General features: G+C 66.7%; 58 protein-coding genes (2 of these 58 running past the window's edge). 11 read left to right on the forward strand and 47 right to left on the reverse strand.

Translation table 11 applies throughout. The features are described from left to right. On the forward strand, nt 1-37 hold the 3' end of the coding sequence (locus tag AB3X07_RS17630) for an MFS transporter (RefSeq protein WP_369939996.1). It extends 1,286 nt beyond the left edge of the window; the window shows 37 of its 1,323 coding nt (coding positions 1,287-1,323); its start codon lies off the left edge, out of view; its stop codon occupies nt 35-37. Nucleotides 38-124: 87 nt separating this feature from the next. Here the strand turns inward: AB3X07_RS17630 and AB3X07_RS17635 are convergent, their stop codons facing one another. After that, nucleotides 125-1,246, reverse strand: coding sequence for an ROK family protein (locus AB3X07_RS17635; protein WP_369939997.1), 1,122 nt, complete (start codon nt 1,244-1,246; stop codon nt 125-127). Between the two features lie 114 nt (nt 1,247-1,360). Between AB3X07_RS17635 and AB3X07_RS17640 the strand changes: the two genes are divergently transcribed. The 5 genes from AB3X07_RS17640 to AB3X07_RS17660 all read left to right on the forward strand — a co-directional run bounded on the left by AB3X07_RS17640 (nt 1,361) and on the right by AB3X07_RS17660 (nt 6,990). Next, complete coding sequence (locus AB3X07_RS17640) at nt 1,361-3,853, forward strand: TonB-dependent receptor (RefSeq protein WP_369939998.1); 2,493 nt, start codon at nt 1,361-1,363, stop codon at nt 3,851-3,853. 23 nt (nt 3,854-3,876) lie between these two features. Then, nucleotides 3,877-4,773 carry a glycerophosphodiester phosphodiesterase family protein gene (locus AB3X07_RS17645; RefSeq protein WP_369939999.1) on the forward strand — a complete coding sequence of 299 codons (897 nt, stop codon included), beginning with the start codon at nt 3,877-3,879 and terminating at the stop codon, nt 4,771-4,773. A 453-nt stretch (nt 4,774-5,226) separates the two neighbouring features. Continuing rightward, nucleotides 5,227-5,349, forward strand: coding sequence for a hypothetical protein (locus AB3X07_RS17650; RefSeq protein ID WP_369940001.1), 123 nt, complete (start codon nt 5,227-5,229; stop codon nt 5,347-5,349). A gap of 491 nt (nt 5,350-5,840) precedes the next feature. Continuing rightward, the gene (locus tag AB3X07_RS17655; RefSeq protein WP_369940002.1) at nt 5,841-6,302 is read left to right on the forward strand and encodes a cell wall hydrolase; all 462 of its coding nucleotides are present in this window, start codon (nt 5,841-5,843) and stop codon (nt 6,300-6,302) included. A 79-nt stretch (nt 6,303-6,381) separates the two neighbouring features. After that, nucleotides 6,382-6,990 carry a glutathione binding-like protein gene (locus tag AB3X07_RS17660; protein ID WP_369940003.1) on the forward strand — a complete coding sequence of 203 codons (609 nt, stop codon included), beginning with the start codon at nt 6,382-6,384 and terminating at the stop codon, nt 6,988-6,990. A 109-nt stretch (nt 6,991-7,099) separates the two neighbouring features. Here the strand turns inward: AB3X07_RS17660 and AB3X07_RS17665 are convergent, their stop codons facing one another. The 4 genes from AB3X07_RS17665 to AB3X07_RS17680 all read right to left on the reverse strand — a co-directional run bounded on the left by AB3X07_RS17665 (nt 7,100) and on the right by AB3X07_RS17680 (nt 11,700). Then, the gene (locus AB3X07_RS17665; protein ID WP_369940004.1) at nt 7,100-7,648 is read right to left on the reverse strand and encodes a hypothetical protein; all 549 of its coding nucleotides are present in this window, start codon (nt 7,646-7,648) and stop codon (nt 7,100-7,102) included. 69 nt (nt 7,649-7,717) lie between these two features. Continuing rightward, nucleotides 7,718-9,595 (reverse strand): propionate--CoA ligase, encoded by a 1,878-nt coding sequence (prpE, locus tag AB3X07_RS17670; RefSeq protein WP_369940005.1) that lies wholly within the window; start codon nt 9,593-9,595, stop codon nt 7,718-7,720. A 152-nt stretch (nt 9,596-9,747) separates the two neighbouring features. Then, nucleotides 9,748-10,674, reverse strand: coding sequence for an acyltransferase family protein (locus tag AB3X07_RS17675; protein ID WP_369940006.1), 927 nt, complete (start codon nt 10,672-10,674; stop codon nt 9,748-9,750). 183 nt (nt 10,675-10,857) lie between these two features. Next, entirely contained in the window at nt 10,858-11,700 is an 843-nt protein-coding gene (locus AB3X07_RS17680; protein ID WP_369944798.1) for an alpha/beta hydrolase, read from the reverse strand. Between the two features lie 263 nt (nt 11,701-11,963). Between AB3X07_RS17680 and AB3X07_RS17685 the strand changes: the two genes are divergently transcribed. After that, nucleotides 11,964-12,821, forward strand: a complete 858-nt coding sequence (locus tag AB3X07_RS17685; protein WP_369940008.1) for a LysR family transcriptional regulator — start codon at nt 11,964-11,966, stop codon at nt 12,819-12,821. Between the two features lie 266 nt (nt 12,822-13,087). Here the strand turns inward: AB3X07_RS17685 and AB3X07_RS17690 are convergent, their stop codons facing one another. The 6 genes from AB3X07_RS17690 to AB3X07_RS17715 form a co-directional block, all read right to left on the reverse strand. Continuing rightward, nucleotides 13,088-13,354, reverse strand: coding sequence for a hypothetical protein (locus AB3X07_RS17690; protein ID WP_369940009.1), 267 nt, complete (start codon nt 13,352-13,354; stop codon nt 13,088-13,090). A 399-nt stretch (nt 13,355-13,753) separates the two neighbouring features. Next, nucleotides 13,754-16,264, reverse strand: a complete 2,511-nt coding sequence (locus tag AB3X07_RS17695) for a prolyl oligopeptidase family serine peptidase (RefSeq protein WP_369940010.1) — start codon at nt 16,262-16,264, stop codon at nt 13,754-13,756. Nucleotides 16,265-16,593: 329 nt separating this feature from the next. Next, entirely contained in the window at nt 16,594-17,325 is a 732-nt protein-coding gene (locus tag AB3X07_RS17700; RefSeq protein WP_369940011.1) for a DUF4189 domain-containing protein, read from the reverse strand. Between the two features lie 120 nt (nt 17,326-17,445). Continuing rightward, a complete protein-coding gene (locus AB3X07_RS17705; protein WP_369940013.1) occupies nt 17,446-18,432 on the reverse strand; it encodes a malate dehydrogenase in 987 nt (328 codons plus the stop codon). Nucleotides 18,433-18,465: 33 nt separating this feature from the next. Next, on the reverse strand, nt 18,466-18,837 hold the full coding sequence (locus tag AB3X07_RS17710; protein ID WP_369940015.1) for a glutaredoxin family protein: 372 nt from the start codon (nt 18,835-18,837) through the stop codon (nt 18,466-18,468). Nucleotides 18,838-18,933: 96 nt separating this feature from the next. After that, on the reverse strand, nt 18,934-19,428 hold the full coding sequence (locus tag AB3X07_RS17715) for a peptidylprolyl isomerase (RefSeq protein WP_369940017.1): 495 nt from the start codon (nt 19,426-19,428) through the stop codon (nt 18,934-18,936). Nucleotides 19,429-19,627: 199 nt separating this feature from the next. Here AB3X07_RS17715 and typA point away from each other — a divergent pair, with 199 nt between their 5' ends. After that, entirely contained in the window at nt 19,628-21,457 is a 1,830-nt protein-coding gene (gene typA, locus AB3X07_RS17720) for a translational GTPase TypA (protein ID WP_369940018.1), read from the forward strand. Between the two features lie 16 nt (nt 21,458-21,473). Continuing rightward, nucleotides 21,474-21,956: a DUF2127 domain-containing protein gene (locus AB3X07_RS17725; protein ID WP_369940020.1), complete on the forward strand. Its 483-nt coding sequence runs from the start codon at nt 21,474-21,476 to the stop codon at nt 21,954-21,956. Between the two features lie 236 nt (nt 21,957-22,192). Here the strand turns inward: AB3X07_RS17725 and AB3X07_RS17730 are convergent, their stop codons facing one another. Continuing rightward, nucleotides 22,193-23,362, reverse strand: coding sequence for a mechanosensitive ion channel family protein (locus tag AB3X07_RS17730; protein WP_369944800.1), 1,170 nt, complete (start codon nt 23,360-23,362; stop codon nt 22,193-22,195). A gap of 295 nt (nt 23,363-23,657) precedes the next feature. Continuing rightward, nucleotides 23,658-25,055, reverse strand: a complete 1,398-nt coding sequence (locus AB3X07_RS17735) for a class II 3-deoxy-7-phosphoheptulonate synthase (protein ID WP_369940022.1) — start codon at nt 25,053-25,055, stop codon at nt 23,658-23,660. Nucleotides 25,056-25,271: 216 nt separating this feature from the next. On the opposite strand from AB3X07_RS17735, the gene AB3X07_RS17740 reads away from it, so the two are divergent. Continuing rightward, nucleotides 25,272-27,404, forward strand: coding sequence for a TonB-dependent receptor (locus tag AB3X07_RS17740; RefSeq protein ID WP_369940024.1), 2,133 nt, complete (start codon nt 25,272-25,274; stop codon nt 27,402-27,404). Nucleotides 27,405-27,784: 380 nt separating this feature from the next. Then, nucleotides 27,785-28,579 (forward strand): alpha/beta hydrolase family protein, encoded by a 795-nt coding sequence (locus AB3X07_RS17745; protein ID WP_369940026.1) that lies wholly within the window; start codon nt 27,785-27,787, stop codon nt 28,577-28,579. Between the two features lie 183 nt (nt 28,580-28,762). Here AB3X07_RS17745 and AB3X07_RS17750 read toward each other — a convergent pair whose 3' ends face one another. The 34 genes from AB3X07_RS17750 to rpoB all read right to left on the reverse strand — a co-directional run. Then, nucleotides 28,763-29,275 (reverse strand): disulfide bond formation protein B, encoded by a 513-nt coding sequence (locus AB3X07_RS17750; RefSeq protein ID WP_369940029.1) that lies wholly within the window; start codon nt 29,273-29,275, stop codon nt 28,763-28,765. Nucleotides 29,276-29,489: 214 nt separating this feature from the next. Continuing rightward, nucleotides 29,490-29,873 carry a 50S ribosomal protein L17 gene (gene rplQ / locus AB3X07_RS17755; RefSeq protein ID WP_010340456.1) on the reverse strand — a complete coding sequence of 128 codons (384 nt, stop codon included), beginning with the start codon at nt 29,871-29,873 and terminating at the stop codon, nt 29,490-29,492. Between the two features lie 198 nt (nt 29,874-30,071). Next, on the reverse strand, nt 30,072-31,070 hold the full coding sequence (locus AB3X07_RS17760; protein WP_263397412.1) for a DNA-directed RNA polymerase subunit alpha: 999 nt from the start codon (nt 31,068-31,070) through the stop codon (nt 30,072-30,074). Between the two features lie 50 nt (nt 31,071-31,120). Then, nucleotides 31,121-31,750, reverse strand: a complete 630-nt coding sequence (gene rpsD, locus AB3X07_RS17765) for a 30S ribosomal protein S4 (protein WP_010340454.1) — start codon at nt 31,748-31,750, stop codon at nt 31,121-31,123. A gap of 14 nt (nt 31,751-31,764) precedes the next feature. Further along, the gene (gene rpsK, locus AB3X07_RS17770; RefSeq protein WP_003470632.1) at nt 31,765-32,157 is read right to left on the reverse strand and encodes a 30S ribosomal protein S11; all 393 of its coding nucleotides are present in this window, start codon (nt 32,155-32,157) and stop codon (nt 31,765-31,767) included. Between the two features lie 9 nt (nt 32,158-32,166). Beyond that, nucleotides 32,167-32,523, reverse strand: coding sequence for a 30S ribosomal protein S13 (rpsM, locus tag AB3X07_RS17775; RefSeq protein WP_160967083.1), 357 nt, complete (start codon nt 32,521-32,523; stop codon nt 32,167-32,169). 339 nt (nt 32,524-32,862) lie between these two features. Continuing rightward, nucleotides 32,863-34,233, reverse strand: coding sequence for a preprotein translocase subunit SecY (secY, locus tag AB3X07_RS17780; RefSeq protein ID WP_369940032.1), 1,371 nt, complete (start codon nt 34,231-34,233; stop codon nt 32,863-32,865). A 7-nt stretch (nt 34,234-34,240) separates the two neighbouring features. After that, nucleotides 34,241-34,684, reverse strand: coding sequence for a 50S ribosomal protein L15 (gene rplO / locus AB3X07_RS17785; RefSeq protein ID WP_369940034.1), 444 nt, complete (start codon nt 34,682-34,684; stop codon nt 34,241-34,243). 6 nt (nt 34,685-34,690) lie between these two features. Next, nucleotides 34,691-34,882 (reverse strand): 50S ribosomal protein L30, encoded by a 192-nt coding sequence (rpmD, locus tag AB3X07_RS17790; protein WP_005408214.1) that lies wholly within the window; start codon nt 34,880-34,882, stop codon nt 34,691-34,693. Continuing rightward, complete coding sequence (gene rpsE / locus AB3X07_RS17795; RefSeq protein ID WP_104557639.1) at nt 34,875-35,420, reverse strand: 30S ribosomal protein S5; 546 nt, start codon at nt 35,418-35,420, stop codon at nt 34,875-34,877. Before rpsE ends, rpmD begins: the two co-directional genes overlap by 8 nt. 154 nt (nt 35,421-35,574) lie before the next feature. After that, nucleotides 35,575-35,934, reverse strand: a complete 360-nt coding sequence (gene rplR / locus AB3X07_RS17800) for a 50S ribosomal protein L18 (RefSeq protein ID WP_267106055.1) — start codon at nt 35,932-35,934, stop codon at nt 35,575-35,577. A 91-nt stretch (nt 35,935-36,025) separates the two neighbouring features. Continuing rightward, complete coding sequence (gene rplF, locus AB3X07_RS17805) at nt 36,026-36,553, reverse strand: 50S ribosomal protein L6 (protein WP_369940035.1); 528 nt, start codon at nt 36,551-36,553, stop codon at nt 36,026-36,028. A 16-nt stretch (nt 36,554-36,569) separates the two neighbouring features. Continuing rightward, nucleotides 36,570-36,968, reverse strand: coding sequence for a 30S ribosomal protein S8 (gene rpsH / locus AB3X07_RS17810; protein WP_369940036.1), 399 nt, complete (start codon nt 36,966-36,968; stop codon nt 36,570-36,572). Nucleotides 36,969-37,223: 255 nt separating this feature from the next. Continuing rightward, nucleotides 37,224-37,529, reverse strand: coding sequence for a 30S ribosomal protein S14 (rpsN, locus tag AB3X07_RS17815; RefSeq protein ID WP_369940039.1), 306 nt, complete (start codon nt 37,527-37,529; stop codon nt 37,224-37,226). 108 nt (nt 37,530-37,637) lie between these two features. Next, nucleotides 37,638-38,180, reverse strand: a complete 543-nt coding sequence (gene rplE, locus AB3X07_RS17820) for a 50S ribosomal protein L5 (RefSeq protein ID WP_010341606.1) — start codon at nt 38,178-38,180, stop codon at nt 37,638-37,640. Between the two features lie 11 nt (nt 38,181-38,191). Then, nucleotides 38,192-38,509 (reverse strand): 50S ribosomal protein L24, encoded by a 318-nt coding sequence (rplX, locus tag AB3X07_RS17825; RefSeq protein WP_369940041.1) that lies wholly within the window; start codon nt 38,507-38,509, stop codon nt 38,192-38,194. Between the two features lie 15 nt (nt 38,510-38,524). Further along, nucleotides 38,525-38,893, reverse strand: a complete 369-nt coding sequence (rplN, locus tag AB3X07_RS17830) for a 50S ribosomal protein L14 (protein ID WP_003486699.1) — start codon at nt 38,891-38,893, stop codon at nt 38,525-38,527. A 14-nt stretch (nt 38,894-38,907) separates the two neighbouring features. After that, nucleotides 38,908-39,177, reverse strand: a complete 270-nt coding sequence (gene rpsQ / locus AB3X07_RS17835) for a 30S ribosomal protein S17 (RefSeq protein ID WP_369940042.1) — start codon at nt 39,175-39,177, stop codon at nt 38,908-38,910. Nucleotides 39,178-39,188: 11 nt separating this feature from the next. After that, nucleotides 39,189-39,374, reverse strand: a complete 186-nt coding sequence (rpmC, locus tag AB3X07_RS17840; RefSeq protein WP_010341597.1) for a 50S ribosomal protein L29 — start codon at nt 39,372-39,374, stop codon at nt 39,189-39,191. Continuing rightward, on the reverse strand, nt 39,374-39,787 hold the full coding sequence (gene rplP, locus AB3X07_RS17845; protein ID WP_003470657.1) for a 50S ribosomal protein L16: 414 nt from the start codon (nt 39,785-39,787) through the stop codon (nt 39,374-39,376). Before rplP ends, rpmC begins: the two co-directional genes overlap by 1 nt. Before the next feature lie 5 nt (nt 39,788-39,792). Beyond that, nucleotides 39,793-40,527: a 30S ribosomal protein S3 gene (gene rpsC, locus AB3X07_RS17850; protein WP_003470660.1), complete on the reverse strand. Its 735-nt coding sequence runs from the start codon at nt 40,525-40,527 to the stop codon at nt 39,793-39,795. Between the two features lie 17 nt (nt 40,528-40,544). Further along, on the reverse strand, nt 40,545-40,880 hold the full coding sequence (gene rplV, locus AB3X07_RS17855; RefSeq protein WP_003470663.1) for a 50S ribosomal protein L22: 336 nt from the start codon (nt 40,878-40,880) through the stop codon (nt 40,545-40,547). 12 nt (nt 40,881-40,892) lie between these two features. After that, a complete protein-coding gene (gene rpsS / locus AB3X07_RS17860) occupies nt 40,893-41,162 on the reverse strand; it encodes a 30S ribosomal protein S19 (protein WP_003470666.1) in 270 nt (89 codons plus the stop codon). 6 nt (nt 41,163-41,168) lie between these two features. Then, nucleotides 41,169-41,996, reverse strand: a complete 828-nt coding sequence (gene rplB / locus AB3X07_RS17865) for a 50S ribosomal protein L2 (protein ID WP_369940044.1) — start codon at nt 41,994-41,996, stop codon at nt 41,169-41,171. A 10-nt stretch (nt 41,997-42,006) separates the two neighbouring features. Further along, nucleotides 42,007-42,306 (reverse strand): 50S ribosomal protein L23, encoded by a 300-nt coding sequence (rplW, locus tag AB3X07_RS17870; RefSeq protein ID WP_010341592.1) that lies wholly within the window; start codon nt 42,304-42,306, stop codon nt 42,007-42,009. Beyond that, complete coding sequence (gene rplD, locus AB3X07_RS17875; RefSeq protein WP_048490092.1) at nt 42,303-42,908, reverse strand: 50S ribosomal protein L4; 606 nt, start codon at nt 42,906-42,908, stop codon at nt 42,303-42,305. The genes rplW and rplD overlap by 4 nt, the downstream gene beginning before the upstream one ends. Nucleotides 42,909-42,920: 12 nt before the next feature. Further along, nucleotides 42,921-43,571 (reverse strand): 50S ribosomal protein L3, encoded by a 651-nt coding sequence (gene rplC, locus AB3X07_RS17880; protein ID WP_010341590.1) that lies wholly within the window; start codon nt 43,569-43,571, stop codon nt 42,921-42,923. Nucleotides 43,572-43,582: 11 nt separating this feature from the next. Next, entirely contained in the window at nt 43,583-43,918 is a 336-nt protein-coding gene (gene rpsJ, locus AB3X07_RS17885) for a 30S ribosomal protein S10 (RefSeq protein WP_003470680.1), read from the reverse strand. A 473-nt stretch (nt 43,919-44,391) separates the two neighbouring features. Then, the gene (gene tuf, locus AB3X07_RS17890; RefSeq protein WP_369940045.1) at nt 44,392-45,582 is read right to left on the reverse strand and encodes an elongation factor Tu; all 1,191 of its coding nucleotides are present in this window, start codon (nt 45,580-45,582) and stop codon (nt 44,392-44,394) included. Nucleotides 45,583-45,672: 90 nt separating this feature from the next. After that, complete coding sequence (gene fusA / locus AB3X07_RS17895) at nt 45,673-47,763, reverse strand: elongation factor G (RefSeq protein ID WP_369940047.1); 2,091 nt, start codon at nt 47,761-47,763, stop codon at nt 45,673-45,675. A 140-nt stretch (nt 47,764-47,903) separates the two neighbouring features. Then, entirely contained in the window at nt 47,904-48,371 is a 468-nt protein-coding gene (gene rpsG / locus AB3X07_RS17900) for a 30S ribosomal protein S7 (protein WP_048490049.1), read from the reverse strand. A 12-nt stretch (nt 48,372-48,383) separates the two neighbouring features. Continuing rightward, nucleotides 48,384-48,758 carry a 30S ribosomal protein S12 gene (gene rpsL, locus AB3X07_RS17905; protein ID WP_003469157.1) on the reverse strand — a complete coding sequence of 125 codons (375 nt, stop codon included), beginning with the start codon at nt 48,756-48,758 and terminating at the stop codon, nt 48,384-48,386. Nucleotides 48,759-48,988: 230 nt separating this feature from the next. Further along, on the reverse strand, nt 48,989-53,206 hold the full coding sequence (gene rpoC / locus AB3X07_RS17910; RefSeq protein WP_369940048.1) for a DNA-directed RNA polymerase subunit beta': 4,218 nt from the start codon (nt 53,204-53,206) through the stop codon (nt 48,989-48,991). A 129-nt stretch (nt 53,207-53,335) separates the two neighbouring features. Next, nucleotides 53,336-54,740 carry the final stretch of a DNA-directed RNA polymerase subunit beta gene (gene rpoB / locus AB3X07_RS17915; RefSeq protein WP_369940049.1) on the reverse strand. It continues 2,747 nt past the right edge of the window, so 1,405 of the gene's 4,152 nt are visible here — the last part of the coding sequence; its start codon lies beyond the right edge, outside the window — the gene reads right to left on this strand; it ends in the stop codon at nt 53,336-53,338.

A 54,740-nucleotide genomic window follows, 5' to 3' on the forward strand; every position in this document is an offset into this window, starting at 1 on the left:
CGGCAGTGGCGTGGCAGCGAACGCCAGCAGCGGTTGAGGCGTCGGACCGCGGCCGCCGCGCTCGCCCGGCCCACGCCACTGCGAGGCAACGCGGCGCGGCGCACCGCGCCCGACCGTGCGTGCTTCAGGCGAAAAACGCCCGCTGCAACGGCATCAGCGCCGCGCCCAGGGTCACCGCGTCGCCGACGGTGCGGGCGATGCACAACTGCGGCAAGGGCGGCGCCAGGCCGTGCCGGTTGGGTGCGCGCGGGATGCGGATGCGCTCGATCAGGCGCTCGGCGATCGCGGCAGGCAGGCGCCCGCCGATCACGATCGCCTGCGGATCCAGCGCGTAGGACAGGTACGCGCACAACTGCGAGAACGGCGCCTGCGCCATGTCCAGCCAGGCGTCCACGCCCGGGGTGTGCGCCTCGATCGCGCCGAGCATCTGCTCGACCCCGGCGTAGTCCTCGCCAGCGGCGCGCACCAACGCCAACAGCGCATCCAGATTCGGATACGCCATGCCGCCGACGGTCCAGATGCCGCCGAATTCGCCGGCATTGCCGCGATAGCCGCGGAACAACCGGCCATCGGCGATGATGCCGCCGCCGAAGCCGTTGGTCAGATGCAGGTAGACGAAGTCGCGGCAGTCGCGGCCGACCCCGTACAGACTCTCGGCCACCGCCGCCGCGGCGCCATCGTTCTCCACCGTGACCGCGCAGCCCAGGGCCTCTTCCAGGATCGGCACCAGGTCCAGTTGGGTCCAGTCCTCCAGCGCCGGCGGCCCGGCCATCTGCCGGCCCTGGCCGGTGAAGAACGCCGAGATCGCCATGCCGACGCCGACCACCCGCACCGGGTCCACCCCGCTCTCGGCCAGCAGCTCGGCGCGAAACCGCTGCAACTGCGCCAGCACCGGCGCGCGGCGCATGTCGGCCAGGCCGATCCGGCGCTGGCCGCGCACGTTGCCGGCGAAGTCCACCAGCGCCAGCGCCACCACGTCGCCCGCCAGGCCGATGCCGAAGGCGTAGGCGTAGTCCGGCGCCAGCCGCACGTCGACGCTGGGATTGCCGCGGCCCCCGGCGGCGCGGGCGATGAGCTGGACCATGCGCTCCTGCACGAACCCCTGCAGCAGCCGCGCCACGGTGGGCTGCGACAGGGCCAGATCGCGGCTAAGCGCTGCCTGGGTCTGTACTCCGGTCTTGAACACACGGTCGAGCAATTGGCGGCCGCCGGCGCTGACGCGCGGCGGGAAAGCGGAATGCGGCATGGGCGGGCGGAAAAGCGCGAGGGAGGCACGAACCGCCACAACCTAGCATGTGGACATATAAGTTTCATACATGGTAAATAGTATTAACCCCACATTCTTTTACTGGGGGGTTTCATGCATACCGCTTTTCCGCACCCGAGCCTGCTGGCGCTCGCGCTGGCGTCCATCCTCTGCACCGCCACCGCCGTCCACGCCGAGGACGCGCCGCCGGCCGACGCCACCACCACGCTGGACCAGATCGTGGTCACCGGCACGCCGCAGGGGCAGTCGCAGAAGGACGCGCCGTTCGCGATCAGCGTGGTGTCCAAGGAACGCCTGGAGCGCAGCACCCCGAGCAGCAGCGTGGACATGCTGCGGGCGGTCCCCGGCTTCTCCGCCGAACCCTCCGGCGGCCAGGGCGGCGGCCAGAACCTGTACGTGCGCGGCCTGCCGGCCGGCGGCTGGTACTACGTGCAATACCAGGAGGACGGCCTGACCCTGTTCGACGAGCCGCAAGAAAGCTTCTTCAACGTCGACAGCCTGTTCGCGCTGGACATGATGACCGAGCGCCTGGAAGTGGTGCGCGGCGGCACCTCGCCGCTGTTCGCCACCAACGCGCCGGGCGGCACGGTCAACGCCATCACCCGCCACGGCACCGCCACGCCCGAGGGCGCGGTGCGGATGACCGTCGGCAGCGACGGCCTGCGCCGCGAGGACGCCTACAGTGCCGGCCCGCTCAGCGAGAACGTGCTGTACAGCATTGGTGGCTACCACCGCAGCGACGACGGCCTGCGCCGCACCGGCTACACCGCCGACCAGGGCGGCCAGCTGCGCGGCAACCTGACCTTCCTGATGGGCGACGCGATCCTCGACGTCGACGCCAAGTACCTCGACGACCGCACCGCCTTCTACAACCCGATCCCGCTCGCCGACCCGCGCAACCCGTCGCAATCGCTGTCGGCGCTGCTCGATCCGCTGGACGGCACGCTGCTGTCCAACGACCTGCGCCACACCACCGCGCTCACCTTCGACGGCAACGGCCCGCTGGCGCGCAACCTGGACCTGGCCGACGGCATCCACAACAAGGTCAAGCAACTCGGCACGCACCTGGAATGGGATCTGGGCGACGGCCTGAGCCTCAACAACCGCATGCGCTTCGTCGATGCCGAAGTGGACTACACCGCGCTGTTCTCCGGCGCGGCGCCCTACGACGCCAACGCCTACCTCGGCACCCAACTCGGCCGTGCGCGCAGCGGCTTCGGTGCGCGGGTGGCGCGGGTCGGCTACGTCACCACCCGCAACGGCGCCGCCTACGATCCGGCCGCGGCCGACGGCCTGGTGCTGGAGAGCGGCCTGTGGAATGCGCGCACCCACCTGCGCACGCTGTCCGACGACCTGCGCCTGAGCAAGGCGTTCGACGACACGGCGCTGGGCAAGCACACGCTCACCGCCGGCCTCAATGTGCAGCACGTCGAATTCCGCCAGGACCGGCTGCAGAACACCGTGCTGACCACGCTGCAGAACAACGCGCAGCGCCTGGACGTGCTGGCCTACGACGCCGCCGGCAACGTGGTCGGTTCGGTCACCCAGAACGGTTTCGTGCGCTACGGCAACGGCGTCACCAGCGGCTTCGCCAACGCCACCTACCTGTCGCCGTACCTGTGGGATTCGGTGCGCTTCGGCCGCCTCGGCCTGGATGCCGGCGTGCGCTACACCCGCTACAACGCCAACGGTGGCGTGTACGCCAACACCACGCGCAATCTCGGCGATCCGACCACGCTGGCCGACGACAACGTCGGCGGCCTCAGCGGCGCGTTCAGTCCGCGCACCGATCACCGCCAAGCCACGCAGTGGACGCTGGGCGCGGAGTTCGCCCTGACGCCGCAGCTGCAGACCTTCGCCCGCTACACCCAGTCGCAGCGGCTGCCGCGGCTGCAGAACGTCTACCAGACCCAGAACGCGGACGTCACCGACATCGACCAGGCCGAGGTCGGCCTGCGCGGCAGCTTCGGCGACACCTTCTCCTTCTCCACGGTCGGCTTCTGGAGCCGCTTCAACGCGCTGTCGATCAGCGCGATCGTGCTCGACAACAGCGGCGCGGTGCAGAGCCTGGCGCTGGTCGGCAAGACCCGCACGTTGGGCCTGGAATCGGAGTTCACCTGGCGGCCGTCGCCGCTGTTCGGCATCACCGGTTCGGCCACGCTACAGGATCCGCAGACGCGCGGCCTGAGCAACGCGACCACCGGCCTCAGCTACGGCGACCTGGACGGCAAGCAGATCTCGCGCATTCCCAAGTTCATGGCCTCGCTCAGCCCGACCCTGTACTTCGACATCGACGGCCGACCGCTGGAACTGTCGGCCACCGCCTACCGCATGGGCCAGCGCTACGTCGACTACACCAACGCCACCGCCCTGCCCGCCTACACCACCTACGACCTGGGCCTGTTCGCGCGGCTGAGCGAACACCTGGAACTGCAACTGCACGCGGCCAACGTCAGCAACGCGCGCGGCCTGACCGAAGGCAACGCGCGCGTGGATACGTTGTCGGGCCAGGGCACCGCCGACGCGATCTACGCGCGGCCGATCTTCGGCCGCAACTACAACGCCTCGTTGACCTGGCGGTGGTGAGCATGCGCTGCCAAGGACTGTTGATGAGCGTGGCGCTGTCGCTGCCGATCCTGGCGCTGGCGGCGACGCCCAGCCTGCCCGATCGCCTGCGCGATCCACACGGCGACGCGCTGGTGGTATCGCACCGCGCCTGCTGGACGTTCGCCTCGGAGAACACACTGGACGGCATCGCCGCGTGCATCGCGCGCGGCGTGGACATGGTCGAGATCGACGTGCGCACCACCCACGACGGCGTGCTGGTGCTGATGCACGACGCCACCGTGGACCGCACCACCGACGGACACGGCGCGGTGGCCGAGCTGGAAGCGGCGCAGATCGCCGCGCTGCGCGTGCGCAGCCGGGGCGGCGGACCCGACAGCACGCTCACCGCGCGGCATCCGCCGACGCTGGCGCAGGCGCTGGCCCTGGCGCGCGGCAAGGTACTGGTGAACCTGGACATCAAGGCCGCATCGCTGGACCAGGTGATCGCTGCGGTGGAGGCCGCCGGCGCGCAACGCGACGTGCTGCTCAACGTGCCGCTGGACGTGCCCGCGGCGGTGCTGCAGCGCGCGCGCAAGGCCGGCATCGCGGTGCAGGCGCTGTACCTGCAGCGTGACTCGCCGCTATCGCCGCAGCAGGCCCTGCGCCGCGCCGCGGCGCTGCGGCCGGCGGTGGTGCAGCTGATGTTCGACGACCCGGCGGTGCTGGACATCGCGCAACGCGACCTGGCGCCGCACGCGCGCCTGTTCGTCAACACCATGACCAACGACATCGCCAGCGGAAAACCGATGCGCCTGTCGGCGGACTACACCGACCAGCGCGCCTTGCGCGATCCCGCCGCGGTGTGGGGCGGACTGCGCAAGCGCGGCGTGAGCATGATCCAGACCGACGAACCGGTGGCATTGCAACGCTACCTGCACGGCACGGACACGTCCCGGTAGCCGGCATCGGTCCCACTCGTGGCGACGCGGTGCGATGATCGCGCGCCGCGTGACCAGGGGTCAGGTTTCAGTCGGGCGGCGTGCAACACCAGGACGGTATCCATCGCCTCGAGCATGGCGCTGCAGACGACCGCGCCCTGTGCATGGCAATGGCGGTGCGCTGCGCCCGCTTCACTTCATTCCATGCCTCCCGAACGGAAGAGAGCAGATGAAACTGCGCAAAGAAACCGCCCGGTTTCCGCCCGGCGCTGGACTGCGCGTCCGCACGCAGTTGCTGGATCCTGCCGCGGGCGTGGGCAGTCCGCCACGGGAAAAGCGTCGATGGAGTTACTAGGCCAGCACGATCACCGCGTGCCAGCAGGCCGCGACCGGCGACGACAACGCACGCGCCTGCGCGAACTGCCGTCCAATCTCGGTTAAGCACCACCGGCCGGCGCCGCGCGCGATCGCAGCATGCGCCTGCTCGCCACTTTGCTAAGCAGTTCGTACTACGCGCAAGACCACGCCACCTGGTTCGGCGATCTGCGCGCGCTCGCCGAGCAGCACAGCGCTGGCCGGATCGTGATCAACGCCTGACGCAACTGGCCGGACACGCCGACCTGGTGGTGAAGGTCTACGCCATGCTGATGCAACGCGGACAGTTTTCCTGAGCTGCACGCCGTTGCGGCAACAGCACACATCCAATCGCTCGCTTGCCACGCAACGAAACACACCGCTGTCCCTGTAGGAGCGGCTTCAGCCGCGACAGGCACTCGGAGTAAAACGTCGCGGCTAAAGCCGCTCCTACAGTGAGGCCATCCATTGTTACTGGAAGGCTCCCCAACAAATCGCCGCGACAGAGAACGTGAACTCTGTCAACACTCTGGATTCAGTTGCGATTCGGGAAGCGGCCCCTATCGTTCGCGCCTCTTCCTGGTCTGCCCATCTTGGCGGATCCGCCGGCCTCCAGATTGCGCCGGCACCCGGGCGGCCCGTGACAGGCCGCCTCCCCATGACGCCAAGCCACATCGTCTTGCCGCGCCACCCGGCGCGGCGCCGATGAGGGCCCATACGGAGCAAGGAGTTCTATGAAGCTGGCCTGGATTCTCTGGCTGTCGCAGTTGTTGCCGCAACCCGCCGCCGATTCGTTGTGTTTGAGCACCACCGTGTACCTGGAGGCGCGCGACCAGACCTTGCGCGGCCAGCAAGCCGTCGCCGAAGTGGCGCTGCGGCGCCTGGACAGCGGACTGTGGGGCAACTCGATGTGCCAGGTGGTGACCGCGCGCAAGCAGTTCGCACCCGGACTGGTGAAGCCCGGCACCGAACTGAAGAACGACGACGCGTGGGCCGATGCGGTCAACGTCGCCTTCGCCGCCGAGCGCAACTGGGCACTGCCGGAAGGCCAGCGCAAGGAAATCGTGCCCGGCGCCAGCCATTTCGCCGCGCATGCGATCGCCAACCCGAGCTGGCGCAACGCGTATCAGGTGGCGACGATCGGCGATCACACGTTCTACCGCGTGCAGAAGCTGCGCCCGCGCAACGCATCCTGATCCGCGCCGCCGCGGCGCTCGCCAACCGCATGCAGGGCCGGGTACGCTTCCCGGCCCTTTGTCTGTGCGGAGCCGCGCAATGAAACTGTTCACCAAACCCGGCGCCTGTTCGCTCGCCGACCACATCGCGCTGCGCTGGACGCAGTTGCCGTTCGACCTGCAGGTGCTCGATGCCGCCGCGATGAAGGCGCCGGCCTACCTCGCCCTCAATCCCGCTGGCGCGGTACCGGTGCTGCAGGTGGACGACTGGGTGCTGACCCAGAACTCGGCGATCCTCAACTACATCGCCGACATCGCGCCGGCCGCGCAACTCGCCGGCGACGGCAGCGCGCGTGGCCGCGCGGAAGTGCAGCGGTGGCTCGCGTTCCTCAACGCGGATCTGCACACCGCATTCCATCCCCTGTTCGGCAGCACGCGCTACCTGGAAGACGCCGCGGCGATCGCGCGCACCCAGGAGCATGCGCGCGAACGCCTGCGCACGCTGTTTGCGCGCGTGGACGCGCACCTGGCGACGCAGGACTGGCTCGCCGGCGCGCAGCGCTCGATCGCCGATGCCTACCTGTTCGTCACGCTGCGCTGGGCGCGCGCGCTGAAGATCGAACACGGCGCGCACCTGCAGCGCTTCTTCGAGCGCATGGCGGCCGACCCGCAGGTGCAGGCGGCATTGCAGGCCGAAGGACTGCAGTGAGTCCACGAAGCTAGCGCGTCCGCTCCGCTTCCCGCATGCAACGCCCCGGTAGGAGCTGCTTCAGCCGCGACAGAGTCCCTGACGCCCCCTGTCGCGGCTGAAGCCGCTCCTACAACGGATCGGCGCCTAGCGTGTCCTGCAGCCAGCGCGCGGTCAGCGCCGGGCTCTTGGCCTTGCCCAGCGCCGCGGTCAGTTCCGGCAACAGGGTCTCGAGCGCGGCGGCATCGCCGCAGCGTTCGATCTTCAATTGCATGAAGTAGCCCTTCAAGCCCAGATGTTTGCGCACCGCCTCGCTCATCGCCTCGTACAACTGCGAATAGCGCTGCGCCGCTTCGCGCGACACCGGCGCATCGCTTCGCTCGGCTGGCGCCAGAGTCGTATCCGCCTGCGTCGGCGGCGCACTCGGTGCCGAAGCGGATGAGGCAGACACGCTCGTCACCGCATCGCCCCCGCGCGTGATCAATCCCATCTGCTGCAGTTGCGCCAAGGCATCGTCCGGCGCATGCAGGCCGGCGACGATCTGCTGCAACGCGGCGTCGTCCTTCTGTCCATCCACCACCAGCAGGATCGAGCGCAGTTGCGCCGGCAGGCGCCGCGCGCGGTCCGCGATCTCCTGCCGCCCCGCCTCGGTCTTGGCATACCGCCCGCGCTCGCTCATCCCCACTCCCCCTGGTTACGCATCGACCCCGATCACCGTGCGCGCCGCGTGCACGCGCGGCACTGCGTCTCAGCGCTGCAGCACCTTGCGGATCTCGTCCAGCGCGCCCGGATCGTCCAGCGTCGACAGATCGCCGGGATCGCGCCGCTCGGCCAATGCCTGCAGCGAACGCCGCAGCAACTTGCCCGAGCGCGTCTTCGGCAGCGCCTGCACCAGGTACACCTGCGCCGGCCGCGCTACCGCGCCGAGTCGCTCGACCACGCATTGGCGCAGCTGTTCGACGATGCCGGCGACCGCCTCGGGCGCGGCCTGGGTCTTCAGCGTCGCGAACACCACCGGCACCTGCCCCTTCAGTTCGTCGTGCATGCCGATCACCGCCGCTTCGGCCACCTGCGGGTGACCGGCGATGGCCTCTTCGATCTCGCGCGTGCCGAGGCGGTGGCCGGCGACATTGATCACGTCGTCGGTGCGGCCGAGGATGAAGGTGTAGCCCTCGTCGTCGCGGATCGCCCAATCCAGCGAGCTGTACAGCAGTTCGTCGAAATGGCTGAAATAGCTGCGCAGGAAGCGCGCGTCGTCGTTCCACACCGTGGTCATGCAGCCCGGCGGCAGCGGCGGCTCGATCACCAGCACGCCCTTGCGCCCCGGCGACACCTCTGCGCCGTGCGCATCGACGATCTTCATCTTGTAGCCGAGGTTGGGAAAGCCCGGCGACCCCGGCTTGACCGGGCGCATTTCCACGCCGGGCAGCAAGGTCAGCGCCGGCCAGCCGGTCTCGGTCTGCCAGTAGTTGTCGATGACCGGCTTGCCCAGCGCCTCGCCGATCCACAGCGCGGTCGGCTCGTCCAGCGGTTCGCCGGCCAGGAACAGGTATTGCAACGCGCTCAGGTCGTGGTCGCGCAGATGGCTGACCGGATGCTTCTTCAGCACCCGGATCGCGGTCGGCGAGGAAAACATCGTGCGCACCCGATATTTCTCGCACAGCGCCCACCACACGCCCGGATCGGGCTGCACCGGCAGGCCTTCGTACAGCAGCGAGGTGCAGCCGGCGATCAACGGACCGTACACGTTGTACGAATGACCGACCGCCCAGCCCACGTCGGAGGTGGAGAACATCGTCTGCCCGGGCGCGCAATCGAACACCGTGCGCATCGACAGCGCCAGGGCCACCGCGTAGCCGCCGACGTCGCGCTGCACGCCCTTGGGCTTGCCGGTGGTGCCGGAGGTGTACAGCAGGTAGCTGGGTTCGTTGGATTCCAGCCACACCACCGGCACCTGCGCATCGCCGACCTCGGCACGCAGCGCGGCATAGTCGAAGTCGCGCTCGGGCACGCGCGGCTGCGCCGGATCCAGCCCGCGCGAGACGATCAGCACCCGTGGCGGCGGCGCGCTGGCTTCGGCGCAGGCGGCATCGACCAGCGGCTTGTACGGAATGATCTTGCCGCCGCGGCTGCCGGCGTCGGCGGCGATCAGCAGCTTCGGCGCCGCATCGTCGATACGCAGCGCCAGGTTGTGCGCGGCGAAGCCGCCGAACACCACCGAATGCACCGCGCCGATGCGCGCGCAGGCCAGCATCGCGAACACCGCTTCGGCCATGTTCGGCATGTAGATCACCACGCGGTCGCCGCGCTGCACGTCCAACCGCAGCAGCACTGCGGCGAAGGCGTTCACCTCCTCGTGCAGCTGCGCGTAGGTGAACTCGCGGGTCTGCCCGGTTTCGCTGGACACCGCGACCAGCGCCAGTTGCGCGGCGCGCTCGGGCAGATGGCGGTCCACCGCGTTGTGGCACAGATTGGTGAGCCCGCCGGCGAACCAGCGCCGGAACGGCGGATTGTCGTACTCCAGGATGCTCTGCGGCGGCCGTTGCCAGTCGATGGCCTTGGCCTGCTCGGCCCAGAACTCCTCCGGCTGCTCGATCGAGCGCCGGTACAGCGTCGCATAGTCCATGCCGCCCCTCCCAAGGCCGGTGCACCGGCTCCGAGCATAGTCCTTCGGCGGCGTGGGCGTCGTTCAGACCTTGGTCGAAGGGGCTGGCGGCAGGGCGCCCGAATCCGTGGCGACGCGAGGCGCCATCGGCCCGAATGGACGACTGGCGCCCGCTACGCTTTCAGAGCGTCCTTTTCGCCATCAACCGCACATCGCCCAGACCGCCGGCCAGGCTTGAAGCGCAGCACCTTTTTCTCCAGCAGATGCCAGGACGCGGCCGCCAGCGCAAACGTCACCGGAACGGTGATGGCCAGGAATTCGAGATAAGGCGTCTCCCTTCCCATGAGCGCGACCTCGATTTGCTGCACGGGCCACGCATAGATGTAGACGCCATACGACAGATCGCCGAATCGCGAGAGGTCGCGCATGCCAATCCACGACCGCGTGCCGATCGCAACCGTCAGCGGCGGAACGATCAAGGCAAGGCCAAGCTTGGTTTGATCGATGCGTAGCAAGGCATAGCCTGCCAGCGCAAGGACGAGACTCGGCAAGGCGGTGCAAAGGATCGGATACGCTCGCAACAAGCTGCCTGCCGCGAAGAAGAGCCCGAAGTCCGCCAGCATGCTCGGTCCCAGCTGCGCACCCGTCAGCACGAAACCGCACAGCATGCCGATCGCCAGGACGACGGCTGGACGTCGGGTGGCAACGCCGGCCAGGAGAAGCAGCGCGTAGCAGCAGACCTCGTACTTGATCGTCCAGAGAGATCCATTCGTGAGATGCCTGGGGTTGTCGGGAAAACCGGTCAACCCAAGCGCACCGATCACCGCCCACGTCAGCGGAATCGACACGCACAGGGCCGGCAGCATCCGCAAGGTTCGGCGCACGCAAAACCGGAGAATGTGAGGATCGTTCAGCCAACTGGACGTAACCAGATAGCCGCTGATCGAGAAGAACACGAGGACACCCAGGTTGCCGAACGAGTGATCGCCGACGAACATCGGCTCTCTGCGCCCCGATAGCGCGAACTGGTGGCTGATCAGAACGAGCAACGCCCCCATCAGGCGCAGCGCATCGAAATTATTGCGCGCGGGCGTGTGCATCCTCGCTCCCTCCCGGATTCCAGCCATGGAACGCGTGACGCCATGCAACGCCGACACAGGCATTGCGCTCGATGCGCGTCACGGTGGCGGTTGCACGAAGCAGGCCGCCCCACCCCGACACGGCAGTTTCTTGGCAGGGTTGTGCCGACCTTGCCGGCACAACCCCAAGCAAGGCCACTCCCGCTACAAGATCCTGATCTCCTTCAGCCAGCGCTCCACGAGCCCAGGCCACAGTTCCACGACGGGATGCGGCGATGGACGCAGACCGAACGCGTGGCCGCCATTGGCGAACAAGTGCACTTCGGCCGGCACGTCCGCGTCGTGCAGCGCCTGCGCATACAGCGTGCTGTTGCAGACGTCATCGACGGGGTCGTCCCAGTTCTGCAGAATGAACGTCGGCGTGGTGCGGCTGGTAACCTTGAAGCCGGGATTGAATTTTCCATCGCGGCACAGGTGTCCTGGATACGCCGCAATCGCGAAGTCGGGCCGACTGCTGAGCCTGTCCGCCGCATCGACCGGTGCGTAGCTCGATTCGAAGATGTTGCTGGTCTGCGCCACCAGAAACCCGCCGGCGGAGAAGCCGATCACCCCGATGCGCTTGGGATCGATGTGCCATTCGGCCGCATGCGCACGCACCAGCCGAATCGTGCGCTGCGCGTCCTGGAAGGCGAAAGGCTCCTTGGGCGTGACCGCGCAATTGCACGCCTTGTCGTAATGATGATTACCGCCCGGCACACGGTACTTGGAGAGGATGCAGGTCATCCCGCGCGAGGTGATCCAATCGCAGATTTCCGTCCCTTCCAAGGTCATGGCCAGCATGACGAAACCGCCGCCGGGGTACACCACCACGGCCGCACCGGTATTGGTTCCCTTCGGCGGGTAGACGGTCATGGTGGGCACACTGACATCGAAAATGCCTTGCGAGCGATTGCCGCCCAGTGCCTTGGGATCGTCGTGCGTCGACACGCTTTCAGGCTTGCGCGTGGTTTCCTTCGCGTCCGGCACGGCATGCGGCCAGATCGGCATCTGCACCAATCCCTCCGGCGCCTGCCAGATTCCGATCGTTGGCGCTGGATCGGGAGTCGCGGCGCTCGGCGCCGCCGGCGCGGCGCACGCTACAAACAACGAACCTACTACACACGTCATGCGCCACAGGATTCGATTCACTTCCATGCCTCCCGAAATTGGTCGGCGCTATAGTGTGATCCGTCAGGCGTGCGCGCAAAGGATGTTATCTCTTGGCAGCTTCAAGCAAATCTAATGTCAAGGCCATGGGGATGGCGGTGTCGTTGAACGCCCTGAAGGCCTTTGAAAGCGCCGCGCGGCACCTGTCTTTCACCCTGGCCGCCGAGGAGCTGTCGGTGACACCGGCCGCCATCAGCCACCAGGTGAAATCGCTCGAGGAGCGCCTGGGCGTTCGCTTGTTCCGTAGAACCTCCAAGGGCTTGCTGATCACCGACGAAGGCCTCGCCCTGGTCCCGACGCTAAGCGACACCTTCGCCCGGCTTGGCAGGATGCTGGAACAGTTCGAGCGCGGCCACCGCCGCGAGGTGCTGACCGTCAGCGTCGTTGGCACGTTCGCAGTGGGATGGCTGCTGCCGAGGCTGGAAGACTTCGAGCAGCTCTATCCGTTCGTCGATCTGCGCCTGCTCACCAACAACAACCGGGTCGATGTCGCCGGCGAGCGCCTGGATTTCGCGATCCGTTTCGGCGATGGCGCCTGGCATGGCATGCAAGCGGAACATCTGATGGATGCACCGCTGTCGCCGATGTGTTCGCCGACGCTCGCCGAACGCCTGCAAACGCCGCAGGACCTGCGCAGCGTCCCGCTGTTGCGCTCCTACCGTTCGCAGGATTGGGCGGCGTGGTTCGACGCCGCAGGCGTGGCGCCGATGCCGGCGCGCGGCCCAATGTTCGATGCCTCCGCGCTGATGGCGCAGGCGGCCATCGACGGATACGGCGTGGCATTGGTGCCGGCGCGCATGTTCGAACGCGATCGCGACAGCGGACGCCTGGTCCAGCCGTTTCCCGTGGCGGTGAACACCGGCGCCTACTGGCTGACCGCGCTGAAGAGCCGTCCTGCCACGCCGGCGATGGAGGCATTCAAGCGATGGCTTCTGTCGTATTCATCCCAAGGCCGTGCTTGAAGGCTCTCGGGCTGCATTCATTGCGCTCAGCACTTGGCGTGGTCCGTGTCCTGCACGATCAGCAGCGGCGCGTTGATCTTGGCAGCACCGCGGCGAAGGCAAGCTCTCCTCGCACAGACGCGCGCAGGTGAACTCGCGGTTTTGCAGCGGCCGCTGACAGTCGATGCCTCGGCCCGCTCCGCCAAGAACTCCTCCGGCTGCTCGATCGAGCGCCGGTACCGCGTCGCGCAGTTCATGCCGCCCCTCATCGGCTCGGACGCGCTTGGTCAGGCGCGCTCATCGACCGCACGCAGCAATACCAGGTTCGCGCAGTCTTCCGACTCGAGCACCCGACCCGCGGTCGGCGTGTCGATCATGATGCCTTCGCCGAACTCCGACCGGAACCACTCTCTTGAGGCCAGGCCTTCCTCCGGCGGGAAATCGCCGGTACTGACGACAAAGAGCACTCGCGATGGGAGTTCGTCATCGTGCCACTTGACTAGGTCGCCACGACGAACGGGAATCGCTGTACCGGGATAACAAGGCTTGGCCATGGCTTGCTCACGCCTGGATCGAGCCGCGCCGCAACGCGGCGTCGGTCGGATGAATCGCCGGAGACGGACCTACTTCCCCGGCACCGTAAACGTCACCACCACATTCGCCGGCGCCTGCTGGAAGCGCGTCGCCACCGAGCTCTTGCTGAGCTGCACGACCTGCTCCGCGGCTTGTGCAGCACGCCCTGGAAACTGACCGTGACCTGGACCAGCGAGCCGTTTGCCCAATTGAAGCCGATCGCCGGTTTGCTGCCGACCGATTTCTCCAGGTCGCCCGCCACCTCCTGCGAATGCGCGTACGCATTCTTCACCGTGTCGACAGCACCGCATGCGGTGAGCGCCAGCAACCCTGGCGCGCAAAGAACACGCAATTTTATCGTGCGCTCCCAGGTCGTCGAACTATTGCTTCTGCGCCGTCGCGCTCGCCGACGCCGCACGCGGCGGCGCCTGCTTCACGTAGCGGTCGAACCATTCCAGCATTTCCGCCACCACGTCCTCGTTGGATTCGCGCGCGGTGTACCAGTGCGGTTCGAACGGCAGCAGCACCAGCCGCGCGGTGCCGCCGTTGCCGCGGATCGCCTGGAACAGGCGCGGCGCCTGGGTGGTCTCGGTGCCGGGATTGGCGTCGTCCATGCCATGCACGATCAGCAGCGGTTCGTTGATCTTGTCGGCATGGAAGAACGCCGAGGCCTGCGCGTACACCTCCGGCGCCGCCCAGAACGAGCGCCGCTCGTTCTGGAAGCCGAACGGGGTCAGGGTCTTGTTGTAGCTGCCGCTGGTGGCCACGCCGGCACGGAACAGGTCGGTATGCGCCAGCAGATTGGCCGCCATCAGCGCGCCGTGGCTGTGCCCGGTGACGCCGATGCGGTCGCGGTCGACCACGCCCAGCGCCACCGCCTTGTCCACCGCCGCCTGCGCGTTCTCCACCAACTGCTGCAGGTAGGTGTCGTAGGCGTTCTTGGGGTCGCCGACGATCGGGAACGCGGCATCGTCGATGATCGCGTAGCCGGCCAGCAGCAGCAGTTGGTAGGAAGACAGGCGAGTGAAATCGCGCTCGTTGGCGCCGCTGACCTGGCCGGCCTTGGAGGCTTCGGCATAGTCCAGCGGATAGGCGTAGAGGATCGCCGGCACCCGCGTGCCTTCCTTGTAGCCCGGCGGCGTATACAGGGTGAAGGACAGTTCCACCCCGTCCTTGCGCGTGTAGGTCACCAGCCGCTTCTTGATCTGCCGCACCAGCGGGGTCGGGTCGGGAAAGCGCGTCACCGGCGCCAGACTGGAGGCGACCACCGCCTCGCCCGCCGCCGCGGCCGGCTGCGCCTGGCCCAGCGTGCGCAGGTAGACGTTGGGCGGCTCGCTCGGCGACTGCCGCCAGGTCAGCAGGCGGGTGGTGTCGTCGCCGGCGAATCCGGCGAAGGCTTCGTCCACCGTGGCCTCGCTGCGGAACAGGCGCTGGGTCTTGCCGGTCGCCAGGTCGTAGCGGTCCAGGAACGGACGGTCGCCGGCCGGGGTGGCGCCCTGCCCGTTCAGGAACAGCGCGCCGTTGTCCTCGTGCAGCACGTACTCGCCGTTGGCCAGGCGGCGCAGCTCGGGGTTGCCGGGATCGGCGTGCAGGTCGTCGGTGGACAGGTCGAACAGCACGCGCCCAGGCGTGCCGGGGCGGTCAGCGTCCAGCAGCGTGGTGCGGCGCCAGTGGCGGTTCTCGTCGTATTCGTCCAGCAGCGCCTGGCCGCCTTGCGCGAACCAGGACAGGCCGGCATAGCGCTGGGTCACCTTGGCCAGTTCGCGCGGCTTGCCGGTGAACGGCGCCGACAGGGTCAGCAGCCGATCGCGCGCGGGAACGGTCGCCTTCCAGTCGCCGCCGTCCAGCGCTTCGGCCCAGACCAGGGTGGCCGGCTGGTTGGCGCGCCAGCCATAGGCACGCGGCCCGGTCGGCACGCCCTGCACGGGCACCCGATCGGCGACCGGCAACGTGACCAGCACGCGTTCGCCGCCATCGGCCAGGTCCAGGACCGCCACGTCGTGGGCGAAACGGCCGTAGGTGGTGACGTAGGAATACGGCCGCTTCAGCCGCTCCACGCGTATGTGGCGGCCGTCGGGCGCGCCATCGACCACGCTGTAGACCGCCGGCGCGCCGACCTTGGTCTGCTTGCCGCTGGCGGCATCCACGGTGAGCAACTGCGAGGTGGCGTAGTAGGTGAACAAAGCCTCGTCCTCCGGGCTGGACAGCGTGTCGCGCGCCTCGTAGGTGCTGCTCTCGCCCTTGCCCTGGATGCTTTCCTTCACCTCCGGTCCCGGCGGCACCGCCTGCTTGACCGGCGCCGGCCCCAGGTCCTGCGGGACCGTCCGCACCAGCAGCGTGTCGCTGCCGCCCAGCCACTGGATCTCACCGCCCAGCACCGGGTTGAGCTGCACGCCGTCGATGCGCCGCACCGCGCCGCTGGCGACGTCGCCCAGCCACAGTTCGACGCGGTCGGCGGCGGTGTTGTTGAAGGCGAAGCGACGCCCGTCCGGCGACCACACCGGCTGCGCCGGGCAGGCGCCGGCCGGCAGGGTCACCGCGGTCTGCTTGCCGCTGGCCACGTCGACCAGCGAGAAGCCTTCCAGGCAGGCCCGGATGCCGTAGCCGTTGGACATGTCGTGGCGGGCGTGGGTGCGCGGTTCCACGCGCACGCCGGCCAACCTCAGGTAGGGCTCGGCGACGCGCGCGATCGGCGGATACTGGGTGCGTTGCACCAGCAGCAGGGTCTTGCCGGTGGGATCCAGCCGCGGCGAGGGATTGAGCGGCGCGCGCATCACCCCAAGCAGCGGCTCGGGCGGCTGCCGATAGCCGCTCTCCGCGGCGCTGGCGGCCAGAGGCAACAGACTGGCGAGCGCCAGCCCTCCGATCCAACGGTACGGCGCGCGCGTCATGCTGTGTCCCCCAATCGATGGCCGCAAAAACCTAGCACACCCGCGAACGGTGGCGCGCGGGAGCAAGGTCATGGCCCTGTCGCCACCGATGCGGCGATCGAGCGACTGCACCTGGCCGAGGCCGAGCCGAATGGCGACGACGCGCCGCCGAGGCCGGCTGTCGCGCGCGCAGTCGTGGAATGGTCTGCGGCGCGCGGCCGTCACCGCCGCGCCAGCGTGGCGCCTTCGGCCCATGCGCTGGCGTAGCGCCCGCGTGCCCCGCGCGGGCAGGTCCGGAACTAGGGCGTGTCACCAATCCCCGAGCATGTCGCGGGGAGTGGTGACACGCCCTAGGGGGCGGCCTTGCTGGTCTCGGCCACGATCTCGCACTTGGCCTTTTTGCTCTGCTCGCCGGCGCAGTACTTCTTCGCCGCGCGCCGCGCCTGCCAGGCGCTGCTGCCCTCCGATGCGTACAGCTTGCCATCCTCGCCCAGCGCCATCGCCGCGTGCGGCTGCTGATGCACGTAGGCGAAGCAGTCCGCCTCGCCGCCGCATGCCTGCAGCACGGCCTGGCGGGCATCGCTGCGACGCGTGCCGCCGCTGACCGCATAGGCTTTCTGCCGAGTCCCGTTGTAGCCCAGCGCATTGAAGTACCAGTACACGGCGCGACCGCCACTGCCGGCCGAGACGACCACGTCGCAGCGGACGCCCGGCTTGGCGAGCTCGCATTGCCGCAGCGCCGCTTCCGCCGTCGGGGCATAGCCGATGACGTCCTCGTCCGAGGCGGCGAAATAGAAGTAGTCGTCGTAGAAACTCACCACCAGGCACGACGGACCGCAATCGCGCGCGGCGGCGGCCTTGGCCTCATCGGCGTCGCTGTAGTTCCATACCGAGCCCATCGCCCGGGTCGCCGGATCCAGCGCGACCGCGCCGGCCAGCCAGGTGCACTGGCTCTGCATCACCGGCTGATTGTTGTACATGCCGACCACCACGTCCTGGCAGGACTGCCAGGCCTTGGCCGAGCCGGACCACGCCAATCCCGCCGCCAGCAACAGCAGCAAACCCCATATCCGTTGATGCATCGTGCGCTCCATGCTCGTTCCAAGCCGCGCAGTCTAACCCTGTCGCCGCCGCATGCACGGCCCCGCGAACGAAAAACGCCGGGCAAGCCCGGCGTCTTCTCGCTCACGGATCTCGAGCGATCAGCCCAGCAGGTGCGCCACGCCGCTGCGCTCTTCTTCCAGCTCGGCCAGGGTCTTGTCGATGTACTTCTGGCTGAAGTCGTCGATCGGCAGGTCCTTGACCAGCGTGTACTCGCCATTGGCGGTAGTCACCGGGAAGCCGAACATCACGCCTTCCGGGATGCCGTAGGAGCCGTCGGACGGCACGCCCATCGTCACCCACTTGCCGTTGCTGCCCAGCACCCAGTCGCGCACGTGGTCGATGGCGGCGTTGGCGGCCGAGGCGGCCGAGGACGAGCCGCGCGCCTCGATGATCGCCGCGCCGCGCTTGCCCACGGTCGGGATGAAGGTGCCGGCGTTCCATTCCTGGTCGTTGATCGCGTCGGCGATGGAGACGCCGTCGGCGGTGGCGAAGCGGTAGTCCGGGTACATGGTCGGGCTGTGGTTGCCCCACACCACCAGCTTCTCGATGCCGCCGACCGGCTTGCCGAGCTTGAGCGACAACTGGCTCAGCGCGCGGTTGTGGTCCAGGCGCAGCATGGCGGTGAAGTTCTTCGGGTTCAGGTCCGGCGCCGACTTCATGGCGATGTAGGCGTTGGTGTTGGCCGGATTGCCGACCACCAGCACCTTGACGTCGCGCTTGGCCACCTTGTTCAGCGCCGCGCCCTGCGCGGTGAAGATCTTGGCGTTCTCCAGCAGCAGGTCCTTGCGCTCCATGCCCGGGCCGCGCGGGCGCGCGCCGACCAGCAGGGCGATGTCGGCGTCCTTGAACGCGACTTCGGCGTCGTCGGTGCCGACCATGCCGGCCAGCAGCGGGAACGCGCAGTCCTCCAGCTCCATCATCACGCCCTTCAGCGCGGCCTGGGCCTTCTCCATCGGCAGTTCCAGCAACTGCAGGATCACCGGCTGGTCCTTGCCCAGCATGTCGCCGGAGGCGATACGGAACAGCAGGGCATAGCCGATCTGGCCGGCGGCGCCGGTCACAGCAACACGTACGGGTGTCTTCATGGGGGGTTCCTCTGCTAAAAAAGGGATAAAGGGTCAGTAGATGCGGTAGCCGAGCGGCTGCAGGTGCGCGTCCAGGGCGGCGGGGTCATAGCCGTCGATCACGTGCTGGCCGATCACGGTCACCGGCACGTTCTCGCGGCCCAGCGCGGCGGCGGCCAGGCGGCCGTCCTCCTGGTCCACGTCGAGCACGCGGTAGCGGACCTGGCCACGTTCGAAATCGGCCTGTTGCCGGCGGCAGTAGCCGCACCATTCGGCGGCGAGCATGACGATGCCGGCGTCGCCGGTCAGCAGGCGCGGGTCGCCGGCGGCCAGTGCGGCCGACGGCGCCGAGGCCGCACCGCGCCACCACGCGTGCACGCCGCCGCCGATGGCGAGCAGCAGCAGGCACAACACAAGGGGACGCATCGTCATCGGTGGTCGGGTGCGGCAGTCAACCGGGAAATGGTAGCACGCAGGGTCCGCGTGCCCGGCCCTGGGACCGGGCGCGCGGACAGCGCCGGATCAGGCGTCGAGGGTGCGGTTCCACTCGGCGACGCGGTCGGCCTTGGCCGCCAGCACCGCGTCGGCATCGCCTTCGATGGTGATCTTGTTGATCGCGTCGCCCTGGGCGACGCTGTCCACCACCTCCAGGCCCTCGATCACCTTGCCGAACACGGTGTGCTTGCCGTCCAGCCACGGGGTGGCGGTGTGGGTGATGAAGAACTGGCTGCCGTTGGTGCTGGGGCCGGCATTGGCCATCGACAGCACGCCGCGGTCGTGGCGCACGCCGTTGTTGGTCTCGTCCTCGAAGCGGTAGCCCGGGCCGCCACGGCCGGAACCTTCCGGGCAGCCGCCCTGGATCATGAAGTCGGCGATCACGCGGTGGAAGTTCAGCCCGTCGTAGAAGCCGCGCTTGGCCAGGTTCACGAAGTTGGCCACGGTCAGCGGGGCCTTGTCGGGATACAGCTCGATCTTGATTGGGCCGCGGGCGGTGTCGAAATGGGCGATCAGGGACATGGGATTCCTTGGAAACGGGGGCGTCATGAGGGGCGCCTAGGATACACGGCGCCTTGTTCAGGCTTCGCCCGCGCCCGCCGCCGGCACCTGAACGGGCCCGCCCGGCCTGCCGCCGCGGGGCGCCGGCAGGCGTCACGGGATCCGGGTATACTAGGTGGCTTCCTTTCCTTCCTTCTGGCGCCGGCTGGCCCCCTTTCGCATGTCCATCGAAAATCTTCGCAATATCGCCATCGTCGCCCACGTCGACCACGGCAAGACCACCCTCGTCGACTGCCTGCTGAAACAGTCCGGCACCCTGTCCGAGCGCACGGTGCTGGCCGAGCGCGTGATGGACAGCAACGACCAGGAAAAGGAACGCGGCATCACCATCCTGGCCAAGAACACCGCCATCACCTGGCAGGGCAACCGCATCAACATCGTCGACACCCCCGGACACGCCGACTTCGGCGGCGAGGTGGAGCGCGTGCTGTCGATGGTGGACACCGTGCTGATCCTGGTCGACGCGATGGACGGCCCGATGCCGCAGACCCGCTTCGTGACCCAGAAGGCGTTCGCGATGGGCTTCAAGCCGATCGTGGTGGTCAACAAGATCGACCGCCCGGGCGCGCGCCCGGACTGGGTGATCGACCAGGTGTTCGACCTGTTCGACAAGCTCGGCGCGACCAATGAGCAGCTCGACTTCCCGATCGTCTACACCTCGGCGCTGAACGGCTACGCCTCGCTGGACGACAGCGCGCGCGACGGCGACATGACCCCGCTGTACGAAGCGATCATGCAGCACGCGCCGAAGCCGGACGTCGACCCGGACGGCCCGTTCCAGATGCGCATCAGCCAGCTGGACTACAACAACTTCGTCGGCGTGATCGGCATCGGCCGCATCCAGCGCGGCGTGCTGAAGAAGAACATGCCGGTGGCGGTGATCGACCGCGAAGGCAAGAAGCGCCAGGGCAAGGTGCTGCAGGTGCTGGGCTTCCTGGGCCTGGAGCGGATCGAGCAGGACAGCGCGCAGGCCGGCGACATCGTCGCCATCTCCGGCATCCAGGAACTGACCATCTCCGACACCGTGTGCGCGCTGGAGGCCCCCGAGGCGCTGCCGCCGCTGACCGTGGACGAGCCGACCATCTCGATGACCTTCCAGGTCAACAACTCGCCGTTCGCCGGCAACAAGGACCTGTCCGGCGGCAAGTTCCTGACCAGCCGCCAGCTCAAGGACCGGTTGGAGCGCGAGACCGTGCACAACGTGGCGCTGAAGGTGCAGCAGTTGGAAGACGCCGACAAGTTCCTGGTCTCCGGCCGCGGCGAACTGCACCTGTCGGTGCTGATCGAGAACATGCGCCGCGAGGGCTTCGAACTGGCGGTGTCGCGTCCGGAAGTCATCATCAAGGAGATCGACGGCAAGCTGATGGAGCCGGTCGAACAGCTGGTGGTGGACATCGAGGAGCAGCACCAGGGCGGCGTGATGGAGAAGCTGGGCACCCGCAAGGGCCAGCTCAAGAACATGGAACCCGACGGCAAGGGCCGCGTGCGCCTGGACTACATGATCCCGGCGCGTGGCCTGATCGGCTTCCAGAACGAGTTCCGCACCCTGACCCAGGGCTCGGGCCTGCTGTTCCACGTGTTCGACCATTACGGCCCGAAGGAACAGGGCGCGATCGCCAAGCGCCAGAACGGCGTGATGATCGCCAACGCGCCGGGCGCCACCCCCGCCTACGCGCTGGGCCCGCTGGAAGAGCGCGGCCGCCTGTTCGCCGCCGAAGGCGACAACGTGTACGAAGGCCAGCTGGTCGGCATCCACTCCAAGGACAACGACCTGACCGTCAACGCGATCAAGACCAAGCCGCTGACCAACATGCGCGCTTCGGGCAAGGACGATGCGATCAAGCTGACCCCGGCGATCAAGTACACGCTGGAGCAGGCGCTGGACTTCATCGAGGACGACGAACTGGTCGAAGTCACCCCGAAGGAAATCCGCCTGCGCAAGAAGCACCTGACCGAGAACGAGCGCAAGCGCGCCGGTCGCGCGGGCTAAGCGGCAGCGCACGCCCATGGCCGCCGACAAGGCGTACAACCCGGATCCGCACGCGCATCCGGGCCTGCACCTGATCGCACTGCTGGAGGCCGGCAAGGGCCTGCTCGCGGTGTTGGCGGCCACGGGGCTGGAACTGATGGGTCCGGCCCCGCTGCGCGCGGGCGTGGACAAGCTGATCGTGCGTTTCAGCCTGGACCCGGACCATGGTGCCCTGCCCTCGCTGCTGACCATGATCAACCCCGGCGCGGTGCACCTGGCCGCCGCCGGCATGCTCGCCTATGGCGTGCTGCACATCGTCGAAGCCTGGGGCCTGTGGCGCGCCAAGGCCTGGGCCTCGATGCTGGGCTGCGTCTCCGCCGCGATCTATCTGCCGTTCGACGTCTACGCGATCGTGCGCCACCCCGGCTGGGCCGCATGGGCGGTCCTGGCGATCAACCTCGCCGTGGTCGGCATCCTGGCCCGCGACCTGATCCGGCGCCGGCGCCGCCCCGCGCGCTGAGCGCCGCCGGCCCGCATCCAGTCCGCCCCCTGTCTCCCTGTAGGAGCGGCTTCAGCCGCGACCTGAACCGTCCGGCGGCATCAAACTGCCCGGACGCTGTGTTGCGGCGGCGGTTCCGGCTGCATGGTGTCGCGGCTGAAGCCGCGCCTACAACTGCGGCAGATGCGGCGCCCGATGCGTTCGCGGACCACATCGGCGTACGCCGGGCGCTGGCCCACGGACACCACCCGACAGCCCTACTCCGGCTCCGGCCTTAGCGCCGACGACTCCTGCGCCACTTCCGCCGCCGGCGTGCCGTCCTCGGCGCCAGGCGAACGCATTGCCGCCGAATCCATGGCCGCGGCCGGCGCCGGACGCGCTGGCCGCTCCGCTTCCGACACGATCTCCGCCCGCGTCCGCGGCAAGGCGTACGGATGCTCGCGGGTCAGGAAGTCGATCATGCGCTCGCGCACGATGCAGCGCAGGTCGAAGGCATCGCCGGAGTTGCGCGCGCTGACCAGCAAGCGCACCTGGATCGTGCGCTCGCTGGTCTCGGTCACCTGGGTCACGCAGACCTGGCCATCCCACAGCGGCTCGCTCTTGCAGATCCGTTCCAGCTCGGCGCGCACCTGCGCGATCGGCGTGCGGTAGTCCAGCCACAGGAACGCGGTGCCGAGCAGGTCGGCGCTGCTGCGCGTCCAGTTCTGGAACGGGTTCTCGATGAACCAGGTCAGCGGCACCACCATCCGCCGCTTGTCCCAGATGCGGACCACCACGTAGGAACTGCCGATCTCCTCGATGCGGCCCCACTCGCCCTCGACGATGACCACGTCGTCGAGCCGGATCGGCTGGGTCAAGGCGATCTGCAGGCCGGCGATCAGATTGCCGAACACCGGCTTGGCGGCGATACCGGCGACCAGGCCGATGATGCCGGCCGAGGCCAGCAGCGTGGTGCCGATCTGCCGCACCGCCGGGAAGGTCAGCAACACCACAGAGGTGCCGAGCAGCACGATCGTGCCCATGACCACGCGCGCCAGCACCCGGGTCTGGGTCTGCACGCGGCGCGCGGTCAGGTTGTCGGCCACCTCGATCGGATAGCTGCGCAGGATCGCCCGTTCCAGCGCGGCGACGCCGCGGACCAGCAGCCAGGTCACGCAACCGATCATGCCGATGTGCAGCAGGTGCTGCAGGTCGGTCAACGCGCGCTCTTGCAGCGGCGTGGATTCCAGCGCGAAGCTGAGCAGCAGCATCGGCAGCAGGAAGGCCATCGGCACGCTGACCACGCCGATGATCCGCGCACGCCGGTAGTCGCGCCCGCGCATGCGCTGCGCGATGCGCAACAGCAACCACCAGGCGAGGAAGCCGAGTACGACCGCGGCGCCGATCGGCAGGGTGTAGTCGCGCCACGGGATCCAATCCAGATCCAGATTCAAGATGCGCTCCTTGATGGGGGGAGGAGACGCGCCATTGTGGCAAAGCGAACATAAGCGCCGTGTCGAGCGCTGCGCGCGCCAAGATAGCGGGATGCGGGTACCGCCAGGTCGACGCAGGCATGCGTGCAAGACACGGCACCGGGAGCCGGGCGCATGAGCGCATCAGCGCACGACACCCAGGACGGCACGAAGTGCACTCCCGCATCCGGACGCAGTGCCGGCATGACGGGTGCAGGAGTAGCTGCTCAGGAACTACGCCGCCGGCGTCGCGTTCCGGCGGGGCAAGTGTTCACTCCGTCGCCAGCGGCAGCGCGCGTCCGTTCTGCTTGCGCACGATCGCCAGCGCGATCTCCAGCGACTGCTCGTAGTTCAGGCGCGGGTCCACGCTGGAGCGGTAGGCGCGCTCCAGGTCGCGCTCGGTGAGTTCGCGCGCGCCGCCGGTGCATTCGGTGACGTCCTCGCCGGTCAGCTCCAGGTGCACGCCGCCCAGCCGCGTGCCGGCCGCGGCGTGGATGTCGAACGACTGCTCCACCTCGCCGAGCACGTTGGCGTAGCGGCGCGTCTTGTAGCCGTTGCTGGTGCTCTCGGTGTTGCCGTGCATCGCATCGCACACCCACAGCACGCGGCGGCCATCGCGCTTCACCGCGTCCAGCAGCGGCGGCAGCTTCTCGGCGATCTGCGCCGCGCCCATGCGGTGGATGAAGGTCAGCCGGCCCGGTTCGTCCTCCGGATTGAGCACGTCGATCAGGCGCAGCAACTGGTCCGGCTGCGCCGACGGCCCGACCTTGATCGCGATCGGATTGCGGATGCCGCGGAAGTACTCCACGTGCGCGCCGTCCAGCGCCGCGGTGCGCATGCCGATCCACGGATAGTGCGTGCTGAGGTTGAACCAGCCCCACTGCCGCGGCACCTCGCGGGTCAGCGCTTCCTCGTACGGCAGCAGCAGCGCCTCATGCGAGGTGTAGAAATCGACGCGGTTGAGGTTGTACAGCTGCGCGCCGGACAGGGTCTCCATGAAACGCACCGCGTCGCCGATCGAGGCCACCATCTTCTGGTAATCCTCGGCCAGCGGCGAATAGCCGACCCAGCTCAGGTTCCAGTACTCCGGATGATGCAGGTCGGCGAAGCCGCCGTCGATCAGCGCGCGCACGAAGTTCATCGTCATCGCCGAGCGCGAATGCGCGGTGATCATGCGCCGCGGATCGGGCACGCGCGCCTGCGCGGTGAACTCCGGGCCGTTGACCACATCGCCGCGGTAGCTGGGCAAGGTGACGCCATCGCGGGTCTCGGTATCGGCCGAGCGCGGCTTGGCGTATTGGCCGGCGTAGCGCCCCACCCGCACCACCGGCAGGCACAGCCCGTGCACCAGCACCAGGCTCATCTGCAGCAGCACCTTGAGCCGGTTGGAGATCGTGCCCGATTCGCAGTCGCTGAAGTTCTCCGCGCAGTCGCCGCCCTGCAGCAGGAAACGCTTGCCCTCCTGCGCCTCGGCCAGTTGCTTCTTCAGCGCGAAGATTTCCCACGAGGTGACCAGCGGCGGCAGATGGCGCAGTTCGCCCAGCGCCGCCTCCAGTGCCTGCGCGTCCGGATAGACAGGCATCTGCAGCGCAGGCTTGTCGCGCCAACTGGAAGGCGCCCAGGACGACGGATCGGACACGGGCGCGACGGTGGGGGACGACAGGTTCATGAAAGGACTCCTAGGCAGTCTGCGATGTTCGCAGAGCCTGAGCGCGACGCAAAGCGTTAACGCGTCGCGCACGCCGCCCATCGGGGCGTCGGTCGCGCAGACATGAACGGCAAGCAACCTCGCCCCGCCGGCCATGACTTCCGACCTACGTCAGCGCCTCTGTGGAAGCAGATTGTTACTTAGTAACAAATTCATCCCCCTCACCGGTCCGTACCCATGACGCCTCGTCCCCTCTCCACCGCCATCGCCCTGACCCTGCTGGCCGCCCCCGGTCTCGCGCTCGCCGACGCGGCGTCGGCCACCGCCGGCCCCGAGCGCACCACCGACCTGGATGCCGTCACCGTCACCGCCAAGCTCGAAGCCGCGCGCAACGCGCTGTCGCCGGACATCGGCAGCAGCCAGTACGCGATCACAGCCGAGGACATCGACCGCCTGCCGCTGGGCGCCTCCACCCCGCTCAACCAGGTGCTGCTGCAGGCGCCGGGCGTGGTCCAGGACTCCTACGGCGGCATCCACGTGCGCGGCGACCACGCCAACCTGCAGTACCGCATCAACGGCGTGCTGATCCCCGAATCCATCTCCGGCTTCGGCCAGAGCCTGGACCCGCGCACGATCAAGAGCATCAAGCTGCTCGATGGCGCGCTGCCGGCGCAGTTCGGCGACCGCACCGCGGCGGTGGTGGACATCACCACCAAGAGCGGCGTGGAACTGGGCAACGGCGGCAGCGTCGGCCTCACCGGCGGCTCCTACGGCACGCTCAACCCGAACGCCTCCTGGTGGGGCAGCAGCGGCCGCTGGAGCTGGTTCGTCAGCGGCGACTACGAACAGAACAAGAACGGCATGGAGAATCCGGTCGACAGCCGCACGCCCGAGCACGACAAGACGCACCAGGGCAAGGGCTTCGCCGATCTCAGCTATCTGCTCGACGAGAACACCCGGCTCAGCCTGCTGGTCGGCTACGCCAACAACCGCTTCCAGATCCCGAACAATCCAGGGCAGGCGCCCAAGTACGACTACCTGGGCACCACCGACTTCGACTCGTCCCAGCTCGACGAGAACCAGCGCGAGAACACCCGCTTCGGCACCCTGGTGCTGCAGGGCTCGCTCGGCTCCACCAGCTACCAGCTGTCGGCCGGACAGCGCTACAGCAGCGTCGCGTTCTCGCCCGACGTCGCCGGCGACCTGATCTTCAACGGCGTCGCCTCGCAGGTGGATCGCAGCAACCGCGCCAACACCGTGCAGGCCGACTTCTCGACCCCGCTCGGCGACGCGCACACCCTGCGCTACGGCCTGTACGGCAACTTCGAACACGCCGTCGCCAGCAACGATTCCTACGTGTTCCCCGCCGATGGCAACGGCAACCAGACCAGCAACGTGCCGCTGCTCATCCCCGACGGCAGCCGCTTCCACGCCAGCACCTATGCGCTGTATCTGCAGGACGAGTGGAAGATCGGCGACGACTGGACCGTGAACTACGGCGTGCGCGGCGACCGCTACAAGGCCTTCGGCAGCACCGAAGGCCAGCTCAGCCCGCGCCTGGGCGTGGTCTGGCAGGCCAGCGCCGACACCACCGTGCATGCCGGCTACGCGCGTTACTTCACTCCGCCGGCCAGCGAACTGATCTCCACCAGCGACATCGCCCTCTACGACGGCACCACCAACCAGCAGTCCACCGCCGGCGGCGCGACCACCCCGCTGAGCGAGCGCAGCGACTACTACGACATGGGCATCTCGCAAGTGGTCAACGACCACCTGACCCTGGGCCTGGACACCTACTACCGCAAGGCCGACCGCCTGCAGGACGAAGGCCAATTCGGCGCCGCCTACGTCTATTCCACCTTCAACTACCGCTACGGCCGCATCCGCGGCGCGGAATTCAGCGCCGACTACGACAACGGCCCGGTGACCGCTTACTTCAACGCGGCCTACAGCAAGGCGATGGGCAAGCGGGTCATGACCAGCCTGTACAACTTCGACCCCGACGCGCTGGCCTACGTCGACAACAACTGGATCCACCTGGACCACGACCAGAAGTTCACCTCCTCCGGCGGCATCAACTATGCGATCGGCGACGCCAGCCGGATCGGTGCCAACTACCTGTTCGGCAGCGGCCTGCGCACCGACACCGACACGGTTCCCAATGGGGGCGAGTTGCCGTCGCACTTCCAGCTCAACCTCAGCGCCGGCCACGACTTCGCGCTCAGCGCGCATCCGCTGCACGCGCAGTTGGCGGTGATGAACGTGCTCGATCGCAGCTATCAGTTGCGCGATGGCGGCGGCATCGGCGTGTTCGCGCCGCAGTGGGCGCCGCGGCGCGGCGTGTACCTGAGCCTGCAGCAGGACTTCTGATGAAGCCCCGGCGACGGCCTGCAGCGTAGCGTCGTGCGCCGCAGGCAGCGTGGCTTGGAAAGGGAAGCGACACGCCGCCGGGTCCGCCGCCGGCAGGTCGCCGTACGCTTAGGAAATGACGGAGCCTGCGGCTTGCCGCAGCCCGTCCATTTCCCCAACGAAGCCGCGTGCCGCGTCGTGGCCGCGGCCTCGCCCAGCGACGGCAGGCCGCCTGCGGCAGGCCCGATCGCGCCCCAACCGCCACGACGCGTCGCCACGCACTCCGTCCAGGCCAGGTCCTTCCCATGCGCAACCATCTAGTCGCGGCCACGTTCGCAGCCGCCGCGCTCGCCCTCGCGGCGCCGGCGTTCGCACAGCCGGCCCGCATTACCGACGTGCGAATGCCCGTCACCGTGCAAGGCGTCGACTACGACCTCGCCGCACGGATCTATCGTCCGGCCGGCGCCGGCCCGTTCCCGCTGATCGTCATCCACCACGGCACGCCCGCGGACAAGCGCAAGCTCGCCGATACCCGCCTCGGCTTCGCCCGTGCCGCGCGCTGGTTCGTTTCTCGCGGCGACATGGTGGTGCTGGCGCTGCGGCCCGGCTACGGCAGCTCCAGCGGCACCTACCTGGAAGGCGCCGGCAACTGCCGCGACGTCGATTTCGTCGTCGCCGGGCGCAAGATCGCGGCGGCCGAGACGGCGATCGTCGACGCCGCCGCACGCCTTCCCGACGTGGACCCGCGGCGCATCGTCGTGGTCGGCCAATCCGCCGGCGGCCTCGGCGCGGTGGCGCTGGCCGACGCGCCGCCGCCGGGCGTCCTCGGCGTCATCAGCTTCGCCGGCGGGCGCGGCAGCAATGGCAAGGAGGTCATCTGCGCCGGCGAGGACAGGCTGGTGGATGCGGAAAAGACGCTGGGCGCGGCCAATACGCTGCCGCAGCTGTGGCTGTACGCGAAGAACGATCATTTCTTCCGTCCCGAACTGGCGCACCGCATGTACGCGGCCTACCGCGCCGGCTCGACGCCGCCGGTCGCCTTCGTTGATCTGCCGCCATTCGGCGACGACGGCCACAAGACCTTCGCGCAGGCCGATCCGGCGGTATGGGCCAGGCCGGTGGCAGCGTTCCTCGCCCAGGTCATGCCGCAGGCTGCGAGCGCGCAGGCGCCGCCACAGGCCAGCGCTGCGCAGTGAGGCAGACAGGCGGGATGCGGGACCGCCAGCGGATGCGGACAGCCAGACGCTGGACCGATCGGATGGGCAACGTCCGTGTGCGGCGGCGCACTCGCGCGCCGCCCGTCACGAGCGCGCCGGCGCCCAGCGCCCCTGTCGCCGGGCGCGATCAGGCCCGGCGATCGGCGCGCAGACGGCAGACGGTCAGATCAGCGTGCGCCGCCGGCTCTTGAAGCCCGCATACAGCGCGAACAGCGCCAGCAGCACGAAGCAGATCAGGCACCACATCGGCATCGACAGGCCGAGGAAACGCCAATCGATGTTGCCGCAGTCGCCGGTCCCGGTCAGTACCCGGCGCAGCACCTCGAACGGCCCCAGCGTCTCGCGCAGGAAGCTCAGCGGCGGGCCGCACGAGGCCATCGGATCGGGGAACAGTTGCACGGACACGTGCTTGGTGGAGATGCCGGCGCCCACCGCCGCGGCCAGGAACGCCAGGACGCCATAGAGCTTGCGCCCGCCGGCGCTGCGCGGCCCGTGCAAGGCGCCGAGCAGGAACAGCACGCCCAGCGCGGCGAACGCGATGCGCTGGAAGATGCACAGCGGGCACGGCTCGATGCCCAGTTGCAGTTGCACGAAGATCGCATAACCCAGCAAGCCGGCGCAGATCAGAAAGCCGAGCAGGAACTGCGCGCGGAAACTCCAGCGTAACGGATTCATCGGACTCGAACTCGCATCGACGATCCGCGCATTATCCGCGATCGTGCGCTCCATCACCATGCGCAGCGGCGATCCCGGCCGACATCCACGCCGGCGGCACCGGCAGCACCGCCGCCGCGCACCACCAATCCCGACTCCCGACGGCCCAATCCCGGCCCCAAACAGCAAAAAGCCCGGACATGCCGGGCTCTTTGGAACTGCAGGTGCGGACCGATTACTCGGCCACTTCCTCGGCCACGGCCGGGCGGTCCACCAGCTCGACGTACGCCATCGGCGCATTGTCGCCGGCGCGGAAGCCGCACTTGAGGATGCGCAGGTAACCGCCCGGACGCGCCTGGTAGCGCGGGCCCAGCGTGGTGAACAGGGTGCCGACGGCTTCCTTGTCGCGCAGGCGCGCGAAGGCGAGACGGCGGTTGGCGACGTTGTCGACCTTGGCCAGGGTGATCAGCGGCTCGGCGACGCGGCGCAGCTCCTTGGCCTTGGGCAGGGTGGTCTTGATCAGCTCGTGCTTGATCAGCGACGCCGCCATGTTCTTGAACATCGCTTCGCGGTGGGCGCTGGTGCGGCTGAACTTGCGGCCGGATTTCTGGTGACGCATGGGTTGGGATTCCTATGGAAGAGTGTGACTGTTGGAGATCGCTGTCGCCGTCCTGGCGTTGAAAGTGGACTGCGGATGGTCCGTGCCGGCCGTCCCTGACCGGGCGACGCCGCGGGCTTCAACCCGTCGGCGTGGTGATACGTGTGCAGCGCACGACATTCGGCCGATGCCTTGCGGCACCGGCCGGATGCGCAAAACTCAGCCGAGCATGCCGTGCTGGGCGACGCCGGCCGGCGGCCAGTTCTCCAGCTTCATGCCGAGCGACAGGCCACGCTGGGCCAGCACTTCCTTGATCTCGGTGAGCGACTTCTTGCCCAGGTTCGGGGTCTTGAGCAGTTCCACTTCGGTCTTCTGGATCAGATCGCCGATGTAGTAGATGCTCTCGGCCTTCAGGCAGTTGGCCGAACGCACGGTCAGCTCCAGATCGTCGATCGGACGCAGCAGCACCGGATCCACGCCGTTGCTGGCCGGCTTGGCCGCGCCACGGTCGCGATGGGTGAAGTCGCCGAACACCGACAGCTGGTCGCTGAGGATGTCGGCGGCGGTGCGCACGGCTTCCTCGGCATCGATCGTGCCGTTGGTTTCGATATCCAGGACCAGCTTGTCCAGATCGGTGCGCTGCTCGACGCGGGCCGACTCGACCGCATAGGCGACGCGGCGGACCGGCGAGAACGAGGCGTCCAGGACCAGACGGCCGATGGTGCGGGTCTCTTCGTCCGGACGGCGACGCGCGGCGGCCGGCTGGTAGCCGAAGCCGCGCTCGATCTTCAGACGCATGTTGATCGCCGTATCCTTGGTCAGGTGGCAGATGACATGGTCGTTGTTGAGGATCTCGACGTTGTGGTCGACCTTGATATCGGCAGCGGTCACGACGCCCGGACCCTGCTTGGACAGCGACAGCGTGGCGCTGTCGCCGGTGTGCATGCGGATGGCCACGTCCTTGAGGTTGAGCAGGACTTCCAGCACGTCTTCCTGCAGGCCTTCGACCGTGGTGTACTCGTGCAGCACGCCGTCGATCTCGACTTCGGTGATCGCGAAGCCGGGAATCGAGGACAGCAGCACGCGACGCAGGGCATTGCCCAGCGTATGCCCATAACCACGCTCCAAGGGCTCGATCACGACCTTGGCGCGGTTATCGGTAAGGCGTTCGATCTGCGGCCCACGGGGGCGCAGAACCTGGTTGGCGGTAACCGTCATGTTGCGGGTTCTCCTGACGAGCCTCCGTTGCCGGAGGCTCTCCAATGTGATTACTTCGAATACAACTCGACGATCAGCGCTTCGTTGATGTCGGCAGGCAGGTCCGCACGATCCGGCACGGCCTTGAAGATGCCGCTGAACTTCTTCGAATCGACCTCGACCCACGACGGGTTCAGGTCGTGCGTTTCGGCGACGGTCAGCGCTTCCTGCACGCGAAGCTGCTTCTGCGCCTTTTCCGACAGGGCGATCGCGTCGCCGGCCTTGACCTGGTACGAGGCCAGGTTCACCGACTTGCCGTTGACCAGCACGCCACGGTGCGACACCAGCTGGCGCGCGGCCGGACGGGTGACGGCGAAGCCCATGCGGTAGACGACGTTGTCCAGGCGGGTTTCCAGCAGCTGCAGCAGGTTCTCGCCGGTGTTGCCCTTCTTGGTCGAGGCCTTCTTGTAGTAGTTGCGGAACTGACGCTCCAGCAGACCGTAGATACGCTTGACCTTCTGCTTTTCGCGCAGCTGGGTGGCGTAGTCGGACAGCTTGCCCTTGCGGGCGGTCGCGCCGTGCTGGCCGGGCTTCTGCTCCAGCTTGCACTTGGAGTCCAGCGCACGCGCCGGGCTCTTGAGGGAAAGATCGGCGCCTTCACGGCGCGCGAGCTTACAGGTAGGACCGATATAACGAGCCATTTCTTATCGCTCCTTTAGACGCGACGCTTCTTCGGCGGACGGCACCCGTTGTGCGGGATCGGCGTCACGTCGATGATGTTGGTGATCTTGTATCCGACGTTGTTCAACGAACGGACGGCGGACTCGCGACCCGGACCCGGGCCCTTGATGCGCACTTCCAGCGACTTCACGCCGTAGTCGAGCGCAGCGCGCCCGGCCTTCTCGGCGGCCACCTGCGCCGCGAACGGCGTGGACTTGCGCGAACCGCGGAAACCGGCGCCACCGGAGGTCGCCCAGGACAACGCATTGCCCTGACGGTCGGTGATGGTCACGATGGTGTTGTTGAACGAAGCGTGGACGTGGGCGACACCGTCGGTGACGACGCGCTTGATCTTCTTCTTGGTCTTTGCTGCTGCGGGCTTAGCCATGTCGGTCCCTTACTTCCTGATCGCCTTGCGCGGGCCCTTGCGGGTGCGGGCGTTGGTACGGGTGCGCTGACCGCGCAGGGGCAGGCCACGACGATGACGCAGGCCGCGGTAGCAGCCCAGGTCCATCAGTCGCTTGATGGCGATGCCGATTTCGCGACGCAGGTCGCCTTCGACGATGTACTTGCCGACTTCGAGACGCAGGCGCTCGATTTCCGGCTCGGACAGGTCGCGGATCTTGGTGGTCGAGGTCACGCCTGCGGCTTCGCAGACCTTCTTCGAACGGGTACGGCCGATGCCGTAGATGCTTTGCAACCCGACCCAGACGTGCTTCTGGGCTGGCAGGTTGACGCCTGCAATACGCGCCATGACGCGGTTCTCCAACTGAGTGAGAGCCCGACGGCGCACCACGGCGCCATCCGGCAGGATGGATCAAAAAGTGAACTTGTAAGTCTAGCAAGGTCTCGGGTTACATGGAAGCCCGTGGAACCTATCGGTTCCGCAGGCCCGGCATGGGGAGTGTGCCCATGCTCCGGCGCCGGACGTCGTTGGCCAGGGTGAGGATCCACCTCGGCCGCCCGCGCTACTCCAGCGCAGGACTACCACGTCGCACCCACGCACGAGACCGCTGCATGGGCCGCCCTTCAAGTGGGAAGACTGCGCCCGGGAACCGGGGCGTCTTCACCGAAGGAAGTCAAATTATAGCAATCAACCGCGGGCGAAACCGCCGCCGCGCGAGCCACCCTTGAGGTTGGCCTTCTTCAACAGGCTTTCGTACTGGTGCGACATCAGGTGCGCCTGGATCTGCGCGATGAAGTCCATCACCACCACCACCGCGATCAGCAGCGAGGTCCCGCCGAAGTGGAACGTGGTGCCGAGCTGGGTGCGCATGATTTCCGGCAGCAGGCACACGATCACCAGATACAGCGAGCCGGCCGCGGTCAGGCGCGTCAGCACGCCGTCGACATAGTCGGCGGTGGCCTTGCCCGGACGGATACCCGGGATCAGCGCGCCGGACTTCTTCAGGTTGTCGGCGGTTTCCTGCGAGTTGAACACCAGCGCCGTGTAGAAGAAGGCGAAGCCGATGATCAGCGCGGCGAACACGATCATGTGCACCGGCTCGCCCGGGCCCAGCGCGTTGGCGATGCGCTGCAGCCAGCTGCCGAAGGTGCTGTTGGACGCGGCCTGGCCCGACCACATCGACAGCGTCGCCGGGAAGGCGAGGATGCTCGAGGCGAAGATCGGCGGAATCACGCCGGCCATGTTGAGCTTCAGCGGCAGGAACGAGGTCTGGTTCATGTACGCGTTGCGACCGCCCTGGCGGCGCGCGTAGTTCACCGTGATCCGCCGCTGCCCGCGCTCGACGAACACCACGAACAGGGTGAAGGCGAGGATGGTCAAGACGATCAGCAACAGCGAGATGAAGCTGAGATTGTCGTCGCGGTAGGCTTCCACGGTCTGGATCGCCGCAGCCGGCAGGCCGGCGACGATACCGGCGAAGATGATCAGCGACACGCCGTTGCCGATGCCACGCTCGGTGACCTGCTCGCCCACCCACATCAGGAAGATGGTGCCGGCGGTCAACGCGATCACCGCGGTGAGCACGAAGCCCATGCCGGGGGCGTACACCACCGGCGCGCCGCCCGGTGCGGTCTGGTTCTGCAGCGCGAGCGCGATACTGCCGCCCTGCACCACCGCCAGCAGCACCGCGCCGATGCGCGAATACTGGGTGATCTTGCGCCGGCCCGATTCGCCTTCCTTCTGCATCGCCTTCAGCGACGGGAAGATGTGCGTGGCCAGCTGGATCACGATCGATGCCGAGATGTACGGCATCACATTCAGCGCGAAAATGCTGAAACGGTGCAGGGCGCCGCCCGAGAACATGTTGAACATGTCCACGATGCCGCCGCCCTGCGCCTGCATCAGCGCAAGCATGGCTTCGGGATTGACGCCCGGCACCGGCACATAGCAGCCGATGCGGTAGACGATCAATGCGCCGACAACGAACAACAGGCGCTGGCGAAGTTCCGTGAACTTGCCGAGCCCGCCGCCGAGATTCCCCATGCCAGCCTGCGCCATCTGCGTGTTACTCCTGCACGCTGCCGCCGGCAGCTTCGATTGCCGCCTTGGCACCGGCGGTCGCGGCGACGCCCTTCAGCACGAACTTCTTGGTCAGTTCGCCCTTCAGGACCACCTTGGCCTTCTTCGCGGTGCTCGGGACCAGCTTCGCGGCGCGCAGCACGGCGAAATCGATCTCGCCCGCCGGCAGGTTGTCGAGCTGGTAGGACAGCACTTCGGCGGTGTCCTTGGCCATCTTCGAACGGAAGCCGATCTTCGGCAGACGGCGCTGCATGGGGGTCTGGCCGCCTTCGAAGCCGGCCTTGATCTTGCCGCCGCCCTTGCGCGCGAACGAACCCTTGTGGCCGCGGCCGGCGGTCTTGCCCAGGCCGGAACCGATGCCACGGCCGACGCGGGTGCGCTCGGTGCGGGCGCCCGGCGCGGGCTTCAGATCATTCAGATGCAAAGTCATGGTCGATTACTCCTCAACCTGGACGAGGTACTGAACCTTGTTGATCAGGCCGCGCACCTGCGGGCTGTCCTTCAGTTCGCGCACATCGTTGAGCTTGTTCAGGCCCAGGGCACGCACCGACAGGCGGTGACGCGACTGGGTACCACGAAGGCCGCGCACCAGGCGCACCTTCACCGTCTTGTTGGACTCATTAGCCATGGTTGAGTTCCTCCACCTTCTTGCCGCGCTTGGCCGCGATGCGCGACGGCGACTGCATGTCTTCCAGGCCGCGCAGCGTGGCGCGCACCAGGTTGATCGGGTTGCGCGAACCGACGGCCTTGGCCAGCACGTTCTTCACGCCCACCGCTTCCAGCACGGCACGCATGGCGCCGCCGGCGATCACGCCGGTACCTTCGGAGGCCGGCATCATGAACACGCGCGCCGCGCCGTGGCCCGACTTCACCGGGTGCCACAGGGTGCCGTTGTTCAGATCGATGTTGAGCATGCCCTTGCGCGCGTACTCCATCGACTTCTGGATCGCGACCGGCACTTCGCGCGCCTTGCCGTAACCGAAACCGATCTTGCCGTTGCCGTCGCCGACCACGGTCAGCGCGGTGAAGGTGAACTGGCGACCGCCCTTGACTGTCTTGCTGACGCGGTTGACCGCGACCAGCTTCTCGATCATGCCGTCGTCGACTTTCTCTTCGCGGTTGCGGTCGCGATCACGACCCCGCGGTGCACGCTGTTCTTCAGCCATTGTGTGTTCCTTGGTAGTTGAAAGATTTACGGCTTGCACGCCGCTTGTAGTTGTTGACTGGAGCCGTGTTCCCCGGACGCGCGCACAAGGCGCGCCAAGGTCCGATGCCACCCGCATCGGCAGGACGGGCGCGGCAGCGCCGCACCCGCAAGGATCAGAACTGCAGGCCGCCTTCGCGCGCGGCGTCGGCCAGCGCCTTGATGCGGCCGTGGTAGCGGTAGCCCGAGCGGTCGAAGGCGACCTTCTCGATGCCTGCAGCCTTGGCGCGCTCGGCGATCAGCTTGCCCACCTTGGCGGCGGCGTCGCTGTTCTTGCCGTTCTTCAGGCCGTCCTTGACGTCGGCCTGCAGGGTGTTCGCCGCGGCGAGCACCTTGGAACCGTCGGCGGTGAAGACCTGCGCGTACAGGTGCTGGCCGGTGCGCAGCACCGACAGGCGGGCGACGCCGAGTTCGCGGATGTGCGCACGGGTCGACTTGGCGCGGCGCAGGCGGGCGATGTTCTTGTTGATGCTCATGGTATGTGTCCTACGGAAGCTGAAGGAGAACAGGCTCTTGCATCGACGCGTCCGGCCATGAAAGACCGGACGCCTCGCAGAAGGAGCCGCCTTACGCCTTCTTGGCTTCCTTGCGAATGATGACTTCACCGGCGTACTTCACACCCTTGCCCTTGTAGGGCTCCGGCGGACGGAAACCGCGGATCTTGGCGGCGACTTCGCCGACGCGCTGCTTGTCGGCGCCCTGCACCACGATCTCGGTCTGAGTCGGGGCGGCCAGGGTGATGCCTTCCGGCGCCTTGAACACGACCGGGTGCGAGAAACCGAGCGCCAGGCTCAGGTCCTTGCCCTGCATCGTGGCGCGGTAGCCGACGCCGACCAGCTCGAGCTTGCGCTCGAAGCCTTCGGACACGCCGTGCACCATGTTCGCCAGGATCGCGCGGACGGTGCCGGTGATGGCGATCTGCGACGGGTCGTTCGCCGACAGCGTGGCGACACCGTTTTCCTGCTTGATTTCGACGCCGGCCGGCTTCGGCAGGGTCAGGGTGCCCTTCGGGCCCTTGACGCTCACCAGCTCGGACTGGACATTCAGTTCGACGCCCTTCGGGAGGGAGATCGGCTTCTTGGCTACGCGGGACATGTGAGTGCTCCTTCCCTTAGGCCACGAAGCACAGGACTTCGCCACCGACGCCGGCCTGACGGGCCTGCGCATCGGTCATGATGCCCTTGGACGTGGAAATGATGGCAACGCCCAGACCGCCGAGAACCTTCGGCAGTTCGGTCTTGCCGCGATACTGGCGCAGACCCGAACGGGACACGCGCTTGAGCGTATCGATGACCGGACGGCCCTCGAAATACTTCAGCACGATTTCCAGTTCGGACTTGTTGTTCTCGACCGCGTTGACGCGCAGATCGCTGATGTAGCCTTCGGCCTTCAGCACTTCCGCGATCGCAACCTTGATCTTGGAGGACGGCATCTTCACCGTCGGCTTGCCAACCGCGGCCGCATTCTTGATGCGGACCAGCAGGTCGGCGATGGGATCAGTCATGCTCATGGTGTCTACCTTTGAGTGCACCGATATCCGCTTTCGCGAAAATCTTGTGTGGTGGAGCTGTGGAATGACGCAGGGGTGAAGCGCGCGACAACCGGAGAGACCCGCGGCGACCGCCATAACCCGTCCCTGCCAGCAGGCAAGGAGCGGGAGTATACGACAAAAAGTCCGACTTGCGTCGGACTCGTTGTCTGAACGACACGCGGGCGGTTTGGACCGCCCTGCCCGGCCCCGCGGACGGGACCGGCGCCGCTGGAATTACCAGCTGGCCTTGCGCAGGCCCGGCACGTCGCCGTTCATGGTCGCCTTGCGCAGCATGTTGCGGCCCAGGCCGAACTTGCTGTACACGCCACGCGGGCGGCCGGACAGTTCGCAACGGGTACGCTGGCGGCTCGGCGACGAATCGCGCGGCAGCTTCTGCAGTTTGACCACGGCCTCTGCCTTCTCGTCGTAGGACGAGCTGTCGGCGGCGATGATCTTCTTCAGCGCATCGCGCTTGTCGGCGAACTTCTTCGCCAGCTTCTTGCGCTTGATGTCGCGGTTGACCATGGAGGTCTTTGCCATCTGTAAATCCTCGGGATTCGAGATTGGGGATTGGAGATCTGCGGAATCCGGGGTGGCGGGCGTGACGCCCTTCCCTCCCGAATCCCGAATCCCGAATCCCGGCGTCAATCAGTTACGGAACGGGAACTTGAACGCTTCGAGCAGCGCCTTGGCTTCGGCGTCGGTCTTGGCGGTGGTGGTGATGGCGATATCCATACCGCGGATCGCGTCGACGGCGTCGAAGTCGATTTCCGGGAAGATGATCTGCTCCTTCACGCCCATGTTGAAGTTGCCGCGGCCGTCGAACGAACGCCCCGACACACCGCGGAAGTCGCGCACGCGCGGCAGCGAGATGTTGATCAGGCGGTCCAGGAACTCGTACATCTTGGCGCGACGCAGCGTGGTCTTGCAGCCGATCGGCCAGCCATCGCGGATCTTGAACGACGCCACCGAGATGCGCGACTTGGTCACCACCGGCTTCTGGCCGGAGACCTTGGCCATGTCGGCGACGGCGTTTTCCAGGATCTTCTTGTTCGTCGCCGCCTCGCCCACGCCCATGTTCAGCGTGACCTTGACCAGCTTCGGCACTTCCATCGGATTGGTGTAACCGAACTTCTTCATCAGAGCCGGTACCACTTCTTCCTTGTAGATCTTTTCGAGACGGGAAGTCATTGTGTCATTCCTCAGGCGTCGAGCGCCTCACCGCTGGAGCGGAACACACGCAGTTTGCGTCCATCCTCCAGCACCTTGAAGCCAACGCGCTCGCCCTTGCCCGTCGCCGGGTTGACGATCGCCACGTTGGAAATATGGATCGACGCTTCGCGCTCGACCACGCCGCCGGCGACGCCCGCCTGCGGGTTCGGCTTGGTGTGGCGCTTGACGATGTTCGCGTTGGAGACGACCACGCGGTCGCCGTCGACGCGGACGATTTCGCCCTGCTTGCCCTTGTCCTTGCCGGTGGTGACGACGACCTGGTCGCCCTTCTTGATACGGTTAGCCATGTGTATGTCCTCCGCTCACAGCACTTCGGGAGCGAGCGAGACGATCTTCATGAACTTCTCGGAACGCAGCTCGCGGGTCACAGGCCCGAAGATGCGCGTACCGATCGGCTCCTGCTTGTTGTTGAGCAACACCGCAGCGTTGCCGTCGAAGCGGATCAACGAACCGTCGGGACGACGCACACCCTTGCGAGTACGCACCACGACGGCATCGTAGACTTCGCCCTTCTTGACCTTGCCGCGCGGGATCGCGTCCTTGACGGTGACCTTGATGATGTCGCCAATGTGCGCGTAGCGGCGCTTGGAGCCGCCGAGCACCTTGATGCACATCACTTCCTTGGCACCGGAATTGTCGGCGACGTCGAGGTAGCTCTGCATCTGGATCATGATTCAGATCTCCCTTATTCGGCCGAACGGGTGACGATTTCGACCACCCGCCAGTTCTTGGTCTTGGACATCGGCGCAATCTCGGTCACGCGCACCACATCGCCTTCGTTGCAGGCGTTGTCGGCGTCGTGCGCATGGAGCTTGGTCGAGCGCTTGATGTACTTGCCGTACAGCGCATGCTTGACCTGACGCTCCACCAGCACGGTGACGGTCTTGTCCATCTTGTTGCTGACGACGCGGCCTTCGACCGTGCGCAGCGTCTTGCTTTCGTTATTGTCGCTCATCGCGGCCATCCTTACTTCGTGCTGCCGAGCAGGTGCTTGACGCGAGCGATCTCGCGGCGCACCCGGCGGGTTTCGTGAGTCTTCGGCAGCTGCCCGGTGACCTGCTGCATGCGCAGGGCGAACTGCTCCTTGCGCAGATCGGTCAGATGGGCCTTCAGATCGTCGGCCGACTTCTCGCGGAGTTGTTTGATGTCCATCAGCGTACCGTCCGGGTCACGAAGGTGGTGGTCACCGAGAGCTTGGCAGCGGCCAGGCGGAACGCCTCGCGCGCGACATCTTCGCCGACGCCTTCGATTTCATAGATCATGCGACCGGGCTGGATCTGGGCGACCCAGTACTCGACGTTACCCTTACCGGAGCCCATTCGCACTTCGATCGGCTTCTTGGTGATCGGCTTGTCCGGGAACACGCGGATCCACATCTTGCCGCCGCGCTTGACGTAGCGGCTGATCGAGCGGCGCGCCGCCTCGATCTGGCGCGCGGTCAGCTGACCGTGCGCCGTGGCCTTCAGCCCGTACTCGCCGAAGCTGACGGCGTTGCCGCTCCACGCCAGGCCGTCGTTACGACCCTTGTGCATCTTGCGGTATTTGGTTCGCTTGGGTTGCAACATTGCCGTTACCTCGCTTCACGGGCCGGACGCGACGGACGGTCGCCACGGTCGCCGCGATCGTTACGATCGTTGCGCGGGGAATCGTCCTGCTTTTCCTGGCCAACCTGGGAGAAATCGAAGATCTCGCCCTTGTAGATCCAGACCTTGATGCCGATGATGCCGTAGGTCGTCTTGGCTTCGGCGAAGCCATAGTCGATGTCGGCACGCAGCGTGTGCAGCGGAACGCGGCCTTCTCGGTACCACTCGGAACGGGCGATTTCCGCGCCGTTCAAGCGGCCGGCGACGTTGACCTTGATGCCCAGGGCACCCAGGCGCATCGCGTTGCCGACCGAGCGCTTCATCGCGCGGCGGAACATGATGCGACGCTCCAGCTGCTGCGCGATCGACTCGGCGACCAGCTGCGCATCCAGCTCCGGCTTGCGCACTTCGGTGACGTTGATGTGGGCGGGGACGCCCATCATCTCGCTCACTTCCTTGCGCAGCTTCTCGATGTCCTCACCGCGCTTGCCGATCACCACGCCCGGACGGGCGGTGTGGATCGTCACGCGCGCGGTCTTGGCCGGACGCTCGATCAGGATCTTGCTGATGCCCGCCTGCGCCAACTTCTTGCGCAGCATTTCGCGAACCTTGAGGTCGGCCGCCAGGTAACCGGCGAACTCGCCCTTGTTGGCGTACCACTTGGAATTCCAGTCCTTGGAGACACCCAAGCGGATTCCAATCGGATGAACTTTATGACCCATCGTCTTTTCCTTTCCGCTTACTTGGCGGCGCCCACAACCACAGTGATGTGGCTGGTGCGCTTGAGGATGCGGGTACCGCGGCCTTTCGCCCGCGCCATGAAACGCTTCAGGGTCGGACCTTCATCAACCATGATGGTCTTGACCTTCAGCTCGTCGACATCCGCGCCCTGGTTGTTCTCGGCATTGGCGATCGCCGACTCCACCACCTTCTTGATCAGGTGGGCAGCCTTCTTGTCCGAGAACTTCAGCAGGTTGACCGCCCGCTCGGCGGAAAGACCGCGCACCTGGTCGGCGACCAGGCGGGCCTTCTGCGGGGAGATGCGCGCGGTGCGCAGGATTGCTTTCGCTTCCATCGTCATCTCTCCTTACCGGCTCGACTTCTTGTCGCCACCGTGACCCTTGAAGGTCCGGGTGACGGCAAATTCGCCGAGCTTGTGGCCGACCATGTTCTCGTTGACCAGCACCGGAACGTGGTTCTTGCCGTTATGCACGGCGATGGTGAAACCCACCATCTCCGGCAGGATCATCGAACGTCGCGACCAGGTCTTGATCGGACGCTTGCTGCCGGCCGCGGCCTCCACCTTCTTGACGAGGTGGTGATCGACGAACGGGCCCTTCTTGAGTGAACGTGCCATGGTCGATTAGCCCCTACGATCGCGGACGATGAATTGTTCGGTGCGCTTGTTATGGCGCGTCTTGTAACCCTTGGTCGGGACACCCCACGGGGTGACCGGATGCGGATTACCCTGACCGGCCTTGGCCTCACCACCACCGTGCGGGTGGTCGACCGGGTTCATGGCCGCACCGCGAACGGTCGGACGCACGCCGCGCCAGCGCTTGGCACCCGCCTTGCCCAGCTTCTCGAGGTTGTGCTCGTCGTTGCCGACTTCGCCGATGGTGGCGCGACACTCGACCGGCACCTTGCGCATTTCGCCGGAGCGCAGACGCAGGGTGGCGTAGATGCCTTCACGCGCGACCAGCTGCACCGCGGCACCGGCAGCACGCGCGATCTGCGCGCCCTTGCCCGGCTTCAGCTCGATCCCGTGGACGGTGGTACCGACCGGGATGTTGCGCAGCGGCAGGGTGTTGCCGGTCTTGATCGGCGCATCCGAACCCGCGATCACCTGGTCGCCGGCCTTCAGACCCTTCGGCGCGATGATGTAGCGACGTTCGCCGTCGACGTAGCACAGCAGGGCGATGTGGGCGGTGCGGTTCGGATCGTATTCGATCCGCTCCACGCGCGCCGGAATGCCTTCCTTGTTGCGCTTGAAGTCGATGACGCGGTAGTGCTGCTTGTGCCCACCGCCGACGTGACGGGTGGTGATGCGGCCGTGGTGGTTACGACCACCGGACTTGCCCTGCGGTTCCAGCAGCGCCGCGTGCGGCGCGCCCTTGTGCAGGTCGGGCGTGACCACGCGCACGGCCGAACGACGGCCGGGAGAAGTGGGTTTGAATTTCATCAATGGCATGGGATGGACCTCAGGCCTTGGCCGTTACGTCGATGGACTGGCCTTCGGCCAGACGCACGTACGCCTTGCGCCAATCGCCGCGACGCCCGCTGCGCGAACGGAAGGACTTGTTCTTGCCCTTGACGTTCAACACATTGACCGACTCGACCTTGACGTCGAACAGCTGCTCGACCGCGGCCTTGACATCGGCCTTGGTGGCTTCGTTCGAAATCTCGAAGACGTACTGATTGGAGAGTTCCTGCAGGCGCGCGGTCTTTTCGGAGACACGCGGAGCGCGCAGCACGCTGAAGATTTTTTCGTTGCTGCTCATGCCAGCCACTCCTCGACCTTCTTGACCGCATCGGCGGTGATCACGACCGTGTCGGCCCCGACCAGCGACACCGGATCCAGGCCCTGCACGTCACGCACTTCCACGTAGGGAAGGTTGCGGGCCGACAGGTACAGATGCTCGGACGCTTCTTCGGTCACGATCAGCGGACGCTTGCCCACTTCCAGACCCTTCAGCTTCTCGATCAGACCCTTGGTCTTGCTGGCCTCGACGTCGAACGCGTCGACGACCATCAGGCGGCCCTGGCGGTTCAGTTCCGAGAGGATCGCGCAGATGGCCGCGCGATACATCTTGCGGTTGACCTTCTGCTCGAAGCTGCGCGGCTTGGCCGCGAAGGTCACGCCACCGCCGACGAAGATCGGAGCGGTCAGCGCGCCGTGGCGAGCGCCACCGCCCTTCTGCTTCTTCGACTTCTTGGTGGTGCCGTTGACTTCCGAACGCGTCTTCTGCGCCTTGGTGCCGGCGCGGCCGGCGTTGCGATAGGCGACGACGACCTGGTGAACCAGATCCTCGCTGAAATCGCGGCCGAACACGGCGTCGGAGACCGAGACCTTGTTGTTGCTACCCGTGATAACGAGTTCCATCGTCATCTCTCCTTATGCCTTGCTAGCCGGACGCACGATCACGTCGCCACCGGCAGCGCCAGGCACCGCGCCGCGAATGGCGATCAGGCCACGCTCGACGTCGACCTTGACCACTTCCAGATTCTGCGTGCTCTGCTGCACCGCGCCCATGTGGCCGGACATCTTCTTGCCCGGGAAAACGCGACCCGGGGTCTGGCGCTGACCCAGCGAACCCGGCGCGCGATGCGACAGCGAGTTACCGTGGGTGGCGTCGCCCATGCGGAAGTTGTGCCGCTTGATCGTGCCCTGGAAGCCCTTGCCCTTGGTGACGCCCTGCACGTCGACCTTCTGGCCGACGGCGAAGATGTCCGCCTTGATCTCGCCGCCGACGGCGAACTCGCCCAGCTGCGCGTCCTCGACGCGGAACTCCCACAGGCCACGGCCGGCTTCGACCTTCGCCTTGGCGAAATGGCCGGAGGCGGGCTTGTTGACCAGCGCGGCGCGGCGGGCGCCCACGGTGATCTGCACGGCGCTGTAGCCGTCGGCTTCGACGGTCTTGAGCTGGGTGATGCGGTTCGGGGTCGCTTCGATCAGGGTCACCGGGATGGAGCGGCCGTCTTCGGTGAAGACGCGGCTCATGCCGGCCTTGCGGCCCACGAAGCCCAACGAATACTTCTTCGTCATGGTCGTAGTCCTCAGGTCAACTTGATCTGGACATCGACGCCCGCCGCGAGCTCGAGCTTCATCAGCGCGTCCACGGTCTTGTCGTTAGGGCCGATGATGTCGAGCACGCGCTTGTGCGTGCGGGTCTCGTACTGGTCGCGCGCGTCCTTGTCGACGTGCGGGGAAACCAGGATGGTGTAGCGTTCGATCTTGGTCGGCAGCGGGATCGGGCCGCGCACTTGCGCGCCGGTCCGCTTGGCCGTCTCAACGATCTCGCTGGCCGAACGGTCGATCAGACGATGATCGAACGCCTTCAGCCGGATCCGGATCTTCTGATCCGCTTTCTGACCGGTCTTTTGCTCCGCCATGGCGGTGGGTTCCTTCGTTAAAAGAGCGACGGGCAAGGCCTCTGGGATACCTGCCCCGAATATTTCCTGACGACGTGTACCGCCGAGCGTCCTGCCAGCGAGGGCCATTCCTCCGCCCAAAAACTGGGGCAGACCAGTTACCCGGCCTGCCCAGACGGAAAAGTATAGTGCGCAACTACAGCACCGTCAACAGCGCGAGGCCGTTGAGTGCTCCATGCAGCGCGACCTTCCCGGTCTGGCGAACACGAGGGGCATCCTGCCTCTCTTTTCGCGATATATCCGGCGCCCTACCCAGGAACGCCGAGCCGCGCATTATAGCGACGACTTCACGCCTCCGCAACACCACACGGCAACAAACCGCAAGAATCGGTGCATGCCCGGAAACGACGAAGGGCCGGCTTGCGCCGACCCTTCGCGATGCCGGCGACCGCGGTCGCTGGCGATTCAAGCGGCGGCCTACGCCGCCGGAGGCATTACTTGATGATCTTGGCCACCACGCCGGCGCCGACGGTGCGGCCGCCTTCGCGGATCGCGAAACGCAGGCCTTCGTCCATCGCCACCGGGTTGATCAGCGTCACCACCATCTTGACGTTGTCGCCCGGCATCACCATCTCCACGCCTTCCGGCAGCTGGCACGCGCCGGTGATGTCGGTGGTACGGAAGTAGAACTGCGGTCGGTAGCCCTTGAAGAACGGGGTGTGACGGCCGCCCTCGTCCTTCGACAGCACGTACACCTCGGCTTCGAACTCGGTGTGCGGCTTGATCGAACCCGGCTTGCACAGCACCTGGCCGCGCTCCACGTCGTCACGCTTGGTGCCGCGCAGCAGCAGGCCCGCGTTGTCGCCCGCCTGGCCCTGGTCCAGCAGCTTGCGGAACATTTCCACGCCGGTCACGGTGGTCTTCTGCGTCGCACGGATGCCGACGATTTCGATTTCGTCGCCCACCTTGATGATGCCGCGCTCGATACGGCCGGTCACCACGGTGCCGCGGCCCGAGATCGAGAACACGTCTTCCACCGGCATCAGGAACGGCTTGTCCACGTCGCGCTGCGGCTCCGGGATGAACGAGTCCAGCGCCTCGACCAGCTTCAGGATCGACGGCACGCCGATCTCGCTCTGGTCGCCTTCCAGCGCCAGACGCGCCGAACCGTGGATGATCGGGGTGTCGTCGCCCGGGAAGTCGTACTTGCTCAGCAGCTCGCGCACTTCCATCTCGACCAGCTCGAGCAGCTCGGCGTCGTCGACCATGTCGGCCTTGTTCAGGAACACCACGATGTGCGGCACGCCGACCTGGCGCGACAGCAGGATGTGCTCGCGGGTCTGCGGCATCGGGCCGTCCGCGGCCGAGCACACCAGGATCGCGCCGTCCATCTGCGCCGCACCGGTGATCATGTTCTTGACGTAGTCGGCGTGACCCGGGCAATCCACGTGCGCGTAGTGGCGCGTCGGGGATTCGTACTCGACGTGCGCGGTCGAGATCGTGATGCCGCGCGCTTTCTCTTCCGGCGCCGCGTCGATCGCGTCGTACGCCTTGAACTCGCCGCCGAAGCGCTCTGCGCCGATCTTGGTCAGCGCCGCCGTCAGCGTGGTCTTGCCGTGGTCGACGTGACCGATGGTGCCGACGTTGACATGCGGCTTGGTGCGCTCGAACTTACCCTTTGCCATGATGTTTTCTACCTTCCAATTCGTAATGGGGACAGGGAGCCGGGACCCGGGACTGGCGATGCCCGCGTCCCGAATCCCGTCTCGCTAATCTCAGCTCTTCTTGATGACCGACTCGGCGATGTTGGCCGGCGCTTCGGCGTAGTGGTCGAACTCCATCGAGAACGTGGCGCGCCCCTGCGACATCGAGCGCAGCGTGGTGGCGTAGCCGAACATCTCGCCCAGCGGCACCATCGCGTTGATCACCTTGCCGGACGGACTGTCGTCCTGGCCCTGCAGGATGCCACGACGACGGCTGACGTCGCCCATCACGTCGCCCAGGTAGTCTTCCGGGGTCACGACCTCGACCTTCATGATCGGCTCCAGCAGCACCGGATTGGCCTTGTTGAAACCTTCCTTGAAGCCCATCGAGCCGGCGATCTTGAACGCCATTTCCGAGGAGTCGACGTCGTGGTACGAACCGTCGATCAGGCGCACCTTGACGTCCACGATCGGGTAGCCGGCCATCACGCCGTTGGCCACCGCTTCCTGGATGCCCTTGTCCACCGCCGGGATGTATTCCTTCGGCACCACGCCGCCGACGATCGCGTTCTCGAAGGTGTAGCCCTTGCCGCGCTCCTGCGGCTCGATCTCGAGCACGACATGGCCGTACTGGCCCTTACCGCCGGACTGGCGCACGAACTTGCCTTCCTGCTTGACCGCCTTGCGGATGGTCTCGCGGTAGGCCACCTGCGGCTTGCCGACGTTGGCTTCGACGTTGAACTCGCGCTTCATGCGGTCGACCATGATTTCCAGGTGCAACTCGCCCATGCCGCGGATGATGGTCTGGCCGGATTCCTCGTCGGTGTTGACGCGGAACGAGGGATCTTCCTGCGCCAGACGGCTCAGCGCGATGCCCATCTTTTCCTGGTCCGACTTGGTCTTCGGCTCCACCGCCATCGAGATCACCGGCTCCGGGAACACCATGCGCTCCAGGATGATGATGTTGTCCTGCGCGCACAGCGTGTCGCCGGTGGTGACGTCCTTCAGGCCCACCGCCGCGGCGATGTCGCCCGCGCGCACTTCCTTGATCTCTTCGCGGTTGTTGGAGTGCATCTGCAGGATGCGGCCCACGCGCTCCTTCTTCGACTTGACCGGGTTGTACACCTGGTCGCCGGAGTTCAGCGTGCCGGAGTAGACGCGGAAGAAGGTCAGCGAGCCCACGAACGGATCGGTCATGATCTTGAACGCCAGCGCCGAGAACGGCGCGGTGTCGGTGGCCGGACGGCTGTCTTCCTTGTCGTCCTCGTCGATGCCCTTGACCGGCGGACGGTCGCTGGGCGACGGCAGCAGCTGGATCACGCCGTCGAGCATCGCCTGCACGCCCTTGTTCTTGAACGCGGTGCCGCAGTACACCGGCACCACTTCCACCTTCAGGGTGCGCTCGCGCAGGCCATTGATGATCTCCTCTTCGGACAGCTCGCCCTCGTTGAGGTACTTGTCCATCAGCACTTCATTGGCTTCGGCCGCGGCCTCGACCATGAACGCGCGCGCCTCGGCGGCCTTGTCGGCCAGATTGGCGGGGATCTCGCGGTACTCGAACACGGTGCCCTGCGAGGCGGTATCCCAATGGACCGCCTTCATCTTGACCAGATCGACCACGCCCTCGAAGCCGTCTTCGGCGCCGATCGGCACCTGCATCGGCACCGGGTAGGCACCCAGGCGCGACTTCAGCTGCTCGACCACCTTATCGAAGTTGGCTCCGGTGCGGTCCATCTTGTTGACGAAGGCAAGACGCGGCACCGCGTACTTGTTGGCCTGGCGCCACACGGTCTCGGACTGCGGCTGCACGCCGCCGACCGCGCACAGCACGAACACCGCGCCGTCGAGCACGCGCAGCGAACGCTCGACTTCGATGGTGAAGTCGACGTGCCCGGGGGTGTCGATGATGTTGAAGCGGTGCTGCGGCAGCGACTTGTCCATGCCGCTCCAGAACGCGGTGGTCGCGGCGGAGGTGATGGTGATGCCACGCTCCTGCTCCTGCTCCATCCAGTCCATCGTCGCGGCACCGTCATGCACCTCGCCGATCTTGTGGCTGACGCCGGTGTAGAACAGGATGCGTTCGGAGGTGGTGGTCTTGCCGGCATCGATGTGGGCCATGATGCCGAAGTTGCGGTAACGCTCGATGGGAGTGTTGCGGGCCACAGGGAGCCTCTCAGAATTCTTGGATTGCGGATGGCCGAACGCCGCCTTGCGGCGGCCTTCGGATTTGTGCGGCGCTCGATGGCGCAGCTAGCAGCACTTCTAGATAGTGCTGACGGGCCCCGTTTCCAAGGCCCGGAAGGTCACCAGCGGTAGTGCGCGAACGCCTTGTTCGCTTCCGCCATGCGGTGGGTTTCTTCACGCTTCTTGATGGCGCCGCCACGGTTTTCCGAGGCGTCGACCAGCTCGGCCGCGAGCTTGCGCGGCATCGAGTTCTCGCCGCGCTTGCGCGCCGAGTCGATCAGCCAGCGCATCGCCAGCGCCATGCGACGGGAGGAACGCACCTCGACCGGCACCTGGTAGGTGGCGCCGCCGACGCGACGCGACTTGACTTCGACCGCCGGAGCGACGTTGTCCAGCGCCTTCTGCACCAGCTCGACCGCGTTGGGGTTCTTCTCGCCGATGACGTCCATCGCGCCGTAGACGATCTTTTCGGCGACCGACTTCTTGCCGCTCAGCATCACCATGTTGATGAAGCGGGCGATGGTTTCGCTCCCGTGCTTGGGATCCGGGAGAACGGCGCGCTGCGGCGTATTACCTTTACGAGACATGAGTACTTTCCCTTAGCTCTTCGGACGCTTGGCGCCGTACTTGGAACGGCCCTGGCGGCGCTTGGCGACGCCGGCGGCGTCGAGCGAACCGCGCACGGTGTGGTAGCGCACGCCCGGCAGGTCCTTGACGCGGCCGCCGCGGATCAGGACCACGGAGTGCTCCTGCAGGTTGTGGCCTTCGCCGCCGATGTAGCTGATGACCTCTTCCTGGTTCGTCAGGCGCACCTTGGCGACCTTACGCAGGGCCGAGTTCGGCTTCTTCGGGGTGGTGGTGTACACGCGCGTGCAGACGCCACGGCGCTGCGGGCACTTGTCCAGCGCCGGAGAGGCGCTCTTGTAGGTGGTCGCCTGCCGCGGCTTGCGGACCAGCTGGTTGATCGTCGCCATCAGTGGATTCTTCTGATTGAGGCCGTGGGGCCTGGATGCGTGAAAACGAAGGCAGGCCGAAGGACGGCCTGCCGAGACAGGAAAGTATAGCGGGCAAGTCAAAGCGCCGTCAACTCAACGGAATTTTTACTTGCTGGCCCATCCGGGGCCGGAATACGGGGCGCTTCCGCTGCGCCCCCTTCCGCTTGGTAGACCGGCCCCGCGGGCGGGACCGGTCTCCGGCCGACTGCTTACTCTTCGCTGCCGGCGGCGGCCGCTGCGGGGGTCTCGACCGCCGGTTCGGCGCTGCCGCCGGACAGGGTCTGCATCTCCGACTCGGTCAGGCCGCTGGCATTGCGGCGGCGCAGGCTGTGGTACGCCAAGCCGGTACCGGCCGGGATCAGGCGACCCACGATCACGTTCTCCTTCAGACCGCGCAGCGTGTCGCTGGTGCCGCGCACCGCCGCCTCGGTGAGGACGCGGGTGGTCTCCTGGAACGAGGCCGCGGAGATGAACGACTCGGTGGCCAGCGAGGCCTTGGTGATGCCCAGCAGCACCGGGTCGTACTTGGCCGGCAGCTCGTTGCGCGCCAGCAGGCGGGCGTTCTCCTCGATGACGCGCTGGCGCTCGGCCTGCTCGCCATTGAGGAACTTGCTGTTGCCCTGGTCGGTGATCTCGACCTTGCGCAGCATCTGCCGAGTGATGACCTCGATGTGCTTGTCGTTGATCTTCACGCCCTGCAGGCGGTACACGTCCTGGATTTCCTTGACCAGGTAGGCGGCCAGCGGCTCCACGCCGAGCAGGCGCAGGATGTCCTGCGGGCTCGGCTCGCCGTCCACCACGGTTTCGCCCTTGGCCACGTGCTCGCCTTCGAACACGATGATCTGGCGGTACTTCGGGATCAGCTCTTCGTGCTCCGACCCGTCGGTGTCCTTGATGATCAGGCGCTGCTTGCCCTTGGTGTCCTTGCCGAAGCTGATGATGCCCGAGCGCTCGGCCAGGATCGCCGGATCCTTCGGCTTGCGCGCTTCGAACAGATCGGCCACGCGCGGCAGACCGCCGGTGATGTCGCGGGTCTTGGACGCTTCCTGCGGGATCTTCGCGACCACGTCGCCCACGCCCACCGGCGCGCCGTCCTGCAGGTTGACGATCGAGCGCGGCGGCAGCAGGTACTGCGCCGGCAGATCGGTGCCCGGGATGGTCAGGTCGTTGCCCTTGCCGTCGACGATGCGCACGATCGGGCGCAGGTCCTTGGCCTGGGTGCCGCGGCGCTTCGGATCGGTGATCTCGCGCGAGGCCAGGCCGGTCAGTTCGTCGGTCTTCTCGATGACGGTGACGCCGTCGATGAAGTCGATGAAGCGGATGAAACCGGCCACTTCCGACACGATCGGGTGGTTGTGCGGATCCCAGTTCGCCACCGACTGGCCGGCCTTGACGGCGTCGCCGTCCTTGGCGGTGATGGTGGCGCCGTACGGCAGCTTGTAGCGCTCGCGCTCGCGGCCGTGGCCGTCGAGCACCGACAGTTCGCCCGAACGCGACACCGCCACCAGCGAGCCGTTGGCGTGCTCGACCGACTTGAGGTTGTTGAACTTGATCGAACCGGTGGTCTTGACCGTGATGTTGTCCACCGCCGCCGCACGCGAGGCCGCGCCGCCGATGTGGAAGGTGCGCATGGTCAGCTGGGTACCCGGCTCGCCGATCGACTGCGCGGCGATGACGCCGACCGCTTCGCCGATGTTGACCAGGTGGCCACGGGCCAGGTCGCGGCCGTAGCAACGCGCGCACACGCCGAACGCCGATTCGCAGGTGATGGTCGAGCGGACCTTGACCGACTGCACGCCGGCCTCTTCCAGCTTGGCCACCCACTGCTCGTCGAGCAGGGTGTTGCGGGTGACGATCGGATCCTCGTCGTTGCCCGGCAGGAACACGTCCTCGGCCACCACGCGGCCGAGCACGCGGTCGCGCAACGGCTCGACCACGTCGCCGCCTTCCACGATCGGGGTCATGGTCAGGCCGTCGGTGGTGCCGCAATCGGGCTCGGTGATCACCACGTCCTGCGCCACGTCGACCAGGCGACGGGTCAGGTAACCGGAGTTGGCGGTCTTCAGCGCGGTATCGGCCAGACCCTTACGCGCGCCGTGGGTGGAGTTGAAGTACTCCTGCACGTTCAGGCCTTCGCGGAAGTTCGCCTTGATCGGCGTCTCGATGATCGAGCCGTCCGGGCGGGCCATCAGGCCGCGCATGCCGGCCAGCTGACGAATCTGCGCCTGGCTACCACGCGCGCCGGAGTCGGCCATGATGTACAGCGAGTTCATCGACTTCTGGTCGATGGTCTCGCCCTTGGCGTTGACCACCTTCTCGGTGCCGATGGTGTCCATCATCGCCTTGGCGATGCGCTCGTTGGTGCGCGACCAGATGTCCACGACCTTGTTGTAGCGCTCGCCGGCGGTGACTAGGCCGGACTGGTACTGCTCCTGGATTTCCAGCACTTCCTGCTCGGCTTCGCCGAGGATGCCCTTCTTCTCCGACGGGATCAGCATGTCGTCGATGCCGATCGACACGCCGGCGCGGGTGGCGTAGGCGAAGCCGGTGTACATCAGCTTGTCGGCGAACACGACGCTGTCCTTCAGACCCAGCTGGCGGTAGCTGGAGTTGATCAGGCGGCTGATGTTCTTCTTGGTCAGCTCGGTGTTGGCCAGCGCGAACGGCAGGCCTTCCGGCAGGATCTCGGCCAGCAGCGCGCGCCCGATCGTGGTGTCCACGATCGAGGTCTTCTTGCTGCGGTTGCCGTCCTCGTCGATCACCGTCTCGGTGATGCGGACCTTGACCTTGGCGTGCAGTTCGACCACGCGGTTGTCGTAGGCGCGCTTCACTTCGGCGATGTTGGCGAACACCATGCCCTCGCCCTTCTTGTTCTCCAGGGCGCGGCTCATGTAGTACAGGCCCAGCACCACGTCCTGCGACGGCACGATGATCGGCTCGCCGTTGGCCGGCGACAGGATGTTGTTGGTGGACATCATCAGCGCGCGCGCTTCCAGCTGCGCTTCCAGCGACAGCGGCACGTGCACGGCCATCTGGTCGCCGTCGAAGTCGGCGTTGAACGCGGTACACACCAGCGGATGCAGCTGGATCGCCTTGCCTTCGATCAGCACCGGCTCGAACGCCTGGATGCCCAGGCGGTGCAGGGTCGGCGCGCGGTTCAGCAGCACCGGGTGCTCGCGGATCACCTCTTCCAGGATGTCCCAGACTTCGGCTTCTTCGCGCTCGACCAGCTTCTTGGCGGCCTTGATGGTGGTGGCCAGGCCGCGACGCTGCAGCTTGGCGAACACGAACGGCTTGAACAGCTCCAGCGCCATCTTCTTCGGCAGGCCGCACTCGTGCAGGCGCAGGGTCGGACCGACCACGATCACCGAACGGCCGGAGTAGTCCACGCGCTTGCCGAGCAGGTTCTGGCGGAACCGGCCCTGCTTGCCCTTGATCATGTCGGCCAGCGACTTCAGCGGACGCTTGTTGGTGCCGGTGATGGCGCGGCCACGACGGCCGTTGTCCAGCAGCGCATCGACCGATTCCTGCAGCATGCGCTTTTCGTTGCGCACGATGATGTCCGGCGCGTTCAGCTCGAGCAGGCGGCGCAGGCGGTTGTTGCGGTTGATGACGCGGCGGTACAGGTCGTTCAGATCGGAGGTCGCGAAGCGGCCGCCGTCCAGCGGCACCAGCGGGCGCAGATCCGGCGGCAGCACCGGCAGCACGGTCATCACCATCCACTCCGGGCGGTTGCCCGATTCGAGGAAGGCTTCGACCAGCTTGATGCGCTTGGTCAGCCGCTTGAGCTTGGTTTCCGAGCCGGTGCCGGCGATCTCTTCGCGCAGGCGGGTCATTTCCGACTGCAGGTCGATGGTGCGCAGCAGTTCGTACACCGCCTCGGCGCCCATGGCGGCGTCGAAGTCGTCGCCGTGCTCCTGGCGCGCGGTCAGGTACTGCTCTTCGGTCAGCAACTGGCGGCGCTCCAGGGCGGTCAGGCCCGGCTCGGTCACCACGTAGGCTTCGAAGTACAGCACGCGCTCGATGTCGCGCAGGGTCATGTCCAGCATCAGGCCGATGCGCGACGGCAGCGACTTCAGGAACCAGATGTGCGCGACCGGCGAGGCCAGGTCGATGTGGCCCATGCGCTCGCGGCGCACCTTGGCCAGGGTCACTTCGGTGCCGCACTTCTCGCAGACCACGCCGCGGTGCTTCATGCGCTTGTACTTGCCGCACAGGCACTCGTAGTCCTTGATCGGGCCGAAGATGGCGGCGCAGAACAGGCCGTCACGCTCGGGCTTGAAGGTCCGGTAGTTGATGGTTTCCGGCTTCTTCACTTCGCCGAAGGACCACGAACGGATCAGGTCCGGCGAGGCCAGCGCGATCTTGATCGCGTCGAAGTCCAGCGTCTGGCGCTGCTGGTTGAAGAGGTTGAGCAGGTCTTTCATTTGATTTCTCCGGGAATCGGGAATAGCGAATAGGGAATCGTTGGAAGCGGAGAGTCGGGACAGGAACGCCGGCGGCCGATTGGCACGCGCCCGGGCGATTTCCTAGTCCCGACTCCTCATTCCCTGCCCTCAGTCTTCCAGTTCCATGTTGATCGCCAGCGAGCGGATTTCCTTCACCAGCACGTTGAAGGACTCCGGCATGCCGGCGACCATCTCGTGCTCGCCGTCGACGATGTTCTTGTACATCTGGTTGCGGCCCTGCACGTCGTCGGACTTCACCGTCAGCATTTCCTGCAGGGTGTAGGCCGCGCCGTAGGCTTCCAGCGCCCAGACTTCCATTTCGCCGAAGCGCTGGCCGCCGAACTGCGCCTTGCCGCCCAGCGGCTGCTGGGTGACCAGCGAGTACGGACCGGTGGAGCGCGCGTGCATCTTGTCGTCGACCAAGTGGTTCAGCTTCAGCATGTGCATGTAGCCGACCGTGGTGTGGCGATCGAACGCCTCGCCGGTGCGGCCGTCGTACAGCTGGGTCTGGCCGCTGATCGGCAGGTCGGCGAGTTCGAGCATGTGCTTGATCTCGGCCTCGGTCGCACCGTCGAACACCGGGGTGGCCATCGGCACGCCGTCGGTCAGGTTCTTCGACAGGGCCAGCAACTCGGCATCGCTGAACTGATCCAGGTCCACGCGGTCCTCGCCCAGTTTCTGGTCGTGGTTGTAGATCTGGGTCAGGAACTTGCGCAGGTCGGCGACCTTGGCCTGGGCCTCGAGCATGTTCTGGATCTTGCGACCCAGGCCCTTGGCGGCCCAGCCCAGGTGCACTTCCAGCACCTGGCCGATGTTCATACGCGACGGCACGCCGAGCGGGTTCAGCACGATGTCCACGGTCTCGCCGTTGGCCATGTACGGCATGTCCTCGATCGGCTGGATCATCGACACGACACCCTTGTTGCCGTGGCGACCGGCCATCTTGTCGCCGGGCTGGATGCGGCGCTTCACCGCCAGGAACACCTTGACCATCTTCAGCACGCCCGGGGCGAGGTCGTCGCCGGCGGTGATCTTGCCGCGCTTGTCGGCGAAGCGACGCTCGAATTCCTTCTCGTGCGCCTGGATCTGCTTCTGCGCGCGCTCGATCGCGTCCGACGGCTCCTCGTCCTTCATCCGCAGCGCGAACCAGTCGGACTTCTTCAGTCCGTCCAGGTACGCGTCGGTGATGGTGTCGCCCTTCTTCAGGTTCGGACCGCCATTGGCGACCTTGCCGATCAGTTGGCCACGCAGACGCGCATAGATCGCGCTTTCCAGGATGCGGAACTGGTCATCGAAGTCCTTCTTGACCCGCTTGATCTCGTTTTCCTCGATCTGGCGGGCGCGCTTGTCCTTCTCGATGCCGTCGCGGGTGAACACCTGCACGTCGATGACGGTGCCGTCCATGCCCGGCGGCACGCGCAGCGAGCTGTCCTTCACGTCCGAGGCCTTCTCGCCGAAGATCGCGCGCAGCAGCTTCTCTTCCGGGGTCAGCTGGCTCTCGCCCTTCGGCGTG

This window comes from Xanthomonas sp. DAR 35659 (genome assembly GCF_041242975.1).
In the GTDB taxonomy this organism is placed as follows: Bacteria; Pseudomonadota; Gammaproteobacteria; order Xanthomonadales; family Xanthomonadaceae; genus Xanthomonas_A; species Xanthomonas_A medicagonis.

What these genes read in the sequence shown, in the direction of transcription:
- AB3X07_RS17715 (WP_369940017.1), bottom strand. Translation starts at nt 19,428, where the DNA reads ATGTCCCTGATCGCCCATTTCGACACCGCCCGCGGCCCAATCAAGATC.
- rpsD (WP_010340454.1), bottom strand. Translation starts at nt 31,750, where the DNA reads ATGGCTCGTTATATCGGTCCTACCTGTAAGCTCGCGCGCCGTGAAGGC.
- AB3X07_RS17675 (WP_369940006.1), bottom strand. Translation starts at nt 10,674, where the DNA reads ATGCACACGCCCGCGCGCAATAATTTCGATGCGCTGCGCCTGATGGGG.
- rpmD (WP_005408214.1), bottom strand. Translation starts at nt 34,882, where the DNA reads ATGGCTAATGAGTCCAACAAGACGGTGAAGGTGCGCCTGGTGCGCGGC.
- rplP (WP_003470657.1), bottom strand. Translation starts at nt 39,787, where the DNA reads ATGTTGCAACCCAAGCGAACCAAATACCGCAAGATGCACAAGGGTCGT.
- rplB (WP_369940044.1), bottom strand. Translation starts at nt 41,996, where the DNA reads ATGCCATTGATGAAATTCAAACCCACTTCTCCCGGCCGTCGTTCGGCC.
- AB3X07_RS17680 (WP_369944798.1), bottom strand. Translation starts at nt 11,700, where the DNA reads ATGCCGATCTGGCCGCATGCCGTGCCGGACGCGAAGGAAACCACGCGC.
- rplX (WP_369940041.1), bottom strand. Translation starts at nt 38,509, where the DNA reads ATGGCTAACCGTATCAAGAAGGGCGACCAGGTCGTCGTCACCACCGGC.
- rpsL (WP_003469157.1), bottom strand. Translation starts at nt 48,758, where the DNA reads ATGGCGACGATCAACCAGCTGGTCCGCAAGCCGCGGCAGGCGACCACC.
- secY (WP_369940032.1), bottom strand. Translation starts at nt 34,233, where the DNA reads ATGGCGCAGGCTGGCATGGGGAATCTCGGCGGCGGGCTCGGCAAGTTC.
- rplC (WP_010341590.1), bottom strand. Translation starts at nt 43,571, where the DNA reads ATGACGAAGAAGTATTCGTTGGGCTTCGTGGGCCGCAAGGCCGGCATG.
- AB3X07_RS17705 (WP_369940013.1), bottom strand. Translation starts at nt 18,432, where the DNA reads ATGAAGACACCCGTACGTGTTGCTGTGACCGGCGCCGCCGGCCAGATC.
- AB3X07_RS17760 (WP_263397412.1), bottom strand. Translation starts at nt 31,070, where the DNA reads ATGACGGTTACCGCCAACCAGGTTCTGCGCCCCCGTGGGCCGCAGATC.
- AB3X07_RS17690 (WP_369940009.1), bottom strand. Translation starts at nt 13,354, where the DNA reads ATGGCCAAGCCTTGTTATCCCGGTACAGCGATTCCCGTTCGTCGTGGC.
- rpsQ (WP_369940042.1), bottom strand. Translation starts at nt 39,177, where the DNA reads ATGAGCGACAATAACGAAAGCAAGACGCTGCGCACGGTCGAAGGCCGC.
- AB3X07_RS17650 (WP_369940001.1), top strand. Translation starts at nt 5,227, where the DNA reads ATGCGCCTGCTCGCCACTTTGCTAAGCAGTTCGTACTACGCGCAAGAC.
- rpsG (WP_048490049.1), bottom strand. Translation starts at nt 48,371, where the DNA reads ATGTCTCGTAAAGGTAATACGCCGCAGCGCGCCGTTCTCCCGGATCCC.
- rplV (WP_003470663.1), bottom strand. Translation starts at nt 40,880, where the DNA reads ATGGAAGCGAAAGCAATCCTGCGCACCGCGCGCATCTCCCCGCAGAAG.
- AB3X07_RS17740 (WP_369940024.1), top strand. Translation starts at nt 25,272, where the DNA reads ATGACGCCTCGTCCCCTCTCCACCGCCATCGCCCTGACCCTGCTGGCC.
- AB3X07_RS17735 (WP_369940022.1), bottom strand. Translation starts at nt 25,055, where the DNA reads ATGAACCTGTCGTCCCCCACCGTCGCGCCCGTGTCCGATCCGTCGTCC.
- rpoC (WP_369940048.1), bottom strand. Translation starts at nt 53,206, where the DNA reads ATGAAAGACCTGCTCAACCTCTTCAACCAGCAGCGCCAGACGCTGGAC.
- rplR (WP_267106055.1), bottom strand. Translation starts at nt 35,934, where the DNA reads ATGAGCATCAACAAGAACATCGCCCGCCTGCGCCGCGCCAAGTCGACC.
- AB3X07_RS17695 (WP_369940010.1), bottom strand. Translation starts at nt 16,264, where the DNA reads ATGACGCGCGCGCCGTACCGTTGGATCGGAGGGCTGGCGCTCGCCAGT.
- AB3X07_RS17660 (WP_369940003.1), top strand. Translation starts at nt 6,382, where the DNA reads ATGAAACTGTTCACCAAACCCGGCGCCTGTTCGCTCGCCGACCACATC.
- rpmC (WP_010341597.1), bottom strand. Translation starts at nt 39,374, where the DNA reads ATGGACATCAAACAACTCCGCGAGAAGTCGGCCGACGATCTGAAGGCC.
- rplD (WP_048490092.1), bottom strand. Translation starts at nt 42,908, where the DNA reads ATGGAACTCGTTATCACGGGTAGCAACAACAAGGTCTCGGTCTCCGAC.
- AB3X07_RS17725 (WP_369940020.1), top strand. Translation starts at nt 21,474, where the DNA reads ATGGCCGCCGACAAGGCGTACAACCCGGATCCGCACGCGCATCCGGGC.
- AB3X07_RS17700 (WP_369940011.1), bottom strand. Translation starts at nt 17,325, where the DNA reads ATGCATCAACGGATATGGGGTTTGCTGCTGTTGCTGGCGGCGGGATTG.
- AB3X07_RS17635 (WP_369939997.1), bottom strand. Translation starts at nt 1,246, where the DNA reads ATGCCGCATTCCGCTTTCCCGCCGCGCGTCAGCGCCGGCGGCCGCCAA.
- AB3X07_RS17710 (WP_369940015.1), bottom strand. Translation starts at nt 18,837, where the DNA reads ATGCGTCCCCTTGTGTTGTGCCTGCTGCTGCTCGCCATCGGCGGCGGC.
- rplN (WP_003486699.1), bottom strand. Translation starts at nt 38,893, where the DNA reads ATGATCCAGATGCAGAGCTACCTCGACGTCGCCGACAATTCCGGTGCC.
- AB3X07_RS17750 (WP_369940029.1), bottom strand. Translation starts at nt 29,275, where the DNA reads ATGAATCCGTTACGCTGGAGTTTCCGCGCGCAGTTCCTGCTCGGCTTT.
- rplE (WP_010341606.1), bottom strand. Translation starts at nt 38,180, where the DNA reads ATGACTTCCCGTCTCGAAAAGATCTACAAGGAAGAAGTGGTACCGGCT.
- rpsH (WP_369940036.1), bottom strand. Translation starts at nt 36,968, where the DNA reads ATGAGCATGACTGATCCCATCGCCGACCTGCTGGTCCGCATCAAGAAT.
- rpsJ (WP_003470680.1), bottom strand. Translation starts at nt 43,918, where the DNA reads ATGGCGGAGCAAAAGACCGGTCAGAAAGCGGATCAGAAGATCCGGATC.
- rpsS (WP_003470666.1), bottom strand. Translation starts at nt 41,162, where the DNA reads ATGGCACGTTCACTCAAGAAGGGCCCGTTCGTCGATCACCACCTCGTC.
- rpsM (WP_160967083.1), bottom strand. Translation starts at nt 32,523, where the DNA reads ATGGCGCGTATTGCAGGCGTCAACCTGCCAGCCCAGAAGCACGTCTGG.
- rpsN (WP_369940039.1), bottom strand. Translation starts at nt 37,529, where the DNA reads ATGGCAAAGACCTCCATGGTCAACCGCGACATCAAGCGCAAGAAGCTG.
- rplW (WP_010341592.1), bottom strand. Translation starts at nt 42,306, where the DNA reads ATGAGCAGCAACGAAAAAATCTTCAGCGTGCTGCGCGCTCCGCGTGTC.
- AB3X07_RS17645 (WP_369939999.1), top strand. Translation starts at nt 3,877, where the DNA reads ATGAGCGTGGCGCTGTCGCTGCCGATCCTGGCGCTGGCGGCGACGCCC.
- prpE (WP_369940005.1), bottom strand. Translation starts at nt 9,595, where the DNA reads ATGGACTATGCGACGCTGTACCGGCGCTCGATCGAGCAGCCGGAGGAG.
- rpsE (WP_104557639.1), bottom strand. Translation starts at nt 35,420, where the DNA reads ATGGCTGAAGAACAGCGTGCACCGCGGGGTCGTGATCGCGACCGCAAC.
- AB3X07_RS17640 (WP_369939998.1), top strand. Translation starts at nt 1,361, where the DNA reads ATGCATACCGCTTTTCCGCACCCGAGCCTGCTGGCGCTCGCGCTGGCG.
- rplQ (WP_010340456.1), bottom strand. Translation starts at nt 29,873, where the DNA reads ATGCGTCACCAGAAATCCGGCCGCAAGTTCAGCCGCACCAGCGCCCAC.
- AB3X07_RS17655 (WP_369940002.1), top strand. Translation starts at nt 5,841, where the DNA reads ATGAAGCTGGCCTGGATTCTCTGGCTGTCGCAGTTGTTGCCGCAACCC.
- tuf (WP_369940045.1), bottom strand. Translation starts at nt 45,582, where the DNA reads ATGGCAAAGGGTAAGTTCGAGCGCACCAAGCCGCATGTCAACGTCGGC.
- rplO (WP_369940034.1), bottom strand. Translation starts at nt 34,684, where the DNA reads ATGACTTTGCATCTGAATGATCTGAAGCCCGCGCCGGGCGCCCGCACC.
- AB3X07_RS17665 (WP_369940004.1), bottom strand. Translation starts at nt 7,648, where the DNA reads ATGAGCGAGCGCGGGCGGTATGCCAAGACCGAGGCGGGGCGGCAGGAG.
- typA (WP_369940018.1), top strand. Translation starts at nt 19,628, where the DNA reads ATGTCCATCGAAAATCTTCGCAATATCGCCATCGTCGCCCACGTCGAC.
- rpsK (WP_003470632.1), bottom strand. Translation starts at nt 32,157, where the DNA reads ATGGCTAAGCCCGCAGCAGCAAAGACCAAGAAGAAGATCAAGCGCGTC.
- rplF (WP_369940035.1), bottom strand. Translation starts at nt 36,553, where the DNA reads ATGTCCCGCGTAGCCAAGAAGCCGATCTCCCTCCCGAAGGGCGTCGAA.
- AB3X07_RS17745 (WP_369940026.1), top strand. Translation starts at nt 27,785, where the DNA reads ATGCCCGTCACCGTGCAAGGCGTCGACTACGACCTCGCCGCACGGATC.
- rpsC (WP_003470660.1), bottom strand. Translation starts at nt 40,527, where the DNA reads ATGGGTCATAAAGTTCATCCGATTGGAATCCGCTTGGGTGTCTCCAAG.